This is a genomic window from Allobosea sp. LjRoot90, from assembly GCF_964254315.1.
Classification (GTDB): domain Bacteria; phylum Pseudomonadota; class Alphaproteobacteria; order Rhizobiales; family Beijerinckiaceae; genus Allobosea.
In genome coordinates this window covers 669175-725956 of the sequence record NZ_CAXUTF020000001.1, presented here as the reverse complement: position 1 = coordinate 725956, position 56782 = coordinate 669175, and the positions used below count along the sequence as shown (strand labels likewise).

The following is a 56782-nucleotide window of genomic DNA, read 5'->3' as shown; positions in this document are numbered from 1 at the left end:
GCATGTCGCACATCCCGCTGATTCACGGCGCGGATGGCGCCAAGCTGTCGAAGCGCCATGGCGCACTCGGCATCGATGCCTATCGTTCGATGGGATATTTGCCGATCGCGCTGCGCAACTATCTGCTGCGCCTTGGCTGGAGCCATGGCGACCAGGAGATCTTCTCTCCCGAAGAGATGATCGCGCTGTTCAATCTCTCCTCGATCGGCCGCTCGCCGGCGCGCTTCGACTACGCCAAGCTCGAGAGCCTCAACGGCCTCTATATGCGCCAGTCGGAGGATCATGAGTTGATGACGGCACTGAAGGCGATCTGGTCGGAGATCGGCCCGCCACGCGGCATCGGCACCGAGCCGACCCCGGAGCTCGAAGCCAAGCTGATGGCCGCCATGCCGGGCCTGAAGGATCGCGCCAAGACGCTGATCGAGCTGATCGACAGCGCCTCCTATCTCTACGCGAAACGCCCGCTGGCGCTCGAGCCGAAGGCAGCCGCTCTGCTCGACGACGCCGCGCGCCTGCGCATGCCGAAACTTGCGGAGAAACTCTCGGCCATTGTCGACTGGGCTCCGCCGCCGCTGGAGAGCGCGATCCGCGACTTCGCCGAGGAGAGCGGCGTCAAGCTCGGCCAGGTGGCGCAGCCATTGCGGGCGGCACTGACCGGCAAGACTACCTCGCCCGGCCTGTTCGACGTCATGGCTGTGCTAGGCCGTGACGAGGTCTTGGCGCGCCTCGCCGACGCCGCCTGAAGGCCGGCAGAAAGGCTAATGACCGCTCGGTTGAACGCCTCGCGGAATTGGTCTAGCAACGCCCTGCGGACCGGCTGCTCGCGCTGCCGGCCCGGCACAAAAAATGCTTCAGAATCAGTCTGATGAACTCTTCCCGCCTGCCCGCCCCCGACATTCCCGTCATGGAGCCGTCATCGTGGGACGTTCGGATGACGCCGGAACGCGACAAGCAGCCGGCGTTTCCGTCCGCCGGGGCATGACTGAAGAACGAGCCTGAAAGGATCGGATCCATGAGCGGAACTACCAGTCAGTTGACTGTCGAGGGCAAGGCCGTCGACATGCCGATCAAAACAGGTTCGATCGGGCCTTCGGTCATCGACATCGCCAAGCTCTACGGCCAGACCGGGATGTTCACCTACGATCCCGGCTTCACCTCGACGGCGAGCTGCGAGTCGCAGATCACCTATATCGACGGCGACGAGGGCGTCCTGCTCTATCGCGGCTTCCCGATCGAGCAACTCGCCGAGCACGGCGACTTCCTCGAGACCTGCTATCTCCTGCTTTACGGCGAACTACCGACCGCTGCGCAGAAGGCGGATTTCGACTATCGCGTCACGCGCCACACCATGGTGCACGAGCAGATGGCCCGCTTCTTCCAGGGCTTCCGCCGCGATGCGCACCCGATGGCTGTTATGGTGGCCTCGGTCGGCGCCATGTCGGCCTTTTATCACGACTCGACCGACATTTCCGATCCGCAGCAGCGCATGATCGCCTCGATGCGGATGATCGCGAAGATGCCGACACTGGCGGCGATGGCCTACAAGTACACGATCGGCCAGCCCTTCGTGTATCCGCTCAACTCGCTCGACTACACCTCGAACTTCCTGCGCATGTGCTTTGCCGTGCCGGCCGAGGAGTACAAGGTCAATCCGGTGCTTTCGCGCGCGATGGACCGCATCTTCATCCTGCACGCCGATCATGAGCAGAATGCCTCGACCTCGACGGTCAGGCTCGCCGGCTCGTCCGGCGCCAACCCCTTCGCCTGCATCGCCGCCGGTGTTGCCTGCCTGTGGGGTCCGGCGCATGGCGGTGCCAATGAGGCGGCGCTGAAGATGCTCGAGGAGATCGGCAGCGTCGACAACATCCCGAAATACGTCGCCAAGGCCAAGGACAAGAACGATCCATTCCGCCTGATGGGCTTCGGTCACCGGGTCTACAAGAACTACGATCCGCGCGCCAAGATCATGCAGAAGACCACGCATGAAGTTCTGGCCGAACTCGGCGTCAAGGACGATCCGCTGCTCGACGTCGCCATGGAGCTCGAGCGCATCGCCCTCCACGACGAATACTTCATCGAGAAGAAGCTCTATCCGAACATCGACTTCTATTCGGGCATCACGTTGAAGGCGATGGGCTTCCCGACCTCGATGTTCACGGTGCTGTTCGCACTTGCGCGCACCGTCGGCTGGATCGCGCAGTGGAAGGAGATGATCGAGGATCCGTCCCAGCGCATCGGCCGTCCGCGCCAGCTCTATACCGGCGCGCCAAAGCGCGACTACACGCCGATCGGTCGCCGCTGAACGGCTCGAAACTGATGCAGGCAAGGCCGCGACGGAACCCCGTCGCGGCCTTTATTGTTTCAACTTATTGATGCATCTGACGCAGATGACGGTTGCGTCTGGTACGTTACAGTCGCCGACCCACCAGAGAGGTTCATCGCTCATGTCGACAACCGAAGGTCTCAGCCGCCGCGGATTTCTCGCCGGCGCGTCCGCCCTGCCCTTCGTGGGCGCGGCCGGTTCCGTTTCTGCTCAGGCACCGTTTCCGACGCGGCCGATCTCGCTGATCGTGCCCTTCGCCGCCGGCGGCTCGACCGATATCGTCGCGCGCCTCGTCGGCCAGAAGATGGGCGAACTGCTCGGCCAGTCCTTCGTGATCGACAACCGCGCCGGCGCCGGCGGCAATATCGGCTCGACGGCGGTCGCCCGTGCCACACCCGATGGCTATACGATTCTGATGGGCACGATCGCGACCCACGCGCTCAATCCGGCCATCCTGAAGACCGTGACCTTCGACGCCGTCAAGGACTTCACGCCGATCTCGCTGCTCGCCGTCGTGCCTAACGTCATGGTCGTGCATCCGAGTTTTCCGGCGAAGACCGTGCCGGAGGTGATCAAACTGCTGAAGGACAACCCCGGCAAGTATTCCTACGCCTCTTCCGGCGTCGGCACGCCGCTGCATCTCTCCGGCGAGCTGTTCAAGTCGCTCGGCGGCGTCAGCATGAACCACGTGCCCTATCGCGGCGCCGGTCCGGCCCTGAACGACGTCGTTTCCGGCGCCGTGCCGATCATGTTCGACAACCTGCCCTCCTCGGCCCAGTTCATCCGCAGCGGCCAGTTGCGCGCCATCGGTGTCACCACCAAGGAACGCGTCGCCTCCTTCCCGGATCTGCCGACCATCGCCGAGGGCGGGCTTGCCGGCTACGAGACCTATACCTGGAACGCGCTGTTCGGCCCGGCCAACCTGCCGCGCCCGATCGTCGACAAGCTCAACGCGACCGCCAATGCGGCCGTGAAAGACGCGCATGTGAAACAGCGCCTGGAGGATATCAGCGCCGTCATCGTCGGCTCGACACCGGAAGCACTCGGCGAGCACGTCAAGGCCGAGCTGGCGAAATGGGCCCCCATCGCCAAGGCGTCCGGCGCAGTCGTTGAATAAGTGATCGGTTAGCCGCCTGTCGGCTCCCGAACGAGGGCGAGCGCCGCACTGACGGCGTTCGCTGCCGGCCTCGGGCCGGCACTGCGCATGTTCTGCTCGATCGTTGCGAAGCCGTCGAGCTGGCGCTGGCGCGCGGGCCCTTCGGTTACTGCCGCGAGCAGCGCCTCGGCGAGGGCCTGAGGCGAGGCTCCGTCCTGGATGAATTCCGGCACGACGCTTTCGCCGATGATCAGGTTCGGCAGGATTACGGTCGGCAGTTTGATCAGGCGCCGCGCCAGAACGGCCTCCCAGCCGGCACCGCGATAGGCTGCGACCGTCGGCACCTGCGCCAAAGCGAGTTCGAGCGTCACGGTTCCCGAGGCGGCCAGCGCCGCTCGGGCCTGCCGGAATGCCGCCAGCTTCGCGGGCTCGCCAGTGACGATCTCCGGCTTGATACGCCAGCCGGCGCTGAGCGCGCCGATCTCCTCGGCCAGACGTGGCACGGCGGGGAGGACGAAGCGGGCCTGCGGCAGCCGCTCGGCGACCAGCGCGATCGCCTCGCCGAAGGGCGGCATCAGATGCCGGATCTCGGAACGTCGGCTACCAGGCAGGATCAGGATCGTCGGCGCCGCCACATCATCACGCTGCGCAGCTTCATCCGGACCGGGTCTGTAAGCCGCCAGCCGCTCGATCAACGGATGGCCGACATAGACGGTCTCCGGCCCGCCGAGGCGCGTCAACGCAGCCGGCTCGAAAGGCAGCAGCGCCAGAATCCGGTCGACATGCGGGCGCATGCGCTTTGCCCGCCCCTGGCGCCAGGCCCAGACGCTCGGGCAGACCCAGTGCGCGATCGGCACGGCGGGTTCCAGCCGCCTCACCTTCTTGGCGACGCGCAGGTTGAAATCAGGCGAGTCGATGGTGAGCATCAGGTCGGGCTTGAAGGCAGCGGCAGCGCGCGCCGCATCCGAGATCCGGCGCAAAAGCAACGGCAGGCGCGCTACCACCGGACCAAAGCCCATCACGGCGATGTCCTCCTGCGGGAAGATGCTGTGCAGGCCCTCCGCGATCAGAGCCTCGCCACCGACCCCCGAGAGCTCGAGCGACCGCTCGCCCAGCACCTCGCGCAGCCGCGCCACGAAGCGCGCGCCAAGCGCATCGCCTGATGCTTCGCCGGCAACGAGGAAGAGTTTGAATGGGCGGGTCACGCCACGCCCTCGATGAACAGGCCCGACGCGTCCGCGAGCGCCGCCAGTCGATCCCGGTCACCGATCATAACGCTGCCGGCCTTGATCGCGATGCCGGCGAGACCGGCCGCCGCCACGCGCGCCACCGTGTCCGGGCCGATCGCCGGCATGTCGACCCGCAGGTCCTGCCCGAGCTTCGGCGCCTTGAGGAGGACGCCGTCGCCCTTCCCGGGCTTGAGGCGCCCGGACTGGACGAGTCCGGCGACGCGCTCGATCATGGCGTCGGTGCCCTCGGCCGCCTCGACGGCGACGACGCGATGGTCGGCGATGATCGCTGCCTGTCCGATATCGAAGGGCGAGAGCGCCGAGAGCAGATTGAAACCGGTCGCGATCGCCTCGCGCGCGATCGGCGACGGCTTGTGGCGTCCGAGCGTCCCAACAGGAGCAACGAGATCGGGCGCAACATCGGCCGGTCCAAGCACGCGCAGCCCCTGGCCCTCGAAAAAGGTGACGACACCGCGCAAAAGGTGATCGTCGCCGCCCTGAAAAGCGCGGGCAAAATGCGGCAGGTATTTCAGCGTCGACAGTTCCGGCGCGAGCGCACCGAAGCTCGGCCGCGGCAGGGCACCGACCATGACGATCTCGCCGATCTCGCGGCGCTTGATCTCGTCGAGGAAGCGCCCGAGCTGACCCAGGCGATACTCCCTGGCGTCGTAGGCGGCGTAGTCGGCTGGATCGCCCGCGCCGGAAAGCACTGCGATATAGACGCTCATGCCCTGCGCTGCAGCCGCACTCGCGACCCGCAGCGGATATTCGCCACGGCCGGCCAGGACGGCGATGCGCCGGCCCTGCGGCCGGCCAGTTGCGTCGGCCGGCCCTGTACTCACCGCTCGGGCGCGTTCACGTCGCGCGGCACGCAGATGCCCCGGTCGCCGCCGGCACGGATGAAGTCGAGAATCTCGTGGATCAGCGGATGCTCGGCGAACTCGCCGGCGACATCCTCGACCCGCTCGGAGAGCGTGCCCTCATCGGCGAACAGCAGGCGGTAGGCGCGGCGCAACTCGTGGATCTGCTCACGCGAGAAGCCGCGCCGCTTGAGACCGACGAGGTTGAGTCCGGCGAGATGGGCGGGGTTGTCGCGCACCATTCCGAACGGAATGACGTCGAGCAGGACGCCGGCGCCGCCGCCAATGAAGGCGTGATCGCCGATCCGGACGAATTGCTGCAGGCCGGTGCCGCCGCTGACGATGACGAAATCGCCGACGGTCACGTGGCCGGCGCACATCACGTTGTTCGAGAAGATGACATTGTTACCGATGACGCTGTCATGGCCGACATGCGAATTGGCCAGGAACAGGCAGCGATCGCCGACGACGGTCTTCATGCCGCCGCCCTCGGTGCCCGGATTCATCGTCACGCCTTCGCGGATCACGCAATCGGCGCCGATCGTTAGTATCGAAAGTTCGCCCTTGTACTTCAGGTCCTGCGGCGGGTGGCCGATCGACGCGAAGGGGTAGATCTTGGTGCGCGGACCGATCGTAGTGCGGCCGGCGATAGCAACATGACTGATCAGCTCGACGCCGTCGCCAAGGACGACATCGGGACCGACCGTGCAAAACGGGCCGATCTGGACGCCTGCCCCCAGCTTGGCGGACGGGTCGATGATCGCCATCGGATGGATCGAAGTGCTCATGGCAGAATCCTGCAACTGATCAGCAACGGGAGCGTGCATCGCGATCTCCCGTTCACACGACCATCGCCGACAGCTCGGCCTCGGCGACGAGCACGCCGTCGACTTTGGCTTCACCGCGGTAGAACCAGATATTGCGCTTACGCGCCAGCTTGGTGAGGTGGAAGCGCAGCGTGTCGCCTGGGACGACCGGCTTGCGGAACTTTGCCTTGTCGATCGTGGTGAACAGCACGGTGGTGACCGCAAGCTCGTCACTGCCGCGCGCGCTGACGACGAGCACACCCGCTGTCTGCGCCATCGCTTCGATCATCAGCACACCAGGAAACACCGGCCGCCCCGGAAAGTGCCCGGTGAACTGCGGCTCGTTGAAGGTGACGTTCTTGATGCCGACGCCTGACGCGTCGCCATCGATCTCGACGACCTTGTCGACCAGCAGGAACGGGTAGCGATGCGGGATGCAGGCCATGATCTTCTGGATATCGGCCACGCCAAGCGCTTTCGTCGCATCCGTCATCGTATCTCGCCTCCTCGAACGCCTTGCGCCCCGCGCCAGCGCACGTCACCTGTCATGTAAAGCTGCTTTGCCGGAAGTCGGCGTGAGATCAAGCGTTTTCGCTACCGCCGGTCGTCTTGCCCCGCTTGGCGACGAGTTGCTTGAGCAACGCAATCTCGCGCGCCCAGCTCAGCGCGGGCTGCGCCGGTGAGCCACCATACCGCGCACCCCGTGGAACGTCACCGGTGACACCGCTCTGCGCCGCGATCTGCGCGCCCATGCCGATCGTCAGGTGCCCCGCCAGTCCGACCTGCCCGCCGAGCACGACGAAGTCCTCGAGCGTGGTGGAGCCGGCGATGCCGACCTGCGAGACGATGACGCAATGCCGTCCGATGACGCAGTTGTGCCCGATCTGCACGAGGTTATCGATCTTGGTGCCTTCGCCGATCACCGTGTCGCGGCTGGCGCCGCGGTCGATCGTGGTGTTGGCGCCGATCTCGACATCGTCCTGGATAATCACGCGGCCAACCTGGGGCACCTTCATGTGGCCCTTCGGCCCCATGGCAAAGCCGAACCCATCCTGGCCGATCCGCGCTCCCGGATGGATGATGACGCGATTGCCGATCAGCGCCGCCTGCAGCGTCGAGCCGGCTCCAACAGCACATTGCCGCCCGATCCGAACCTGCGGGCCGATCACGGCATGCGGGCCGATCACCGTGCCGGCACCGATCTCAGCGCCGGGCCCGATCACCGCGCCGGGATCGACCGTGACATCGGCTTCGAGCTTTGCCGTCGCATGCACGAAGGCGCCCGGCGCGACGCCGGCGGAGCCGAACATCGAACCCGGCCGCAACGCCTGCGGATGGAAGACCGAAAGCAGCTTGGCGAAGACATGATAAGGCGCCGGCGTGACCAGCGCCACGGTGCCGGCCGGCGCGCGCGCAGCAAAGCGCGGCGAGACGAAGCAGAGCCCGGCCGAGGTCGCAGCCAGCGCCGCGACATATTTCGGATTGTCCATATAGGCTGCATCGCTGCCGCCGGCGGTTTCGAGCGGCGCCACGCCCTCGATCCGGCGCTCCGGATCGACGCCGTCAGGCAAGGTGGCGCCCGACAAGGAAGCGACCTCGCTGAAGGACAGCGAGGTCGCGATCGGAAAGAAGCTGGGATCTGCCATAAGATGATCCGTTGCGGGGCGCGTGCGCCCCGCCGGTCAGAAGCGGGCGCCGCCCGAGAAGCGGAAGGCCTGCGTCCGGTCGCCGCCGAACTTGCCGGAGATGCCAGTACGCGGGTCGGTCCCCCACTGGCCGTCATCCTTCGACAGGGCATAAGCATAGTCGAAGCGGATCGGGCCAAGCGGCGACTGCCAGAGCAAGCTCACGCCGACAGACGAGCGAATGACGTTCTTGTCACGCACGCAAGCGATGTTGTTCTGAGCGAAAACGCCTCCGAGCTCAACGGTCGAAACGTTGAACTGTCGCGCCTCGCTGCCCGCAGGGCAGTTGACGCCTCCAACCTTGGTGCCGCCGTCATAGTTGAACAGTGTACCGGCGTCGGCGAAAACCGCACCCTTCAGGCCAAGATCGCGCGGCAGACCGAAGATCGGGAACTGCACTTCGAGCGAGCCGCCGAAATAGGTGGTGCCGCCAAGCGCGTTCGCAGTCGGATCGTTGCGCAGATCGCGCGGACCGATACCGGACGGCGCGAAACCGCGCACCAGTGTCGGGCCAAGGAAGTAGTGGTCGATCATACGCAGATCGTCGCCGGTCGACTGAACGTGACCGCCCTGGATACGGGCGATACCGACGAAGTCTTCGAGGAATTCGCGGTAATACCGAGCATCGGCGCTGACGCGAAGGAACTTCGAGTCGCCGCCGAGCCCCGCGAACTCCGGCTTGATCTCGGCGACAAAGCCATTGCGCGGGCTCTGGTAGCTGTCGAGCGAGTTGTAGTTGAAGTTCAGGCCGACCAGCGAGGTCAGCGTCGTCCCCTGTGCTTCCTTGACCGCGACCGTCGCCTCGCCGTTCGTCAAGCAGTTGAAGGCAGTGGTCGCAGTCGAAGCGCCCGGGGTGCCGGGGGTGATGCCGGCGAGCGGGAAGCTACAGTCATTATACGGCTTCGAGTAGCTGTTCGGAATCTTGATTTCGGTCGTATAGATCGAATAGCGCGGCGTGATCGAGAACTCCTCCGTGATCGGGAAGGAGAAACGAACCTGACCACCGGTCACGCGGCTCTCGAAATAGCCGATATTGGTGTTGTCGTTGAACTTCGAGAACAGGTCGAAGCCGGCCGCGATGCGGTGGCCGAGGAAGTAGGGCTCGGTGAACGAGAAGTCGATGCCCTGGGTACGCTGGCCCATCGTGCCGGCGATACGGACATACTGGCCGCGGCCGAGGAAGTTCGACTCCGACAGCGAGACCTCGCCGATGACCCCGTCCGAGGTCGAGTAGCCACCGGCGACCGAGAACGAACCGGTCGCCTTGTCCTCGACGTCGATGTTGACGACCACGCGGTCGGGTGCGCTGCCCGGCTCGTTGGTGATGCGGACCTTGTTGAAGAAGCCGAGATTGTTCAGACGACGCTCGGCGCGGTCGACGAAGACCTTGTTGTAGGCGTCGCCTTCACCGAGATCGAGCTCGCGGCGGACGACATAATCGCGGGTGCGGGTGTTGCCGCGCACATTGATGCGCTCGACATAGACCCGCGGGCCTTCCTCGACCACGTAGGTGATGCCGATCTGCTGGCCGGCCGCGTCGCGCTCGCCGCGCGGACGGACCTGCGCGAAAGCATAGCCGCGCTTGGCCACCTCGGTGGTCAGGGTAACCAGCGAGCGCTCGACCGCCTCGGCATTGTAGGTATCGCCGGCAGAGGTGTTGACCAGCGATTGCAAAGCAGCCGGATCGACGTCGCGCAGACGGGAATCAACCGAGACATTGCCGACCTTGTACTGCGGCCCTTCGTCAACGGTGACGTCGACGACCCAACCACCGGCCGCATCATCGAAGCGGGCATCGCTCGAGATGATCCGGAAGTCGGCATAGCCGTTCTTCAGGTAATAGCGGCGAACCAGCTCGAGATCGGAGTTGATCCGATCCGGATCGTAGACGTCGGAGGTCTTGATCCAGCTCAGGAAGTTCGACTCGGTCGAGCTCATCAGGCCGCGAAGGCGCGACGAGGAATAGGCACCGTTGCCGGCGAAATTGATCGACTTGATGCCGGTCTTGCCGCTCTCCACCACGGTGAAGACCACGTCCGAGCGGCCGTTCGGCAGCGGCTGGATACGGCCGCTGATCGTAGCCAGGCCGTAGCCGGCGCGGCGATAGACCTCTTTGAGGCGCTCGACGTCAGCGTCGATGAGCTGTTGGCTCAGCGGGCCGCGGGCCTTGGACTGGACTTGGCCGAGCAGGACATCGCCCTTCAGGCGGCGGTTGCCCTCGAAGGCAACGCGATTGATCGTATCGTTCTCCTGAACCGAGACGACGGTCTGCGCGCCGCGGCGGCTGACCTGAACGTTCGAAAACAGGCCGGTCGCCATGAGATTCTGGCGAATCTCCTGCGGGTTGCTTGAGCCCTGCCCTGTCACATAGGAGCGGATCGTCTCCGCATCGACACGGCGGTTGCCCTGGACAAGCACGGACTGCGCAAACACCACGCTGCCGCTGACGGCCACCATGATGGCCGCAAGTCCGACTGATCGAGAGAGCCGCATGTGCAAGGACCGGCTCTGAAGCGTCGACGTCATCGGGTCGCCTATTCCATTCTTTGGGTCGCCACCCCGAGAAAGGGGGACCCCGCTACGGGCGAGGCTCGGCGACATTGAAGACCAAACGCTTCTACAAAGTTTCCCGCGGGGTGCAAACCGCCATTGTCGTTAACAAAAGATTTTTGCGGGAGTCGTTGCTGGGAGGTCACGCGCACAGCCCGGAAAACCGAGCCATCCAATGAAAAAGGGCCATAAAAAGCCACAATCCATCAACGCAGACCGGCCTTGGAAATAAATATGTCAGCCCGGCGCAAGCTAGTTTGCAGCGGCAACAATAGCCGCGGCGTTAGAGCAGCGAACGGACATGGACGAGATCGTTCCAGGTCACGAAGAGCATCAGCATCAGGACCAGTCCCAAACCGAGTCGGAAGCCAATCTCCTGCGCTCGCTCGCTCAGTGGTTTTCCGCGCAGCGCCTCGATCGCATAGAACAGCAGATGGCCGCCATCGAGCATCGGTACCGGGAACAGATTCATCAGCCCGATCGAAACCGACAGCAGCGCCGCCAGATTGATCAGCGCCAGTAGACCGCCGCTGGAGGCGACCATGCCCGAGACCTGGGCGATGCGGATCGGCCCCGACAGCTGGTCGGTTGATTCCTTACCCTTGATCAGCTTGGCGATGTAATCATAGGTCCGCTCGACCACGAACCAGGTCTCGCTCATGCCGAGCAGCACGGATTCGCCCAGGCTGAAATGCTGGGTCGACCAGTCCTCGGGTTTTGCCGACGCCTGCACGCCGATGATCCCCAGCCTCTGCTTGCCGAGCGGCGACGAGGTTTCGACCAGATCAGGCGTCACCGAGAGGACGACCGAGGCGCCCCCGCGATCGACCGTCAAGGGCAGGGTCTCACCGGGGCGGATCGAGATCGCGCGCTGGAGATCGCTGAAGCTCTTGATCGCGCGCCCGTCGACCTCGCGGACCAGATCACCGGATTGCAGCCCGGCGCGCGCCGCCGCGCCGCCGACAGTGACGCTGTCGACGCGCGGAGCCAGGGTCGGCTTGCCCATGAAATAAGCGGTCGCACCGAAGATCAGGATGGCGAGCAGGAAGTTCGCGATCGGCCCTGCGGCCACGATCGCCGCTCGTTCGCCGATCGACTGGGCCGGGAAAGACCGCTCGCGTTCCTCGCGGCTCATGCCGGAGAGAGCACCGGTATCGGTCGAGCTCGCGGCGTCAAGATCTCCGGAGAACTTGACGTAGCCGCCGAGCGGAATCAGCGCGAAACGCCAGCGCGTGCCGTGCCGGTCGTTGAAGCCGAACAGCTCGCGGCCGAAACCGATCGAGAACGTCTTCACATCGACGCCGCACCAGCGCCCGACCAGGAAATGACCGAGCTCGTGCACGAACACGACAAGGGTGAGGACGAACAGGAACGGCAGCAGATAGCCCAGCAGGAAGCTGCCCGAGTGCCAGACCGATCCGACAATATCCATAAAACTCTCCCGACTTCAGTCACTAGGTGACAGCGAAGCCGCCCTCCGACAAGAGCGCGCGCGCCCGGATTCTCGCATCTTGGTCAACGGCGAGGGCTTCGGCGACGTCGGCGGGCGGCCGCGACACGGCCCCTGCCTGCGCGCAGACGGCCTCGACCAGCGCCGGAATTGCTGGAAAGGCGATTCGTCGGGCGAGGAAGGCCTCGACGGCAACCTCGTTGGCAGCGTTCAACACGGCCGGCGCCGCGCCGCCCTCCGCGAGGGCCGCCATAGCGAGGCCCAGCGCCGGGAAGCGGGCGAGATCGGGCCGCTCGAAGACCAGCGGCCCGGCGGCAACCAGATCGAGGAAACGGCTCGGCGGCGCATCGAGCCGGCCATCGACTCCGAGGCAGTGTGCAGCCGCCACGCGCATGTCCGGTACGGCCATGCCGGCGCTGACCGAGCCATCGCGGAAGGTGACGAGGCCGTGAACGATCTGCTGTGGATGGACCAGCACCTCCATCTGCTCGGCGCCGAGCCCGAACAGGAACGAGGCTTCGATCAGCTCGAGCCCCTTGTTCATCATGCTGGCCGAGTCGATCGTGATCTTGGCGCCCATCGCATAGTTCGGATGGGCCAGCGCCTGCTCGGGCGTCGCACTCGCGATGCGTTCGGCCGACCAGGTTCGGAATGGGCCGCCAGAAGCGGTCAACGTCATGGTGCGGACCGCCGAAATCGGCTCGGCTCCCAGCACCTGGAACAAGGCGTTATGCTCGGAATCGAGCGGCAGGATGCGGGTGCCGACCGCCCGCGCCCGTGCCATCACCGCAGCTCCGGCGCAGACCAGGCTCTCCTTGTTGGCGAGCGCGACGATACGGCCTGGCGTGAGCGCGGCGAAGGTCGCCTCCAGCCCGGCGGCGCCGGAGATGGCGCTAACCACGATGTCGCTGTCGCGCGCCACCGCTTCGAGCACCGCCTCCCGACCCGCGCCGTGGCGGATACCACTGCCGGCAAGCGCCGCAGCGAGCTCCGCGCCCTGCCCTTCGTCCGCGATCGCGGCGAAGCTTGCGCCTGTCTCGCGGGCGATCTGCGCCAGGCCGGCCGCATCCCGGCCGGCGACAACTGCAGCAATCTGCAGCCGTTCGGGGTTCTCGGCGATGACGGCGCGTGTCGAGCGGCCGATGGAGCCGGTGGCTCCCAGGATGATTACGGTGCGGCGCATAAGAAAATCAGTGTCCCAGCCGCGCCAGATAAAGCAGCGGCCCAACGAAGACCAGCACGGCCCAATAGCCGTCGAGCCGGTCGAGGAAGCCGCCATGGCCGGGAATCAGATGGCTCGAATCCTTGGCGCCGAAACGCCGCTTGATCGACGATTCGAACAGATCTCCGGCCTGGCTTGCAGCCGACGCCGCAAACGAAACGGCGAGCACCGGCCAGACGCCCGATGGCAGGCCTGGAAAGAAGAACGCCCAGACGGCGGTGCCGCACAGGGTTCCCGCTACCGCGCCACCGAGTGCGCCCGACCAGGTCTTCTTCGGGCTGACGCGTGGCATCAGCTTCGGCCCGCCCAGCGCACGGCCGGTGAAGTAGGCGGCAATATCGGTGAACCAGACCACCGCGAAGGTCCAGATGATCAGCGCGAGCCCGATCACGGGCATCTCGCGCAGCGCCGGTGTCACCAGCGCAAAGCTGAGCGCATAGGCGACGCCACAGGCTTCGAGCACGCGCTGATTGGTCGTCTGCGGCGTCACCACCGCGCCGATCATAGCGGCCAGCGCCGCGACACCCGCCAATGCCGGGCCGCTCAACGGCAGGAAGCCGAGCGCGAGTCCGGCGAGCCCGACGCCGATCCCGCCCGCGACGGCGTTCCTGCGGCTGACGATCGTGAGCCATTCATAAGCGACTAGGCCGGCGACGACCGTCCAGATCAGCCGGAAGGGCCAGCCTCCGAGCAGAGTGACGCCCAGGACGACCACAGCGAGCACCAGCGCCGAGACGATCCGCAGGCGAAGCTCGGATGCGCCCGTGCCGGCGCTCCCCTCATTCACGCGACCCCGACCTTCGCTTCGGCCGGCTGGCCGACGCCGCCATAGCGACGCTCACGGCGGGAGAATTCGGCCATTGCCTCCTCGAGCGCCTCGCGATCGAAATCCGGCCAGAGCACGGGCGTGAAGACGAACTCGGCATAGGCCGCCTGCCAGAGCAGGAAATTCGAGATGCGGCTCTCGCCGGAGGTACGGATCACCAGATCCGGATCCGGCAGCGAGGCGGTATCGAGACGCGATGCCAGCGTCTCTTCGTCAATCGCCTCGGGCATGAGCCGACCAGCCGCCACGTCCCGCGCGAGGTTGCGCGCCATGCGCGTGATCTCGTCGCGCGAGCCATAGTTGAAGGCGACGACCAGAGTCAGTCCGGTATTGCCCTGCGTCATCGTCTCGGCGCGTTCGACGAGCCCACGCAGGTCGGGCGCCAGATCCTCACGGCTGCCGATGATGCGTACGCGCACGCCGGCTTCGTTCAACTCGGCGAGATCGTTCTCGACGAAGCGGCGCAGCAGCCCGAGCAGGAAGGAGACCTCTGCCATCGGCCGGCTCCAGTTCTCGGTCGAGAACGAGTAGAGCGTCAGGATCTTGATACCGAGATCGCCGGCGTTGCGGACAGTGCGACGTAGCGCTTCCAGGCCGCGCCGGTGTCCCTCCTGGCGTGGAAGGCCACGCATCTGCGCCCAGCGGCCATTGCCATCCATGATGATCGCGACATGGATGGGTGCCGGATCAGGCGCTACCGGGCGCGGGCCATCTGACATCTAGAATGCCTCTTCAGGGCAAAAGCCCATGCGTCGATGATACATGCCGGCGCCGCGTCACGCACTTCAGACGTGCAGGATTTCCTGTTCCTTGGCGGCGAGCGCCTGATCGATCTCGCCGATATGCCTGTCCGTCGCCTTCTGGACCAGATCGGTCTGCTTGGTGACGTCATCCTTGGGCATATGCCCGTCCTTCTCCAGCTTCTTGATCAGGTCCATGCCGTCACGGCGGACATGTCGGATGGCAATCTTCGCCTCTTCGGCATATTTATGCGCGACCTTGACCATCTCCTTGCGGCGCTGCTCGTTGAGCTCCGGAATGCGGATACGCAGCACCTGCCCCTCGGTCTGGGGGTTGAGACCGAGATCGGATTCGCGGATCGCCTTCTCGACCGCCTGGACCATGCTGCGGTCCCAGACCTGAACCGAGAGCAGGCGCGGCTCCGGCACGCTGACGGTCGCGAGCTGGCTCAGCGGCGAACGCGCGCCATAGGCTTCGACCTGGATCGGGTCGAGCATGTTGGCCGAAGCCCGGCCGCTGCGCAGCGAGGCCAGGTCGCTCTTGAACGATTGCACGCCGCCGTCCATGCGGCGGTTGAGATCGGCGAGATCGAAAGTGGTTTGGGCCATCGTCTTCAAAACCTTGTCGAAACCGGCCGGATAGAGCCGGAAATGGCGCGACCATGGCGAGCACCCGCCCCAGGGTCAAGGATTTATGCGTCAACAGCACTTCCCCCGCTGGTCTGCAAGGGGAATCGGGTCTCGACCGCCGGCGTATGGCCAATAGACCGGCTGCCGCGCTGGCTAAAGCCAGTACCAATTCCTAGGTCAGCGTTGCTGCGACGGTGCCAGCGACGGCCATCGCTTCAAGGAGATTCCCATGCCCCGGCTGAACCGCATCGTCGAAACCGCGCTCTATGTCGACGACCTCGACCGTGCCGCGGAATTCTATGAGGTCAAGCTCGGGCTCGCGGCCATGCTCAAGACCAGGACGCTCATCGCCTACGATGTTGGCGGGCAGAACGTGCTGCTGCTCTTTCTGCGCGGCGCCTCGGTGGAGACACAGGCCTCGGAGAATGGCAGCATTCCGCCACATGACGGCCATGGCCCGCTGCACATCGCCTTCGCCGTCGATGTAGCGGAGCTGCCCGCTTGGGAGGAGCAATTGGCCCAGCATGGCATCGCGATCGAAGGGCGGATGAGCTGGAATCGCGGCGGGACAAGCCTTTATTTCCACGATCCAGACGGGCATCTGCTCGAACTGGCGACGCCCGGTCTCTGGTCGAACTTCTGATGCCGGCCGACGTTCAGGGCGTGACGTAGGTCGCCCTGCCCTCGCCGCGCAGCACGGCCGCGAGCGCGCCCTTTTCCGCGATCGAGAAGACCACAATGGTCAGGCTCGCGTCGCGCGCCAGCGCGAAGGCGGCGGTATCCATCACCTTGAGATCACGCCTGATCGCGTCCTCATGGGTCAGTGTGTCGAAGCGGGTCGCGTGCGGATCCTTCTTCGGATCGGCCGAATAGACGCCGTCGACCTGCGTCGCCTTGAGCAGATGGCTGCAGTCGAGCTCGGCCGCGCGCAGCGCCGCGCCGGTATCGGTGGTGAAGTAGGGATTGCCGGTGCCGCCGCCGAGAATGACGACCTTGCCGTGGCTGAGATGGTCGAGCGCCCGCTTGCGGGCATAGCTCTCGCAGAGCGAGGGCATCGGCACCGCCGACATGGCGCGCGCCGGGGCGCCGGCCGCCTCGATGGCATGTTCGAGGGCGAGTGCGTTCATCACGGTGCCGAGCATGCCGATCGAATCAGCCGTCGTCCGGTCAAGGCCCTTGTTGAGGCCCTGCACGCCGCGGAAGAAGTTGCCGCCACCGACGACGATGCCGATCTCGACACCCTCGTGCGAGGCATGGGCAATGTCGGCAGCGAGCGCTGTCAGCGTCGCGCCGTCGAGGCCGTTTCCTGCAGTTCCTGCAAGGGCTTCGCCGGAGAGCTTCACGAGAACACGTTTAGGTCTCATCGGGGCTCTCCATTGCCTGCGCCATGCTCCGGCAGCAGCCGAATCGGCAGGCCGGTCTTTCCTACTTACAAAAAAGGCCGCGCCAGGCGCGGCCTTTCTCATCTCTATCAACGAGCTTGTCAGCCCGTCGTGCCGCCGGCGGCTGCGACCTCGGCGGCGAAGTCGGTCTCTTCCTTCTCGATGCCCTCGCCGAGCGCGAAGCGGGCGAAGCCGGTGAGCTTGATCGGACCGCCGACCTTGCCTTCGGCTTCCTTCAGCACCTGGGCGACCGACTTCGAGCCGTCATGGATATAGCCCTGCTCAAGCAGGCAATATTCCTTGGCGTAGCTCTTCATGCCGCTCTCGACGATCTTGGCGAGCACGTGCTCGGGCTTGCCGGCGTTCTTCTCGGCCAGGATCGCCTTCTCGCGCTCCAGCACCGCCGGATCGACCGAAGCGAGGTCGAGCGCCACCGGATTGGTGGCCGCGACATGCATGGCGAGCTGGCGGCCAAGCGCCGCGAGCTCGTCGCCCTTGCCGCTGGTCTCCAGGCCAACGATCACGCCGATCTTGCCGAGGCCGTCGGCAACCGCGCCGTGGACATAGGAGCCGATCAGGCCGGCCGAGACCGAGACCTGGGCGACGCGGCGCAGCGTCATGTTCTCGCCGATGGTGGCGATGGCGTTGGCGATCGCGTCGGCAACGGTGCCGCCGCCCGGATAGTGATGGACAGCCAGGGCCTCGACATCGCCGCCGCGCTCGAGCGCGACATCGGCGATGGTGCGGGCCAGCGCCTGGAATTCGAGATTGCGGGCGACGAAGTCGGTCTCGGAGTTGACCTCGACGACGACGCCGCTATGGCCGCGCACGGCAACCGCAACAAGGCCTTCTGCGGCAACGCGGCCGGCCTTCTTGGCAGCCTTCGACAGGCCCTTGGCGCGCAGCCAGTCGATGGCCGCTTCCATGTTGCCGTCGGTCGCCGAGAGCGCGGTCTTGCAGTCCATCATGCCCGCGCCGGTCTTGTCGCGGAGTTCCTTCACCATGCCGGCGGTGATCGCAGCCATTTGCGTCGTCCTTGCTGTCTTGCGGCGTTCGCCCGGTGGCGCACCGCACTATCGAAAAGCGGAAGCCTGGATTGGCAAACGCCGACGCTCCGTTTCCGGTCGTCGGCGCTGCTTCGGCTTTAGTCACATATCGAAGCGCGACGCGCCGATGACGCGTCGCAACCCGGGAGATCAGGCGTCGATGAGCGCGCGCGCCTGGGCGATCCAGCCGTCACGCTCGATGCGGCCGGAGAGCTTCAGGTCGTGATCGACCTTGGTGACCTCTTCCGGCGTCATCGCAGCGATCTGCCAGAAGTGGAAGATGCCGCCATCGTTGAGCTTCTGCACGATCTCCGGGCCCATGCCCGAGAGCTTCATGAAGTCGTCCGGCGCGCCGCGCGGTCCGGTCAGCAGCTCGAAAGCCTGAGCCTGGCCCTCGACGGCCACCGGCTCGGCAATCACTGGCTCGACGATCGGGGCCTCGGCAGCACCGAGATCGACGCCATGGTCTCCCGAGGCGCGCGAAATGCCGTCGATGGCCGAGCGCGCGACGAGATCGCAATAGAGCGCGATGGCGCGGCCGGCGTCGTCATTGGCCGGAACCGGGAAGGTGATGCCGTCCGGATCGCTGTTGGAGTCGATGATGGCCGCGACCGGAATGCCGAGGCGCTGAGCCTCCTTGATCGCGAGCGCTTCCTTGTTGGTGTCGATCACGAAGATCATGTCGGGCGTGCCGCCCATGTCCTTGATGCCGCCGAGCGCCTTTTCGAGCTTGTCGCGCTCGCGCGCCAGCATCAGGCGCTCCTTCTTGGTCAGGCCCGTGCTGGCGCCGTTCAGCAGCTCGTCGACCTTGCGCAGGCGCTGGATCGAAGCCGAGATCGTCTTCCAGTTGGTCAGCATGCCGCCGAGCCAGCGGGAGTTGACATAGTACTGGGCCGAACGCTTGGCCGCATCAGCGATGGCGTCCTGCGCCTGGCGCTTGGTGCCGACGAAGAGGACGCGGCCGCCGCGGGCGACGGTGTCGCTGACCGCCTGCAGGGCGCGCGACAGCATCGGCACCGACTGCGACAGGTCGAGAATGTGAATGTTGTTGCGCGTCCCATAGATGAACGGCGACATCTTCGGGTTCCAGCGATGCGACTGGTGGCCGAAGTGGGCGCCGGCCTCGAGCAGCTGACGCATGGAGAAATCTGGCAGAGCCATGGTATTCTTGTCCTTCCGGTTGAGCCTCTGGGGAGCGAATGAGCCGACCATAAGCTGGCCAGTCACCGGAACGCCTCGGTGTCGAGGTGATGCTCCCCATGTGGGATAGGGCGCGCCTTACACGCCGTGGCGGCGGAATGCAAGGCCAGGAGCCTGATCGTCAGAGCGAACCGACCTCGTAAGCGACCTGATAGCCCCCTGGCACGGCGCGTTCCAGCAAGGGACGAATACGCGCCATATGGCTGGTGAAGCGCTCGTCGCGAGCAAAGCGCAGCGCCGCCTCCTCGGATTCGAACATCGTCACCAGCACCACGTCGCGGTCCTCCCGCGAGCGGAACAGCCTGCCGCCGATCAGCCCGTCGACCTTGCCGCGCAGGCGGTGGTGCTGGGCGAGCTGCAAGTCCATGAACTCGGCGAAGCATTCCGGCTTCGGAGTGATGATGCTGATGTTGACGATCGGCTTGTCTGACATGCCCGGCTCCTTCGGCACAGATGATTAGGAGCCGGGTCGATACGACCTCAAGCGTGGTTGAGGTCAAGTCACGCCCTGCCAGCCGCTGGCAGGAGCGGGCATTGCAGAGCTCACTTGGGCAGCGATGCCGCCGCCTTCTGCACGACGTCGCCGATCTGCTTGCAGTAGGCCGCGGCCGTGCCACCCTGCGCCTTGGCGATCGTCTCGAGATCCTGGGTCACGCCCATCATCGCGATCGTGCCCTTCTTGCCGGCGGCCTCGGCGGTATCGCCGGCGCTCTTGTCGGCCGGCGGCGGAATCAGGGCCAGCACCTTGGCCTGGATCGCGACGACATCGGCGCCGACATGACCCTTCTCGGCGCAGTAGCTCAGGATTCCGAGCTGGTTGCGGCCGGCCTGGTAGGCCATCGCGAGCTGATCTGCCTGGCTCTGGGCGAAAGCCTGGCCGCTGGACAGAGCCGCAAAGGCGGCGAGCGCGCTGAAACGCTTGAAGGAAAGCAGCATATCAATCTCTCTCAAGTTGAACGCATCCGCAGATGCAAGCCCCGCTTCCCCAGCACCAGAATAGCCTTCCTGCCGGGTGCGACAAGGACGCGACAAGACGACTCGGGCGCGCTGCGAAAGCGAGCCGTCCTTGTGAAGGCCTGATACCGTTTCGCCAAAAGCGCCACCTCCCCGCCGCACAGACGGCCGAAGCGGAATGCCATCTGTATTTCGCCCGGCGTTCGCTTTTTCGCTACTGCAGAAAGCTCCGCCAGCCATAACACTCCCTCGCCAGACAACGTTCAGCCCAACGACGGCGAGGAGGAAACCATGCAGGTGATCGCCCATAATCCGAGCCGCGGCATCTACCCGGCGACCTCGGACTATGCCCACGCAATCGAGGTCGTCGCGCCGCAGCGCCTGCTCTTCGTCAGTGGCACCATGGGACTAGACGAGACCGGCAAACCCGCCGCCACCCTCGACGAGCAGCTCGTACTGATCTGGAACAATCTGCGAGCGATCCTCGCCTCGGCAGGAATGGGCGTCGACAACATCGTGCGCCTGACCAGCTATCTGCGCGATGCCAGCTTCGTCGAGGCCAACCAAAATGCTCGTCTTGCCGCTCTCGGCGGCCGCGCGATCCCGACCACCGCGATCGTGGCGCAGACGCTGCGCGAGGATTGGCTCGTCGAGATCGAGGTGATCGCTGCCGCCTGAGGCGGGCCAGCCAGCGGCATCCTCACCTTGCCTGGCCGGTGGCGTAGTCTGATTTGCCGCCCTGCCAGCGATAGACGACGAAGCCAGGCTGCAGGTTGTCGCCCTTGGCGTCGAAACGGACCTCGCCGACCGCAGTCGTGAAGCGCGAGCCGGCAACGGCCTGCGCAACCGCGCGCGGCTCCGTGGAGTTCGCCTGCGCGATTGCCTCGGCGAAGATCTGCACGGTGGCATAGGAATAGAGCGCCCAGCCTTCCGGCTCGACATTTCGCGCACGCATCGCCTGCACCGCCTCGCTCGAAGCCGGGTTCTTGCGCGGGTCCGGCGCGAAGGTGAAATGGACCCCGTTGGCCGCATCGCCGGCCACCGCCGCAAATTCGCTCGAAGCGAGCGGATCGCCGCCGACCATGTCGAGCTTCAGCCCCTGATCGCCCGCCTGGCGCATGATCAATCCAGCCTCGGTATGGTAGCCGCCGAAGAAGAGGACTTCGGCGCGGCCCGCCTTGAGCCGCGAGATCAGGGCGCTGTGGTCCTTCTCGCCAGCATTGATCCCAGTATCGAGCGAGATCCGTTGTCCCGCGGCGGTAAGTCGGCTGCGGACCTCGCCTGCCAGACCTGCTCCGAACGAGCTTTTGTCGTGCACGATCGCGATGCGGCGGCCGGCGAAGCTCTTGACGATGAAGTCGGCCGCGGTCGGTCCCTGCTGATCGTCGCGCCCGCCGATGCGGAACAGCGCCTTCATGCCGCGCTCGGTGATCTTGGGATTGGTCGAGACGGTGATGACGACCGCGCCCGCCTCCGCGTAGACCTCGCTCGCAGGCAGGGTCGAGCCGGAGCAGAAATGACCGGCGATGAAGCGCACGCCGTCGCCCGTCAGCTTGTTCGCGACCGAGACCGCCTGACGCGGGTCGCAGGCATCGTCGGCAACGACGAGTTCGAGCTTCTCGCCGCGCACGCCGCCCTTGGCGTTGATCTGCGCGACAGCCGCCTCGGCTCCCGCCCGCAACTGATCGCCGAAGCTGGCATTCGCACCGGTCATCGGTCCCGCCAGGGCGATCCGCACCTGCGCGAAGGCCGGCACGGACACGACCGCCGAAAGCCAGGAAAGCATGATCGGACCTATGATCCTGTGCATGGGATATCTCCGTTGCTGCCGGCCGGGCCGGCTGGGTGGCAGGCGCGAGCATGAGCGGCGCCGGAGGGCGCGCCTGGCCGGGCCCGATGAACTCTCGCGATCAGAGCGTGATGCTCTGGGCATTTCCTTCGGCGAGCGCGCGCCGATAGACGATGTCGGCCGCGACCATGTCCTCCATGGCGATGCCCATTGCCTTGTAGAGCGTGATCTGGTCGGCGCTCGCCCTGCCCGGCCTGACGCCACAGAAAAGATCGCCGAGCGTGATCGCGCTGGCCGGATCGCGTCCGGCGAGTTCGGCGCAGCCGACCGGCGGTGGTCTGAAGGCCTCGTCGCTTTCGACGAAGAGCTGCACCCTGCTGAGAAGCCCGACTGGCAGCTCGCCTCGCGGCGGGGCGTAGCCGACCGAGGACACATGCGTGCCGGGCCGGACCCACTCGCTCGCGATCACCGGCTCATAGGCATGGCTCGCCAGGCAGACGACGTCCGAGCCGCGCACCGCCGCCTCGACATCTCGCACGGGCCGCGCCCGAGGACAGCTGGCGGCGAGCCTCTCGGCATCCTCGTAATGCAGGGAAGCGATACGGATCTCATCGAAATCGCGCACCAGCGGCAGGAGCCGCAGATGCTCGCGCCCCTGTACTCCCGCACCGATCAGTGTCGCGATCCTGGCCTCGGGCCGCGCGAGAGCCCGGACCGAGAGGACGGCCGAAGCGGCAGTGCGGATCGCGGTGATGTGGGTGCCATCCATGACGCAGACGGGCGCACCGGTCAGCGAATCGAACAGCATGATCACGGCAAGGTGGTTTGGCAGGTCGATATCGAGATTGGCCTCGAAGACGTTGACGATCTTCACGGTGAGATTCATCCCCGCGGTCCAGGCTGGCATCGCCAGCGAGAAGCCCTTGCCGGGAACCGTGATCTCGGGCCGATCCGGCGCCTGGACCTCGCCGCGCGCCATCGCCCTGAACCCGTCGGCGAGCCCATCGAGCAGCTGCGCCGGATCGAGCAGGCGCACGACATCGGCCTCGCTCAGATGCAGCAGCGGCAAGGCGCCCTTCCCGATCTCGGCAGCGCTGCGCCTCGGCGCGATGGTGGCGGCGAAAGTCATCGATGTCCTCGTGTTCGAAACTGCGCCGGCCCCACCTCTCGAGGGCGGCCCGCGGATCACTCGGGTTATGTTTGACGCAGCGCGGATTTGAGGAAAAATGAGTTTTTAAAGAGCCTCATAACTTGAGATTATGCTGATGCGCCGGAAGCGGATGACCTCCCTGACTGCGATGCGGGCCTTTGAGGCCGTCGCGCGGACCTTGAGCTTCACCGGGGCAGCAGACGAACTAGGGGTGACGCAGGCCGCGGTCAGCCGGCAGATCAGGCTGCTGGAGGAGAGCTTGTCCGTGCGCCTGCTCCATCGCGAGCCGGCCGGCAATCGGCTGACTGATGCGGGCGAGATCCTGTTCGCCGGAGTCTATGCCGCCTTCGAGACGATCGAGCAGGCCGTCGAGCAGGTTACCGGCAGCGGCGCGCGGGAGATCCTCAATGTCAGCGTCGCGCCCTACTTCTCGGCAGCCTGGCTCACGCCGCGCCTGATGTCCTTCGTCAGGCGCCACCCCGAGATCGACTTGCGACTGCACCACTCCTACCACCCGGCCGACCATCGCCGCGAAGGTATCGACCTCGGCATCAATTGGGGCAGCGGCGCCTGGCCGGGTGTGCGCGCCGAGAAGGTTCTCGACGGCTCGCTCACAGCGGTGCTGGCGCCTGCACTTCTCGACGAGGCCGGACCGCTCGCCGACCCGGTGGTTTTGCTGCGGCTGCCGCTCTTCTACGAATTCGATCTTGGTCACTGGCGTGCATGGGCACAGGCCGCCGGCAGAGCCGACGCGGTGTTGGCTGAGAGTCTGCGACTCAGCGATTCGCATGCGCTGCGCCGCGTCGCCTGCGACGGGCATGGCGTCGCGCTGTTCTTCGCCGAGCTGATCGAGGACGATCTCATGCAGGGCCGGCTGGCGCAGCCCTTCCCGGTCAAGGTCCATATCGGGGCGGACTATTTCTTGAACTACCCGGCCGGGACGGAGCTGCCGCGCAAGGCCAGGCTGTTCCGCAGCTGGCTCATGGACATGCTGGCGGAAACCAAGGCAGGCCAAGCCGACGCAGCTCCCCTGTGAACGCTCCGTTCACGTCATGCTGCTAGAGCTCATCCGAGTCGACTTGGATGGCCTGACGTGATGCTCGATCTGAGGACGATCTATCTCGCGGGCGCGATCACCTGCCTGTTTCTCGGTGTCGTGCAATTGTCCGCCTATGCCACGGGCCGTTTCGAGCGCTGGCCGCTCTGGTGGGGACTGAGCAACCTGCTCGTCGGCATCGGCCTCACCGGCCTCGGACTACGCGATATCGCTCCGGACGCGATCACGATCCAGCTCGGCAATGGCGTGACCTGGATCGGCTGCCTGCTGTTGCTGTTCAGCGTGAGGAGCTTCGCCGGCCGCCCGGCACGATTGCCGCTTTATGTGCTCGCCGTCGCCGTGGCCTTCGTTCCGATACTGTTCTGGCGCGAACCCGCCGACTACACCAAACGAGCTGTTCTGATCTCCGCCCTGTTGGCCGCCTGCGACCTCGCGGTCGTGCGCGAGGGCCTGCGCCTGGTGAAACGCGAAAAGCTGCTCTCTGGCGCGATCCTTGCGGCCGTGTTCGCACCGACCGCCGTGCTGCTCGCCTTCCGCGCCTATCTTGCCGCCACCAACCAGATCGGCTCCGAGCTGTTCCCGCCGGATAATTCGCGGCAATGGCTCACGGTCACCGGCGTTGCCTTCATCGTCCTGCGCAGCAGCGCCCTGCTGCTGCTCGCCACCGAGCGCAGCCGCAACGCGCTCGTGACCCTTGCCCGCCACGATCCCCTCACCGGCGCGATGAACCGCAACGGACTGGAGCGCGCGATCGCCCGGCTCACGCAGGAAGCGGGCCGGCGGCAATGCCCCGTCGCGCTGCTCCTGATCGACATCGACCATTTCAAGCAGCTCAACGACACGCACGGCCATCTCGCCGGCGACCGCATCCTGCGGACCTTTGCCGAAGCCGCTGGCGGCAGACTGCGCTCGGGCGACATCGTGGCCAGGTTGGGAGGCGACGAGTTCGTGGTCGTCCTCCCGCATCTGGGCATGGGCCAGGCGGTATCCGTCGCCAACGACATCCGCTCTGCCTTCAGCCGCGTGCTCGCAGCCGAGCCCAACGCCGTGATCCGCGCGACGCTCAGCATCGGCATCGCCGATGGCGATGCGGTGCGCGAGCCGCTGGAAACCCTGCTGCGGCGCGCCGACCAGGCGCTCTATCGCTCTAAACGGCTCGGTCGCGACAGAGTCCAGGTCGAAGCGCTGGCGAGCTGAGCCCCTATCCCTCGGACGGATGGAAGACGCGCAAGCGATGTCCATCCGGATCGGTCGCGACAAAGGTTCGGCCGAAGTCGAGATCGGTCGGCGGCTGCAGGATCGCGAGGCCTCGCTGCTGCCAGTCGGCATGGGCCGCGTCGACTGCCTCGCCGCTGCCGACCACCATGGCGATCTCGCCGCCGCCTCCGGCCGCTTGGGTGCTCGGCTCGACGGTATGGCGCGACCAAAGACCGAGTCTTGCTCCCGACGGCAACGCGAACATGGCGAAGGTGGGCGAGCTTTCGAGCGGCGCAGCGCCGATCAGCTCGGCGTAGAAGCGGGCGCTGACCTCAGGGCTATCGACATAGAGAATGATGAAATTGGCATCGAGCATCGCGGTGACCTCCGTTTCGGGACACGCGCATGATCGCTGCAGATGCTGCCAGTTTCCGGCAGTGTATCTCAAGCCGGTGATGGAATGCCTTCGCGCTCGCGCCATTGTTTGAGCAGCGCCTGCCGGCGGCGCGGATAGCGGATGTCGATCAATTCGGACTGCGCGATGCGGTCGGCGCGGAAATGCCGGAAATCGTTACGCAATTCGCACCAAGCGACGACGACGCGGACATGATCGAAGAAGCCGAGCGCGAACGGCCAGACCAGCCGCTGCGTCGCCGCTGCCTTGCCGTCCTGATAGGTCAGCGCCAGCTTTCGCTCCGAGCGGATCGCCTTGCGGATCAGGCTGAGATCGACGCCCGTCGAAACGATCTTCGCGCCAGGGCCGACGAGCAGTGCCGAGGCATCGGCCTTGTCGCGCAGATCAGCCGGCAGCACGGCGATGATCTTGGCCATGGCGTTGCGCGCCGCGCCGGCGAGCCGGTCATCGGCGCGCCCGGCGACCCAGCGGGAGCCGAGCACCAGCGCCTCGATCTCATCCTCGTCGAACATCAGCGGCGGCAGCATGAAGCCGGGCTTCAGCACATAGCCGAGTCCGGGCTCGCCCTCGATGGGGGCGCCCTGCCCCTGCAAGGTGGCGATGTCGCGATAGAGCGTGCGTATGCTGACGCCGGTCTCCTCGGCCAGCCTACGGCCACTGACCGGCCGGCGATGCCGGCGCAGCACCTGGACGAGGTCGAGGAGGCGCTCGGCGCGCGACACTGCTCGCTCAGCCGGTCAGATCGGCGAGCCGCGCCCGCCTCACGCCGAGCGCCGTCATCTCCGCCCAGGCGTGGCCCAGCGAACCATCGAGGTCGATGGCGCGGCATGCGTCCTCGACGACGATGGCCTCGAAACCGTGGCGAGCCGCGTCCTGCGCCGTCCAGTTCACGCAGAAATCGGTAGCGAGACCGACCACCACGACGCGAGCGATGCCGCGCTCCTTGAGATAGCCGCCAAGCCCGGTCGGCGTGGTGCGATCGGCCTCGACGAAGCCGGAATAGCTGTCGACCTCGCGGCGATAGCCCTTGCGGATGATCGCCTGCGCCATGGAAAGGTCGAGGTCGGGATGGAAGGCAGCGCCCTTGCTGCCCTCGACGCAATGATCCGGCCAGAGCACCTGCGTTCCGTACGGCATGGCAACCGTCTCGAACGGAGTCTTGCCGGGATGGCTCGAGGCAAACGACGAGTGCCCGTCCGGGTGCCAGTCCTGCGTCAGCACCACGGTCGAAAAGCGCCGGCCGAGTTCATTGACGAGCGGGACGATCTCGTCGCCGCCAGTGACCGGCAGGCTGCCGCCGGGGCAGAAATCGTTCTGGACGTCGACGGCGATCAGCGCGGTCCTGGCGTCGATCACGGCTTCCCCTCACGCAACTGCGGTGCGAGTCATCCGCGTGATGCCCCTGCGGGCGGCGAACATGCGGCCATAGACGTCGCCGGCGAGATCGGGCCGGTAGCAGCGCTGCTCGAGCAGCGGGTCCCAGATGTGCTCGACCGTATCGATCAACTCGAAATCGGCGGCGAGGCGCGCCTCCAGCTGCAAGCGGTTCTTGCGGTTCTGGTATTCGAGCAGCACCAGCGAGGTCTTCGACAGGTCGAGATGATCGAGCACGTCACCCTCCCCGCCCTCGATGTCGATCTTGACGATATCGGCCGAGGGCAGGCTCGCCGGATCGACCACCGCCACCTCGTAGCGCTCGACCATCGCTCCGGCCACGAACGTGTCGCCGGCATAGGAAGCGAGCCCCGATTCACCGTCGCCGGCAAAGCGGCTGAGGAAGGTCGCTGTTTTCTGACCGCCTGGAAACAGCGCGGCGTTGACCGTGACGATGTCGCGGCGCTGATGCGTGTTGCGCTTCAAGAGCTCGAAGGTGCCGGGATGCGGCTCGTAGGAGGTCACCAGACTGCCGGGCCAGCGCGCGCTCGCCCAGAGCGCGAACGAGCCGACATTGGCGCCGATGTCGAGAATGTCGAGGCCGACGCCATCGAAGCCAGCTTCGTATTCGCCTTCGAGCACGTCTTTGATTGCCCAGTGCATCGCTTCGGGAACAGCGAGGCTCATCGGGATGCGCGCGACATACTGCTTCATTCAGTCCCCCCGGACATCATCATTGTCTGCGCGCACTCTGATGCCTTGGCCGCCGGCAGCGCAAGGCTGGCCACTGACGAGTTCCGTTAGCGCAATTCGACGTTCACCACGCCCGGCGCGGCGCGCACCGCATTGGCGACCTGCTGGTTGACCGGATAGCGACCCGGCAATTCGATCTCGACCTCCTGGGCGCCGTCGTCGAGGATCATCACCAGCGAGATCTTGCCGTCGGCGCGCACACCGTCGCGCGGCTTCACCCGTTCGGCGATCGAGGACAGCGCCTTGTCGTCGCGCAGGAAGATGCAGAGGTCCTGCTTCTGCCGGTTTGCGAGTTCGTCGAGCCGTTCGCAATCCTCGATGCGCGGGCGAACCTCCTCGCCGTCGAGCACGGCCGAGAGCCGCAGCACCAGCGCAGCTCCAGGCTCGAGCAGCTCGCGATAGCGTTGCAGACCCTCCGAGAACAGGATCGCCTCGAACTGGCCGCTAGGATCGGAGAGCTGGACGATGCCCATCTTGTTGCCGGACTTGGTCCGCCGTTCCGACCTGTCGATGACGGAGGCGGCGACCTTGGCGATCGAGGTGCCGCTGGCGCGGACATTGCGGGCGAAATCGGCATAGCTCTGCACCCGCAGGCGCTTGAGAACATGCTCGTAATCGTCGAGCGGATGCCCCGACAGGAAGAAGCCGACCGCATCGTGCTCGCGCTGCAGCCGTTCGGCCGGCGCCCAGGGCTCGAACGGCGGGATGCGGAAGGCTTCCGCCACCCCGCCGCCGCCAAACATTTCGGACTGGCCGCCCTCGGCTGCGTCGCGGGTGCGGTTCGACAGCGCGAGCATGCCGTCGACAGCCGCCATCGCCTTGGCCCGCTCCGGCTCGATCTCGTCGAGCGTTCCGGCCGAGATCAGCGCCTCGATCGTGCGCCGGTTGACCAGGCGCGTGTCGATCCTGCGGGCGAAATCGGCGAGGTCGCGGAACGGACCCTCCTTGGCCCGCGCCGCGACGATCGATTCGACCGCCACCCGGCCGACGCCCTTGATCGCCCCGAGCGCATAGCGGATCGCGCCATCCGCAACGTCGAAATCGACACCGGAGCGGCCGATCGAGGGTGGCTCAACCTTGATGCCGAGGCGCTCCGCGTCGCGACGGAACTCCGAGAGCTTGTCGGTATTGCCGATGTCGAGCGTCATCGACGCCGCGATGAACTCGACCGGGTAATTGGCCTTGAGATAGGCGGTCTGGAAGGCGACGACGGCATAGGCGGCCGCGTGGCTTTTGTTGAAGCCGTAATCGGCGAATTTCGCCAGGAGCTCGAAGATCTCCGAGGCGATGTCCTTCTTCAGCCCGCCCTCGATGGCGCCCTTCACGAAACGGTCGCGCTGGGCGTCCATCTCGGACTTGATCTTCTTGCCCATGGCGCGGCGCAACAGGTCGGCTTCGCCGAGCGAATAGCCCGAGAGCGCCTGCGCCACCTGCATCACCTGTTCCTGGTAGACGATGATGCCATGCGTCTCGGCCAGGAACGGCTCCATGCCCGGATGGAGATAGGTCGGCTCCTCCAGCCCGAGCTTGCGGCGGCAATAGGTCGGGATGTTGTCCATCGGGCCGGGGCGGTAGAGCGCCACTAGCGCGATCAAATCCTCGATCCGGTCGGCTTTCATCTCGACCAGCGCTTTGCGCATGCCGACCGATTCCACCTGGAACACGCCAACCGTTTCGCCGCGCGACAGCATCTCGTAGGTCTTCGGATCGTCGAAGGGCAGCTGCGCCAGGTCGACCGCGATGCCGCGCTGGGCGATCAGCTTGACCGCGATGGTCAGCGTGGTCAGCGTCTTCAGGCCGAGGAAGTCGAACTTCACCAACCCGGCCTGCTCGACCCATTTCATGTTGAACTGGGTGACGCGCATGCCGGTGCGGGGATCGACCGAGAGCGCGACCAGCTCCTCCAGCGGCCTGTCGCCGATGACGACGCCGGCCGCGTGGGTCGAGGCGTGGCGGTGCAGCCCTTCGAGCTTCTGGGCGATCTCGAGCAGGCGCGCGACGACCGGCTCCTCCGCCGCCGCCTCCTGCAGCTTCGGTTCGCCAGCGATGGCCTCGGGCAAGGTGATCGGCTTTGCCGGGTTCTGCGGCACCAGCTTGGTCAGCTTGTCGACCTGGCCGTAGGGCATTTCCAGCACGCGGCCGACGTCGCGCAGCACGCCGCGCGCCTGCAAGGTGCCGAAGGTGATGATCTGGGCGACGCGCTTCTCGCCATAGCGATGCTTGACGTACTCGATCACCTCTTCACGCCGGTACTGGCAGAAGTCGATGTCGAAGTCCGGCATCGAGACGCGGTCGGGGTTGAGGAAGCGCTCGAACAGCAGGCCGAAGCGCAGCGGATCGACGTCGGTGATGGTCAGCGCATAGGCGACGAGCGAGCCGGCGCCGGAACCACGTCCCGGACCGACCGGGATGTCATGATCCTTGGCCCATTTGATGAAGTCAGCAACGATGAGGAAATAGCCCGGGAATTTCATCCGGGTGATAATTGAGAGCTCGAAGGCGAGCCGCTTTTCGTAGTCCTCGACGGTGAAGCCCGCGGCCGGCCCATGCTTGGCCAGCCGCGCCTCGAGCCCCGCCCTTGCCTGGCTCTCCAGCTCCTCGGCTTCATCGCGCCCCTCCTCGCCGAAGCGCGGCAGGATCGGTTTGCGCAGGCCGACGCGCCAGGAGCAGCGCCGGGCGATCTCGACGGTCGAGGCCAGCGCTTCCGGCAGGTCGGCGAAGCGCCGCTTCATCTCGGCGCGGCTGGCGAAATAATGCTCCGGCGTGACGCGCCGGCGCTCATTGTCGGAGACCAGCCTGCCGGCCGCGACGGCCAGCAGCGCGTCATGCGCCTCGAAATCGGCGGGCTTGCCGAAATAAGGCTCGTTGGTCGCGACGATCGGCAGGTCGGAATCATAGGCGAGCCGCAGCAAGCCGGCCTCGATCGTCGCTCCGTCCTCGCGATCATGGCGCTGGAGCTCGACATAGAGCCGATCGCCGAAGATCTCCCGCAGACGCGCGAGCCGTGCGGCAGCCTGGGCCGGCTGGCCGGCACGCAGTGCTGCGTCGAGCGGCCCACCGAAGCCGCCAGTCAGCGCGATAAGATCATGGCCGCATGCGGCGACATGGTCGATCGCCGCGACCGGCGCGCCGGCCCCCGCCACCAGGCAGGCCTGCGTCACCAGCTTCATCAGGTTGCTGTAGCCGGCCTCGCTCGTCGCCAGCAGGACGAGATGCGGCGTCACACTCTGGATCGGCTTGCGCCCGCCATTCTCCTCATCGCCGAAATCGACGGAGAGCTGCACGCCGGCAATCGGCTGGATGCCGGAACTCGCCAGCTTCTCGGAGAATTCGAGCGCACCGAACAGGTTGTTGGTGTCGGTCAGCGCCATGGCCGGCTGGCCGTCGCTGGCGGCAAGCTTGGCGAGTGTGCCGACCTGGATCGCGCCCTCGAGCAGCGAATAGCTCGAATGGACATGGAGGTGGACAAAGCCGACCTCGTCCTTCACCTGAGTATCGTCTTTGCGGTCGGTCATCGCGCCCTCCGGCGCACCATCCGTTCAGCCAGTGGGCCGAGCGGGGGGACCTGCGCCGATTCTTGATCCTTAGAGCATGCTCCGAACCGGTTATGGCGCGCCACCCCATCCGGGTCGAGCGGGCCGGGATGCGAGGCTGTGGACATGCCGCCAAAGCCTCCCCGCCCCCGTCCGCAGCGCTGTCAGACGTGCGGCCCCGAGGCGAGCGCCGCCCAGACCCAGATCATTCCAACGAAGAGCGCGAGCGCCAGGAACTCCACGGCTCCGGCCATCAGCTTGCGAGCAACCAGCATGTCCGATCTCCAATGTTCTTTATATGTTCATATTAGTTTTCTGTTTGTTCGCGTCAATGTCGCAAAGGCACTGTTGGTCGGCTGACGCCGGAAGCGGTTAACGAGCATTTACCGGGGCTTCAAAGGCATTAACGACAGCGCCTGCCGTCAGGCGGAATCATGTAAGGCTCGGCCGCATGAACTCCTCCTCGGATCAGCCCCGCCCTCGCCTCCGCAACGAGACGCTCGGCGTCGTGCTGATGGCGGTGGCGATGCTGATCATCCCGACCTCCGACGCCATCGCCAAATACCTCAGCGGCGCGCACTCTCCAGCCTTCCTGAGCTGGATACGCTATGTCGCGGCGCTCGGTTTCATCCTCCCGGTCGCCCTGATCCAGCGCGGGCGTGCCCCCGTAGCTCCCTCGGCATCGTCAGGCCGATACTGGCTGGCGCAGATCCTGCGCACCGCTTTTCTCGTCACGGCGATGACGCTCTATTTCGTGGCGATCACACGCATTCCGCTCGCCGATGCGCTCGGCGCCTATTTCATCGCCCCGATCGCGGCGACCCTGCTCGCTTCGGTCGCGCTGCGCGAGCGGCTCGACCGGCGAAAACTGCTCGCCGTCGCCCTCGGCTTCGTCGGCGCCGTTCTCGTCGTGCGCCCGGGTACCGAAACCAGCACCGACACACTGATCGCGCTCGCCTCCGGCTTCTGCATGGCCTGCTATCTGGTGCTGACTCGCGCCACAGCCCAGGACAGGCCGCCGGTGGCGACGCTGACGATCCAGCTCGTACTCGGCATCCTGATGCTGATGCCCTTAGCCCTGCTGCAATGGACGACACCGACGCGCGAAGGGCTGCTGCTGATCCTGCTGATGGGCCTGGTTTCGACGCTCAGCAACCTGATGACGATCAGCGCCTTCCGCCTGGCGCAGGTGCAAACGCTCTCGCCCTTCGTCTATCTCGAATTGATCGGCGCAACCGTGCTCGGCTTTGTCGTGTTCGGCGACCTGCCTTCGCCGATGACCTGGGCCGGGATCGCCGTGATCGTCGTCGCCGGGCTGATCGTTGCGACCACTTCACCCGCACGCCGCGAGAGCTGAGGCGACGCGCGTCTCAGCCGGCAGCCTGCGTCGCCTGCTCGGTCCGCTCCTCGATCAGGCTCAGCAGCACCCGCGACTCACCATCATGGCTCGCGATCGGCACACGCCTGATGCCGATCAGGCGGCGACCGTTCCCGGGCGTCTCGATGCTGCGCACCGTCATCGCCGCACCGGCATCCGCCCGCTGGAGCTGGCGATCCTCGCGCTCGATCCATTCAGCGGTTTCGGCACCGAAGACGTCGCGTGCCGTCCGACCGACCATTTCTGCGCGGTCGACGCCGAACAGGATCTCTGCCGCGCGATTGACGAATATGTAGCGGAGCGTGGCCGCATCCTTGGCGACGACAGCCACGCGGATGTTCTCCATGATCGCGGCGAGCAGATGCTCGGTGCGCTCGAGCGAGCGCTGCAGATGCCGCTGCTCGGTGAAATCCTCATGCGTCGACACCCAGCCGGTGCCGCCGGTCATCGGCCGCTCGACGATGCGGATGACCCGTCCGTCCTTCAGGTCGACATGCTTGACGGCGGGCCTGCCCTGCTCGATCCGCGCGAGGATGGCCTCGACATAGCTCTCGACGTCGCCGGAGAATGTGCCGATCTCGATCCGGCGCCGGAGGATATCGCGGATCGTCAGGCCCGATTGCGGCATGTCCTGCGGAAGCCGATAGATCTTCCGGTAGGACTCGTTCATCAGGATGACCCTGCCCTCCAGATCCAGCATCATCAGGCCCGGCATCATGCTGTTGATCGCTGCCAGCAGATGGCGCTTGTTCTCCTGGAGCTGAATTTCGAGATTGTCGCGCTGCCGCGAGCTCGTCCGTTCAAGCGTCCGCAGCTCCTTGTTACGAACCAGCGTGTCCTGGAGCTGCTGCACGGCCTGACCGAGCTTGCCGACTTCGTCGAGCCGCTCGCTGTGCGGCACGGTGACGACGACCTTGCCGGCCGCGATGCGGTCGGCGGTTTCAGTGATGTCGTGCAACGGGGCAATCAGCGAGCGGCGGATCACCGCGCCAACGTAAGCAGCGAGAGCGAGCGCGACGAGACCGAGCAGGACGATCAGCCAGGTGGTGAACCAGGCGCGCTGGTTCAGGGCGACGATCTCGTCGGCCCGTCGCGCATAGACGCGCCCGAGCGCCTCGAGGTCGTCATTGAGGGCGGCCCGGGTCGTGCGATTGGCCTCGTTGTCGCCCCATGCCCGTCCGGCGGCTTGACCGATGACGTTGGCGCGGCGCACGAGCTCGGCCCGGAAGCGGATGAAGTCGGTGATGCGCGTCTTGAATGCCGCGAAGAGTTCGGCATCGTCGTTTCGGACGATTTTCTCCCAGGCCTCGACGACGTCGGCGAGGTCACGATTGCGCCGCAACAGGTTGTCGCCGTAGCGCGCCACGGTCGCCGCATCGCTCGACATGTAGATGCCGCGCGATTCCATCACGACGGCGTAGATCAGACCGTTCACCCGCTCGATATATGCGGCCGAACGTGACGACAGGCCGAGCTTGTCCTGGTATTCCGCCTGCTGCCGGAAGGACAGGATAGCGACCGCCACCAGCGCACAGATCACGACGAAGAAAGTGCAGCTCGCAGCATAGAGCTGATGGCGCAGGCTGATCGCCCGCAGGCGATCAAGCATATGGCGCTGCACCATGTCAGCGACCTCCAGTTGAGGGAGGCCAGTGCTGCACGCGAATTCCTTAAGGTCAGGTTTCGCAGCCGTCGGTGCCCGCAATCTGCGGGGGAAGCTACCGGACCAAGCCCGAGAGCACCCCAATGATCGCACGCGGCTCGATCTCGGACGGCGTCTCGTCGAAGGCCGCGCGGTAATAGTCGAGCATGCTGAGCTGCTCGAAATTGTCCCAGATCTCCTCGTCGTTCATCGCCTGGCCGCGCTCCTCGAGATTGAGGATCATGCCGTAATCCTCGGTGCCGGGCGCACCATAGACCAGCGGCGGCGGTAGTGGCTCGGATCGGAGCTCATGCTCGGCAGCCGCGATCGCCGCCAAAGCCCCCGACACCCAGACGCGATGATAGGCATTCGAGACGTCGCGCTCGGGCTCGCCCGAGCTGGTCAGCACGGCGCGGCAAGCCGCGGCGAAGCTGTCGACCATGCCGTTGCGCTCGGCCAGCCGGTCGGCCGCGTTGTAGTTGGCGTGGATCGGGTCGACATAGGCGAATTCGTTCTGCAGGAGTCGCGCCGGCTCGCCCTGGAGGAAAAGCCAGGGATGGGCGTTGTCGATCAGGATCTGGCCCGGCAGCAGATGCGCGGCCTCGTTCTCGCCGGAGGCGCTGAAGAACTGCTGCTCGGCGCCTTTGCAGGTCACGCTGGGATTGGGTGTGAGCGGCAGCCCTCCCTGGCCCGGCATCCGGATCGCCGCCATGTAGACCAGCACCTTGGCGACACGCGCATTGCGCGACTGGCCGTGCCAGATCGCCTTTTCATTATCGGAGGAAAAGCGCTGGACCCGCAGCAGGCGGAAGCGCTCCTCGGCCGCGACAACCCGGTCGGGAGAACGACGACGTCCCATCTCAGCCGCCGATGATGACGGTCGGCATGCCCATGGCGATCTTGTTCGGCGGCCCGACCGCCTCGATGATGGTGTCGCCGACGCGGCAGGCGGGCAGCCCGTTGATCAGCACGGTCTGCGAGCCGTCGATCACCACGCCCGGCCCATGCGGCGGGATCGGCAGCGGCGTCGCGCAGATATGGATGTCGGCTCCCCCGGCGGCGCCGGTGATCATCGAGCCCATGCTGGCGGCAGCGGTCGCCTTCGCGGTTTCTTCCGCGACCTTGGCGGCCGGCGCCCCTGGCGTGCCCGCCGCCGCGAGCGTCGCCGCCTCGGCGACCTGGATCGCCGCGTCGGAGACCGCCTTGGCCCCCTGGATCGCCGCCGCGGCGCCGGCCGGAACGCCGCGCCAGGCGAGTTTGCCTCCGATGATCACATTAACGCTTCCGGGACCTGGCTGCAGCACGCCGGGCAACGGATGGATGGTGGGATCGAGAATGCGCGCGGCTGGGCCTTTCGGCATGGGACACCTTCATGGATCGCTCGATCCGGAGCTTCGCTCCGGCCGGCCGGGCAAGTCAACGAGGCGGCTTGCCCCGGCAAAGACCGCCTTGTGGCAGGCAGAGCCGGTCTTGCCCTCCCCCATACGAATGGTGACGCTCGGGAACGAGCTGTATATGCTCCCCGCAAGGCCTTGAGATAGCGAGAACCGGATGTCGTGGTATAGTAAGGTCGTCTGGTCCGAAGGCTTGTTCCTGCGGCCACATCACCTGCAGCAGAACGATCGTTATCTCGAGAATCTGCTGGAGAATCGTGCCCGGCACGTCACGCCCTACCCGTGGGGGTTCTCGGTGCTCGAGATCGACCGCGACTTGGCGCAGCAGAGCCGCATCGGATTGCGGCGGGCCGTAGGCGTGATGCCGGACGGCACGCCTTTCGCGATGCCGGACAATTCACCGCTGCCGCCCGCGATCGAGGTGCCGGAAAACGCTTCCGGCCAGATCGCCTGGCTCTCGCTGCCGCTGGCCGCCTCCAACACCCGCGAAGTCGAGGACAGCCTGAACGGCTCGGCCAGCCGCTTCTATCCGGCGACCGAGATGCTGATCGATTCAACCGCCTCATTGCGGGTCGACGAGGAGATCGACATCGCCCATCCGCGCTTCGGCCTGGAACTGCGCAAGACCGGCAAGCCCGGCTATGTCGGCCTCGCGCTCGGGCGCATCCTCGAAGTGCGCGACCGCGCCATCCTGTTCGACGAGAAGTTCGCCCCGCCCGTACTGCTCTGCTCGGCCCACCCAGTCGTCGACGGCTGGATGGACCGTGTCATCGGCTGGATCGACAACAAGCTCGAGGAGCTCGCCCGCTACGCCGCCGACCCGACCGCCGGCGGCGGCCTGCAGAGCGCCGACTATTTCATCCTGCAATTGCTCAACCGGCACATTCCGGTGCTGAAGCACATGCGCGGCTCGCGCTTCGTCCACCCTGAGCGGCTGTTCATCGCCTTGCTCGCCATCGCCGGCGAGCTCGCGACCTTCACCACCGCCGAGCGCCGCGCCCGCGACTACCCGGCCTACGACCATGACGACCTGGAAGGCTGCTTCACCCCGCTGGTGCGCGACATCCAGGACTTCCTCTCGGCCCAGCTCGGCCGCCGCGCCATCCGGCTCGAGATCGTCGAGCGCGCGCAGAACGCCTTCATGTCGACGATCCGCGACCGCGCGCTGATGCGCAATGCGACGCTGATCCTCGAAGTCGCGGCGCGCCGGCCCCTCACCGAGATCCAGTCGCAGTTCCCGCATCTGTTCAAGATCGGCCCCAACACCAAGATGAACGAGATCGTCCATGCCCATCTGCCGGGCATCAATCTCGTCCACCTGCCGACGCCGCCGCCCCAGATCCGGGCGCTGACCGACCACGTCTATTTCTACCTCGACCGCACCTCGCCGCTCTGGCCGGAGTTCAGCACGGCGAGCTCGATCGGCATGCATTTCTCCGGTGACTGGCCCGATCTCGAAATGGAGCTCTGGGCCGTGCTCGAGGGCAGGCGATGAGCAACGACGGCTCCGATCCGTTCGGCCGTTCGGACCGGACCTTCATCCGGCCGAACCCGGCGGGACGGCGCGTGCCGCCAGCCTCACGCCCGGCGCCGGGAGCGCCGGGCCAACCGCCACAGGGCCAGCCTTACCCGCCGCCGCAGCCCGCAGGTTACCCGCCGCAGGCCTCGCCCTATGGGCCCTCGGGCGCCCCGCAATACCCGCAAGGAGCCCCCTCGCCCGGCGTGCCCGGCGGCGAGGAGTGGATGGCGCAGCCGCAGCCACAACCGCGGCCGAGCGCACCGCCGCCTCAGGGCTATGTGCCGCAGGCTTTGCCGAAGCGCGAGCAGATGCTCACGCCCAACATCAACCCGCTGCTCAAGGCGGCCGGCCCGCTGCTGCTCCTGCTCGGGCGCCTGCGCGCCAACATCAGCAGCGCGCCGGCGACGCAGATGATCGGACAGGTCGGCGAGACCATCGAGGCCTTCGACCATGAGGTGCGCGCCGCCGGCTTCACCGCCGAGCAGACGCGGACTGCGAAATACATCATCTGCGCCTTCGCCGACGACATCGTCCAGAACATCCCCGGCGACGAGCGCCATGTCTGGACGCAGTACAGCATGCTGTCGCGCTTCTTCGGCGAGCGTACCGGCGGCGTGCGCTTCTTCGAGGAGCTCGAGCGCGCCAAGCGAGACCCCAGCGTCAATTACGACCTGCTCGAACTGATGCATGCCTGCCTGGCGCTCGGCTTCGAGGGCGTGCACCGCACCTCGGCCGGCGGCGCCGCCAACCTGCAGATGATCCAGCGCAGCCTGTTCGAGACGCTGAGGCGCGTGAAGCAGCCCGATCCCGAACTCTCGCCGCGTTGGCAGGGCCAGGCTCTGGTCGCGCGGCTGGCGCGCTTCAAGATACCGGTCTGGTCGGTCGCGGCCGTCGCAGCGGTCGCCGTGCTCGGCCTCTATTTCATCTTCCGCGCCTTGCTCGGCGGCAATGCCGAGGCCTCGGCCGCCGCCCTGCTTTCGGTTCATCCCAAGAGCGACATCGAGATCATCCGCAAGATCGCAGCAAGGCCGCCACCGCCATTGCCGCCCCCCGCGCAGCAGCCCAAGGTCTGCGCTACGGTGCAGCCGCCGATCACCTGCCAGGTCACGCCGAACCTGATCATCGTGCGCCTGATGGACATCACCTTGTTCGATCCGGGTCAGGCCGTGGTGCGCAACGAATTCCGCCCGCTGATCGAGCGGATCTCCGCCGTGCTCAACGAGGAGGGCGGCGCGATCAAGGTCGTCGGCCACTCCGACTCCGACCCCATCCGCACAGCCCGCTTCCCCTCCAACCTCGAACTGTCGAAGGCACGCGCGGTAGCGGTCGGCGACCTCTTGAAAAGCAAGCTGAAGCAACCCGACCGGATCAGCACCGAGGGCAAGGGCACCGACGCGCCGATCGACACCAACGCAACCGCAGCCGGAAAAGCGAAGAACCGGCGCGTCGAGATCCTGATCCAGCGTAACGGCTAGGGCGGACGATGATGCAGGAGACGGGCAGACGATGAATCTCGCGACGTGGCTCAGGATCGCAGCCATCTTTGTCGGCGCACTCGCGCTGACGCTGCTGATCTGGTTCGGCGGCCCCTTTGTCGCTTTCGGCGAGGTGCGTCCGTTCGAATCGTTCTGGGTCAGGTTGCCGATTGCGCTCATCCTGATGCTCGGCGCGCTCGGCTGGATCGCCTGGATCGTGATCAGCCGGCGCAGGGCCGTCGCGGCGCTCTCCGACGCAATGGCCAAGGAGGAGTCACAAGCCGGCGACGGCGCCGCACTCGGCGCCGGCATGCGCGATGCGCTGGCGACGCTCAGGCGCACCCGCGGCAAGGATGGCGGCAACTATCTCTACGACCTGCCTTGGTACGTCATCATCGGTCCGCCCGGCGCCGGCAAGACGACCGCCCTGGTCAATTCGGGGCTGAAGTTCCCCCTCGCCCGCGGCGGCCAGGCGCCGGCGGCGGTCGCCGGCAATGGCGGCACCCGCTATTGCGACTGGTGGTTCGCCGAGGAGGCGGTGCTGATCGACACTGCCGGCCGCTACACCACCCAGGACACCGACGCCAAGGCCGAGCGGACGAGCTGGCTTTCCTTCCTCGACCTGCTCAAGGCCAACCGGCCGCGCCAGCCGATCAACGGCGTCATGGTCGCGATCAGCGTCGAGGACCTGCTGACCTCTTCGCAGGAGGAGATCACCGCCCATGCCGAGGCGATCCGCGCCCGCCTGCTCGAGCTCAACGAACGGCTCAAGATCGACTTCCCGGTCTATGCGGTCTTCACCAAGACCGACCTGATCGCCGGCTTCAACGAGTTCTTCGCCGCGCTCTCCGAGCCGCAGCGGCGCATGGTCTGGGGCCACACCTTCCAGACCGTCGACAAGACCCGCAACATGATCGGCGACGTGCCGCCTGAATTCGACGCGCTGATCGAGCGCCTGAACGAGCGCCTCTCCGATCGCCTGCAGGACGAGCATAACCCGACCTCGCGCGCCAAGCTCTTCGGCCTGCCGAGCCAGATGGCGGCGCTGAAGCCGATCGTGAACGACTTTCTCGGCCGGGTCTTCGAACCGACGCGCTACCAGTCGAGCGCGACGCTGCGCGGCTTCTACTTCACCTCCGGCACCCAGGAAGGTACGCCGATCGACCAGCTGATCGGCGCGCTTTCGCGCAATTTCGGCAGCGAACACGCCGATTCCGGCAGCTATTCCGGCCGTGGCAAGAGCTTCTTCCTCACCGACCTGATCCAGAAGGTAATCATCGGCGAATCCGGCTGGGTCTCGACCGATCTTCGCGCCGCGCGCCGTTCGACCCTCATGCGCATCGCCGGCTTCAGCGCGGTCGCGCTGGTCTCGCTGGCGCTCGGCGGCATGTGGTGGACGAGCTATGCCCGCAACAGCGACCTGATCAACCAGAGCAATTACGGCCTCGCCGACTACCGCTCCAGCGCCGCCCCGGTGCTGCAGGAGACGACGCTGTCGGACCGCAATTTCAGCCGCGTCCTGCCGCTGCTGCACAAGCTGCGCCACATGCCGGCCGGCTACGCCGACAAGGACGAGCCGACGCCGGTCGCCGCCACCTTCGGCCTGAGCCAGCGCGAGCGGCTGCAATCGGCGGCGCAGGAGAGCTACCATCAGGCGCTGGAACGGCTGCTGCGCTCGCGCATCATCTTCCGGCTGGAAGAACAGCTCGAAGCCAACGTCAACAACCCCGGCTTCATCTACGAGGCGCTCAAGGTCTATCTGATGGTCGGCGGCCGCGCTCCGCTCGACCGCGACCTCGTGCTCGCCTGGATGCGGCTCGACTGGGCCGAGAACCTCTTCCCCGGCGCCGCCAATGCCAAGGGCCGTGAGGCGCTGGAGGAGCACCTGATCGCGCTCCTCGAGCTCGACGACGGCAGCGAACCGGTGGTCAAACTCAACCAGCCGCTGATCGAGAGCAGCCAGCGCACGCTGCGCCGGCTCAGCATTGCCGAGCGTGCCTATGAATTGCTGCGAACCCAGGGACGCAACGCCAGCCGCGACTGGGTCGCGGCGATCCGCGGCGGTTCGGATGCGCGGCTGGTCTTCGAGGGTGTCTCCGGTGAAGACCTGGATTCGATCCGGGTGCCCTATTTCTACACCTATGACGGCTTCCAGAGCGCCTTCGTCGACCGGCTCGGCGATATCGGCGAGCGCATCGAGAAGGAACGCTGGGTGCTCGGCGACAATGCCGACCAGGCGGCGATCACCTCGCAATATGCCAGCCTGTTCCAGGACCTGCTCAAGCTTTATGCGCGCGACTTCACCGCCTCCTGGCAGCGGACGCTGCGCCGGCTGAAGCTCCGGCCGCTCAATGCCGACAAGCCGAAATACATCGCGCTCTCGGCGATCGCCGCACCGACCTCGCCCTTCAAGCAATTGCTGGAATCGATCCGCGACGAGACGCAATTGACCAAGGAACGAGCGGCGCCGAAACAAGCCGCAGCCGCCCAGGGCGCCGAGAAGATGGCGGGACAGGTCGCCACCCATACCGCCAAGACCCTGGAGCAGCGCGCCAATTATTCGCTGAGCCGCCTCGGCACCAGCCTGCCGCTCAGCGCACCCGGCGTCGATCGCGTCCTCGGCGGCGGCGGTGGCGGCGAGGCACTCGGCGCCAATATCGAGTCGCAGTTCAAGGCCTTCCACGTCTTGGTCGAGGGCGATGGCGGCAAGCGGCCGGTCGATCAGGCGCTGCAAATCTTCGCCGAGATCAACCAGAACCTCGCCATCGCTGCGACCACGCCGGCGCAGGCTGCCGCCGCCAATGCGGCGCTGGTGCCGCTGATCGCTTCGCTGCGCGGCAACTCCTCGCGCTATCCGGCGCCGTTCGACGCGATGATCGTCGCCGCCGTCAACGATTTCGAGGGCGACGCGACCGGCGCCACCGTCTCGCTGCTGCGGCAAGCGCTCGCCAGCGATGTCGCGCGCCAGTGCGCCGACATCCTGACCAACCGCTACCCCTTCGTGAAGGGCTCGGCGCGCGATGTCCCGCTCACCGCCTTCGCCAGCATGTTCGCTCCCGGCGGCAGCATGGACAAGTTCATGAAGGAGCGGCTCGACCCCTATATCGACAAGTCCGGCCAGAATTGGAGCTGGCGTCAGGACAGCCGGGTCGCGCGCGCCCTCTCGCCGACGACCTTGCGCGAATTCCAGCGTGCCAGCGACATCCGCGAGGCCTTCTTCCCGACCGGCGGCAACCTGCCCAACTTCCAGATGGTGGTCGTGCCGACGACCATCTCCTCCGATGCGCAGAGCGCCAAGCTCGAGATCAATGGCTTCACGGTCGCCAGCCAGCAGGGCGTCAACACGCCGACGCCAGTGATGTGGCCGGGAGCGGGGTTGAAGAAGACCTCGATCACCCTCGCGATCGGTGGCGCTGCTGCCAACAACAGCAATGCCGGCGGCATCTTCGGCGGCGGGTTCTTCTCCAACAGCCCGACCCCGGCGGCGCCGAGCGAGGTCAAGATGTTCGAGCGCGACGGCGACTGGTCGTTCTTCCGTCTGCTCGATGCCGGCTCGGTGCTGCGCCAGGGCGACAATGTCGTCTTCACGCTCGCCGCCAGTGGCCGCCAGGTCGGCTACCAGTTCGGCGTCGGCTCGCTGAAGAACCCGCTGGTGCTGCCGGCACTGCGCGAAATCCGTTGTCCGGCGGGGATTTGACATGCCTTGCGGACTGTTCGGGAAGCTTCCCGGCAAGCGGGATTTCATCGCGCTGGGTGCCCCCACCGCCTTTCTCTCGGCCTACGAGCCCTGGCTCCAGGGCGGGCTCACCGCCAGCCGGGTCGAGCTCGGCACCGGCTGGCAGAATGCCTTCCTGAACGCCCCGATCTGGCGCTTCTGGTTCGGCAGCGCCTTCTGCGGCACCACGGTCGCCGGCGCCTTCATGCCGTCGGTCGACGGCATAGGCCGCTATTTCCCGTTGACGGTCTTCGCGCTCGCCGGCCCTGGCGCGGCAATCCCACCGCCGGAGCTCGACCCGCAGGACGCCTGGTTCGCGCAAGCCGAGGACTTCCTGCTGCATGCGCTCGAGCCCGAGGCGAGCTATGAGACGGTCTCGCAGGCGCTCGGCGGGCTCGCCATGCCGAGCGACGACCTCATGGCCGCCCCGCCGGCCGACATGGTCAGGCTCTCCGACGGCACGATCGTCAGCGCGCTCGATTCCGCCACCTTCCCGGCAAGGCTCACCGCTTTGCGGGTCGAGGACCACACCCGCTCCTTTGCCCACGCCAGCTATCTCTGGACGGTCGGCGGCGACGATTTCGAGCCGCTCGCTCTGGTCGGCCAGGGCTTGCCGAGCCCCTATCTCTTCACCGGCCTTCTGACCGGACGCTTCGACGCCTTCCTCGGTGCAGGATCGACAGCATGAACGAGCACAGCCCCGGCGCCGCCTTCGAGACGGGCGCAGTCAGCCATGCCGGGCGCGTGCGCAGTCACAACGAGGACAATCTGGTCGTCCGGCCCGAGCATGGCCTCTGGGCCGTCGCGGACGGCATGGGCGGTCATCAGAATGGCGCCATGGCGAGCGCGACGGTAGCCGCGAGCCTTTCCGCCATCGGCCCGGCCGCCTCCGCCGCTGAATTGCTCGACCGGCTCGAGCGCGGCGTGATCGAGGCCAATGCGGAACTGCGCCGCAAGATCCGCGAGCATGACGGCGCGACCATGGGCTCGACGCTCGCCGTGCTGCTCATCCATGGCCGCCATTTCGCCTGCGTCTGGTGCGGCGACAGCCGCGTCTATCTCGTGCGCGGCGGGCAGATCACCCAAGTCTCGCGCGATCACACCGAGGCGCAGGACATGATCGAGCGCGGCCTGCTCACCGCCGAGGAGGCGCGGACCTGGCCAAGGCGGCATGTCATCACCCGTGCCATCGGCGTCCATGATCGGCCCGAGCTCGAGATCGACAATGGCGAGCTCGAAGGCGGCGACGTCTTCGTGCTCTGCTCGGACGGGTTGACCGACCATGTCCGCGACGAGGAGATCCTGCGAGCGGCCGGCTCGGGCGGCGCGCAGGCCGCCAGCGACGCACTGCTGGCACTGACCCTGGAGCGCGGCGCCACCGACAATGTCACCGTCATCGTGGTGCGCTATCATCACGATGGCGGAACCGAGAAGACACGCTGGGTGCCGAACATGCGCCAGCGCCGGAGCGATGCGCCATGAGCGACCCCGACCGCACCGTCTTCCTGCCACGCACCGGCCTGGCACCGGGCGTCCGGCTGAACGGCATCTACGAGATCGAGCGCCTGATCGCGACCGGCGGCATGGGCGAGGTCTATCAGGGCCGCGCCATCCAGACCGGCGACGCGGTCGCGATCAAGATCGTCCGCTCCGACATGGCGCAGGATGCCAATGTCATCGCCCTGTTCCGCAACGAGGCGTCGGCGCTGCACAACCTCTATAACGAGGCGATCGTCCGCTACTACGTCTTCACCGTGGACCCGGCGACGCAGGCGACCTATCTCGCCATGGAGTTCGTCGACGGCCAGCCGCTCTCGGACCGCCTGAAACAGGGGCCGTTGCCGCTCGAGGAGGTCGACCTGCTGCGCCGGCGCATCGCGTCCGGCCTGCACGCCGCCCATATGCTCGGCATCACCCATCGCGACGTTTCGCCCGACAACATCATCCTCCCTGGCGGCCAGGTCACCCGCGCCAAGATCATCGATTTCGGCATCGCCAAGTCGAAGCTGGCCGAGAAGACGGTGATCGGCTCCGGCTTCGCCGGCAAGTACAACTACGTTTCGCCCGAGCAGCTCGGCCTCTACGGCGCCGAGGTCACCGGCAAGTCCGACATCTACAGCCTTGGCCTCGTACTCGCCGAGGCGCTCGGCGGCCGTCCGCTCGACATGGGCGGAACGCAGATGCAGATCCTCGAGAAGCGCCGCCGCATTCCGGATCTCTCGGCCATCGACAAGCGCATCCGCCCGCTGCTGGCGCGCATGCTCGCGCCCGATCCCAAGGATCGCCAGGCCGACATGGCCGAGGTCGCCGCCTGGCAGGCCAAGGGTAGCGCGGGGCCCAGCGGCAAGCGTGCCTTCCCCTGGCCGCTGGTCGCCGGGGTCGCGGCGCTCGCGCTCCTCGCGGGCGGCGGCTTCGTCGCCTGGCAGATGCTGGGCCGGGCGAGCCCAACCCAACAGGCAATGAACACGTCGCCGCCTACCCTGAGCGATGATCGTCCATCGCCTCCCTCGGGTACGGGATCGGGCAGCCCGCCACCCGAGCTCACCCCTGCGAACCCGGTTCCGCCGGCCACTCCGGGGCCGTCGCCGCAGCCAGCGAGCCAGAACGAGCCACCCGCCCTGCAGCCGCCGGCGGCTCCCGGTCCGACTGCGCCGCCACAGCCGCCTGCTGCAGCCCCACCGGAGTTGAAATCGACGCCAGCCTCACCGCCACCGAGCCCGGCATCGACGACCGGTCCCAAGCCGACACCGACCGTCCCGCTACCGACGCCATCGGGCCCAGAACCCGAGCCGCGTACCGCTGCCGAGCGGACCGAGCGCTATGTCGCGACCTATGACGGTGGTGCCTGCTTCTTCCTGTGGCCGACGGCGATCGCCGACAAGCGCACCACGATCGAAGGATTCGGCAGCTCGGCCGAGCCCTTCGTCAGCTTCGATGCCGCCTTCAAGAAGGCGCAGGGCTATGAGGCGCAGATCAGTCTCCGCTCGGTGACGGCCGCGCAGTGTCCGATGGTCGACTTCCTGCGCCAGCTCGGCCGCGGCGTCGACCGCAGTCCGGTGATGCAGATCGGTGCCTTCACCATCAAGAGCGGCGACACGCTTACGGGCACGGTCGAGAGCGACCCGAGCCGGCATCTCGACATCCTGCTCATCGGCGATGACGGTCTGGTCTACAATCTCGCGAACTATACCCGCCGCGAGGGTGGCAAGGCGAGCTTCAGCCTGAAACTGGAATCGACCGCCGCCTCTGGCGCCCCGGTGCGGCCGCAGACCGTGCTGGCCCTCGTCAGCCAGGCGCCGCTGCCGACGCTATCGGGGCCCAACCCGGCTCCGGCCGGCGACGTCTTCCCCGGCCTGCACCAGGACATCGCCCGCGCCGGCGGCAAGGTCGGCCTCGGCATCAAGTATTTCCGGATCGAGTGACAGCGGCAGGCCCACCGCCGTCATGCTCGCCCTTGTGGCGAGCATCCACGTCTTGAACATCGCGTTCGATAGTTGAAGCGAAGACGGGGATGGTCGGGACAAGCCCGACCATGACGGAAACACGGCCGAAGTTGCGCGCGCCCCTCACTCCTCCCGGAAGAGCTCGCCCCATTCCGCCTGCCAGAGGCCTGCATTATCCTCGACCACGATCGGCGCCTTGATCTCATTGGCAAGACGCACGGCGGAGCGGAAGCCTTCGATCGGATCGAGCTCGTCACTGACGAAATCATTGGCGAGATGGCCAGCGGCCAGCTCCGCCGGGCAGGCAATGCGAATGAAGCTCTTGCCGTCGCGCTGGCCGAGGCTCAGCGTGATGGCATCGGGCTGCGGCTCATCGACCTGCTCGAACCGGTTATTCGCCATCGTCGTCTCCTCGCCTCTGCGCTCGCTTGATCATGGGCCATGGCAGCTTTCGCGGCAAATTCGCTGCTCCCGCGTTCGCTTTGGCCTGACCTGGCCGGTATTCGCATCCGGCTCCTATTTCTGTTGCGCCCTCGCCGGCGCGACAGCGGGCCCACGCACGACCTTGTAGCGATCGAGCCTGACCTTGATCATCTCGTCGAACTTCTTGTGCACCTCGGAGACCGAGAGCGTCTTGGTCTCACCGCCGGACTGCGCATAGAAGATCGGGCGGTTCGCCTCCGCCGGGCGCGGCAGCAGCGCCGCAGCGCTGGCGCCAGGTGTCTCCTCCATCGTCTCGATGAAGGTCTGCGCCGCATCCGGCCCGAGGAAATGGATCAGGTAGATCTCGCCGCCGGTGAGATGGCGCCCCATCGCCTTCTCCAGCCTGAGCGTGTCGCGCTTCAGCATCTCGCCCGCCAGCAAGGCCGAGAGATAGGGCTCGCGCCTGAGGTCGAGAATGCGCTGGCGCTCATTGGCGTCGGCAATGACGAATTGCCGGCCGCTGCGGGAAATCAGCGCCACCTCCGCCACGAGCCCGTGCTTGCGGCCGAACTCGAAGATCACGCCGAACCAGGTCTGCTCGATGAACTGGTAGAGCCCCGTCGCCGAGGAGGTCTTCGCCTTCACCTCCGTCGCGAACGAGGATTCCTTGTCGGCGACCGCCATCAGCAGGGTCGGGTCGGCGCCGACGACGCGCCCTGCCCTGACAATCATCTCGACCAGATGCCGGCGGATCTTGATCGGCCCGAAGGTCAGGATCTGATTGGGGTCGCCGTTGTAATTGATCGGCGCCTGCGGCAGCTGCGAGCGCGCCGCTGTCGCGGGCGCGCCGGGCTTGCCCGGAAGGCTCGGTGGAACGAGGATGATGTTCGACGGCGGCATGACCGGTATCGGCATCGCCTGCTGATTTGATGCGCCCGCCGACCCCACCTGCTCGGTGATCGCCTTGAGCGATGGATCGGCATTCAGGGCGAACTGCGTCGCCTGTCGCGCGGCTTCGAGATCGCCCTCGACCGAGGACAGGATCAGCGAAGGCCGGGTCGGCGCCTTCAGCGACGGCGCCTCGACGCTTTCCATCGGCTCGAACCCGCCGCTCAGCTCGGTCGACCCCGGCCTCAGGGTCGCGACCGCGACGCCTCCCGCGATGGCCAGAACCAGTGCACCTCCGCCGATATAGGAGGCGAGCCTGAGCCGGGAACCGCCGCCTGCTGCAGCGAACGGCGCGCCGGCAGCCATGTTCGTGACATTGGCACTGCCGATCACCGACTTTTGCGCCGCCACGAGCCAGTCCGGCCCCTTGGCGTCCTTGCCGGCCGCCTCCTGCAATTCGGCAATCATCCGGCGCGCCTGCTGGGCCGGGATATGTCCCTCGCGTTCCAGCGTCGTGGCCGCGCCGCGCGGGCCCTGCTCGGTCAACGCCTTGAGCGCGAAGAACCAGAGCTGCAGCGAAGCGCGCCGGCTCTCCAACGGTGTCCCCTTGCAGGGCGAGACCAGGAAACCGCAATGCGGGCAGGCATAGGCGCGCAACTTCACCCGAGGCGCAAAGGCCGCGGTCTTCCCGCAGGCGGAGCAGGCCAGCGTGATGCCGCCCTGTCGCGCCTGCATGATGGTTTCGAGGCAGGCATCCTCCTGGAATGCGGCCTGAAACTGCTTGAAGCGCTGACTCATCCCTCGCTACCGCTGCTGCCGCGCTCCGCAATACGCAGGCGGTCCGACCACGGCAAGCTCAGCCTGCCAGCAAGGCCAGCCGCGCGACATCCTTCAAATGCATGTCCACCTCCGCTGCCGTAGCCCTTTTCGGCAAAGCCGAGGTATCGCCGCCGGAAGCGTGCGCTTCCGTCAGGAAGGCGTTGACCTCGTCGAGCAGCATCGCCGGCGTCCGCGTCCCATCCAGCAGGGTGACGAACTTGCGCACCACGACGCCATCGAGCGCGACCGCGCGATGGCGCAGATCGGTGACCTCCTGGCTGGTCAGCGCCTGGCGCCGCGCCAACAGGCTCGCAAGCGGCCGCTCGCTGATGCGCGTGGTCAGCCGATGCGGCTCCAGATTGATCTCAAGCAAGCCGGCGCGGTAGATCGCGGTCAGCGCCTCGTTGAGACGGCCCTTTTCGCGGACAAGATCGGGCCCCAGGCTGTCTTTCGCCTCGTGCAAGGCCAGCGCCACGAGCTCGCCATGGCCAATGCTGCCGGGCCAGGCCTTGCCTAGTGCCCGCAGGGCCGCGATGGCTGCCGGCAGGTCCAAAGCGAGGCGCACCCCTTCCGCGAACAGGAAACTCACAGCCTCCGGCCGCTTCTCGTCCTTCTCCTCGACCTCGCTGACACTCGCCGCAAGATGGTAGGGCTCAAGGCTGAAACCCGAGAAGCCGCGATGCAGCGCGACGTCGGCACGGCAGAGTAGGGTCTGGCGGAAGCAGCGGCCGATGAGCAGGTCGAGCGATTGCTCCTGTCGGAGCGGCTCCGTGATCGGGATTTCGTTGAGCACCTGCTGCGCCGGGCCACGGGCGCCGCCGAAATTGTTAGGGAAGGACGATTCGGCCAGGAATTGCAGCCCATGGGGCTCCGCCGCCGCCAGAACCTCGTGCAGGGCGAAGGCACGCGCACCGGGGTTGAGATCGTCGTGATAGAGGACGTTGTCCGGAATCGTCTCGATCTGCTTCATGCGCTCGCGCAGGGCCGCGCCATAGAAGGTCTCGGCATCGGTCGCCTCGGCGAAACGCTTGATCGCAGCTCGCGCCGCCCCGACCTTCTCGATCGGATCGTCGATGTCGCGCGTCTCGAACAGCATGACGTCGCGGGCAAGATCGCGCAGCCGGCAACCCGGCAGGGCGTTGTAGCTGACATAAGCGATGCCCTGCGGCGTCAGCAATTCGCCGAACAGCGCCACGATCCGCTCACGCACCATCTGCGGCACCCAGGAATAGACCCCGTGCACGAGAATGTAGTCAAAGCGGCCGAGCGCAGCCGACGCGGCCATGATGTCGAGATGGTGGAAGCTGACATTGGTAGCGCCGAGCTCGGCGGCGTCCGCCCTGGCATGCGCGATCGCCCGCCCGCTCAAATCGATGCCGACCAGTTCCGCACCCGGACATTGCAGCGCCATCGGGATCAGGTTGCCGCCGCGGCCACAGCCGAGCTCGAGGACGCGCATCGCCGTCGTGGGAGCTGGGTTCATGCCGTGCACATGCCCGATCGTCGCCAGATGCGCTGGGTGCGTCTGCGCGAAGGCATGCCCGGGATAGGCGACCGCGTCGTAAGGGTTCGTCGCCATGTCGTTCATCGAGGAAATCCGCCTATCGCATGCGTTGGACTGCAATTTCGGTCATTCTTGAGACGGCCTGAGCCCGCGAACGATCGTCAGCTCGCGCTCGCCAGCCCTTTGCCCTCGCCGCAGTCGGCGCGAGACGGTCTCAGCGGCAGTTGTTAGCGCTGCCGCCGATCTGGGCCCGCAGGGCGTCGGCGCAATCGTCTGTGGCGGCGGGCTTGCTTGGCCGGCGACCGCGAGCATTGCGCGGCTCCGGCTCCGCCTCGACGCCACCGGTCAGGATTCCGGTCGACTTGCGGTCGACCACCACACGCTGCGCCGGCTTGAGCTCGCGCGGCTCCTGCCGCTGCGGGCGGGCGCTCGTGCTGGGCAGCAGCGGCTTTGGTGGCACGGGCAGCTCGGTCGCGCCGCTGGCGTCATTGCGCGTTGCCACTGTCTTCTCGCGGTCCTGGCGCTCCTGAATCAGCTTCGCCTTCTCGGCCTCGAGCGCCGCCAGCTCCTGCTCGCGCTTGGCGAGTTCCTTGGCGAGGCGCTCACGCTCGCTGGCGTCGGAAGGCTTCGCCGCAGGAGTCTCGCCCGGCTTTGGCACGGAACGCTCGCCATCGCCCTTGCCGGCATCGCGCCCCGCAAGATCGACCGCAGCCTGCTGCCGGTCCTTCTCGGCCTTCTGGACGCGATCGAGCAGCTCCTTCTCGCGCGCCGCGAATTCCTGCTCCCTCTTCTCGCGATCGGGCGAGGCACTGCGACGCTCGATCAGGTCGAGCCGCGTCTTGGCGTCGACCACGAAGAAGCTCGTCGGGAAACGCTGGATGAAGGCCTTGATCTCGGCGGCGTTGTCGCTGCTGCGCAGCTGCTTCCAGATATCGGCGTCGGTCTCTTCACGATTGAGGTAGAAATCGCCGAGCAGGGAGAGCGAGAGCTCCGGTGTCTGCTTGCCGCCAGTGGAGTCGTAGACTGCCTTCTGGACGCGGCGGAACAGGGTCGCGATCTCGAGGCCGGGCTGCTTGATCTCCTGCACGAGCGCCGCCGTGAACGGGCTGTTGCGGCCGGCGCCGTCGGCGGCGACATCGTTCGCCTGGGTCGCATAGGCCGTCACCATGCCCTGCGCCTTGACGATCGGCGCCAGGCCGGTGCCGACCGAGAAGCTGCGTGTTGTCTGCTTTTTCGAGAGCTGGGCAAGAAAGGGATTGTTGCGGCAGGCGTCGAGCACCATGATCTTGACGCCCTTGGCGAAGCTCAGCGCCGTGGTCACCTCGCTGAGCTTGACCGTCTCGTACTGGACCGAGACCTCGTCATCGATCTTGGCCTCGATCGGCACGAGGAAGTTCTCGCCGTTGAACTGGAAACCGTGGCCGGCATAATAGAACATCACCGCATCGGCGTCCTGGGCGAGGCGCGCGAAGCGGGACACGGCGGCGTCCATGCCACGCTTGTCGAGATCGATGCCGTCGACGACCTCGAAGCCGACCTTGCGCAGCGCCTCGGCGGTGTCGCGCGCATCATTCGGCGTATTGGGCAGGGCGGGCGCGTTCTTGTAGGCCGAGTTGCCGATCACCAGCGCGACACGGCGCTCCTGGGTCTGGGCAAGCGCCGGCAGCGCGACAAGGTTCGCAAGAAGAGCGATCAGTGCGCAAAATCTGACGACTGCGGTCATGGCACCATTCCCTGCGTCACCCTAAGGAAAGTGACCCCGAAAATCCAGTTCTATCCGCCCATAGCGACAGGCGGGTTGCTCGCCTCCTTCGGTCCGCCACCAGCCTTGCGGTCAGGGAGCGCCTCCGGAGGGCATCGACCGGATCTTGTGACGGTTACAGCCGTTCTCGCCATCGTCCCTGGCAAGCGCCTCTCGCAATGGCGAACCCAGTGGCTCGCTCCCCGAGTGCGTCGATTGGATCGTTCAGTCGACCGTGGCGGAACGCACACAGTGTTCGTCTTGCGTCGATTTCGCGACATAATCTTGTTCACCAGACGGTGCAACGGCAGCTAAGCTCATCTGGCTGACGGTACGACACGAATCGGGCGGCTCCGGTTTCAAGCGGGGGGCCGCCGAGGAGGCGCCATGCGCAATGGCCTGCGGCTACCTATCTGTGCCCTGCTGGCATTTGGTGCGATTATAAGTGCCTTCGCCCTGACAATGTCGCCCGCGGCGGCGCAACAGCGGCGCTTCGCCTTCGTCATGGGCAACGGCGCCTATCAGAACATCGCGAAGCTGCCGAACGCCCTCAACGACGCCAATGCGACGCGCGCCATGCTGCAGGAGGCCGGATTCGACGTCACCGCCGCGACCGATCTCTCGTTGGCCGGACTGCGCAGCGCCCTCGATGTCTTCGTCGACAAGGTCAAGCAGGGCGGCACCGGTTCGACCGCGCTCGTCTACTATGCCGGCCACGCCGTCCAGCTCGACGGTGCGAACTACATCCTGCCAACAGATGTTCGCCCGGAAACCTCGGCGAATATCCCGAACCAGTCGCTCTCGCTGACCGAGATCCTGCGCAAGCTCGACGCGGCCGGCGCCCGGTCGAAGATCGCCATTCTCGATGCGTGTCGCAACAACCCCTTCGCCGCGCGCGAATTGTCCCGTGGCCTGGCGCTGCAGATGGTCGACGGTGCGAATGAGGGCATTCGCAGCGAAGCCGGCCTCGCTCGCATCGACTCCAACAGCGGCACCTTCGTCGCCTTCGCGACCTCGCCGGGATCGACCGCAGCCGATGGCACCGGCCCCAACAGCCCCTTCACCACCGCCTTCCTGCGCGAGGCGCGCGAGCCGGGCCTGCCGGTGGAGCAGGTCTTCCGGCGCATCCGCCTCGCCGTTCACGACGCCACCAATGGTATCCAGATTCCCTGGGACACCTCCTCGCTGATCACTGATGTCAGCTTCTTCCAGCGTCCAGCGGGCGCCCCCCAGGCACAGCCTGCGATCGCCGGCGCCGTCCCGCTCGCGACCCGCCCGACAGCGGCGACATTGCGCGCCATGTCGCCGGCCGACGCCTCTCGCACCGCGATCGCCTGGGATCGCCGCGACATCTATCGCACTGCACTCGACACCAATCCCGACGACCAGAGCGCGCTGAGGCTGCACCGCGTTCTGGCGCAGCGGACCGAGGAAACCGCTTGGGCCGAAACCGTGCTCGCCGGCGACGCTGAGTCCCTCAAGCTCTTCGCCCGCCTCTATCCCGGCTCGCAGCATGAGAACGAGGCGCTCCGCCTGGCTGCCACCGCACCCAGCCGCAACCGCGTCCAGGTCGCGCAGACCTGCCCGATCTGCCCGGCCGTGCAGCAGCCCCGGGTCCGCCGCGCCGACTATACGCCGCGCTCGCCGGGCGGCCCCGGTGGGCCGCGGCAACCGCTGAGCGCACCGCCTCCTCCGCCTCCGATCTATGCCCCCGCCCTGCCTACCATCCTGCCCGACCAGCCGCGCTGGACTGGCTTCTATGTCGGCGGCTCGCTCGGCGGCGGGCAGCAGAGCGGTCGCACCACAGTAGAAGGCCCGTTCGGCAGCCCGCTGGCCACACCGACGACCACGACCACCAATACGGCAGTTACGACCACGACCACGACGACCAGCACGACGGTCACGAGCCCCATTCCAGGCACGACGGTCACCACCACCACGACGACCGCGACGAACAGCTCGGCCGTCACAGCTGTCGGCGTCCCGGGGCTGGCTCCCTGGGCAATCAATCCGTCGGCGGTCCCGCGCAGCCTGACGCCGGACGGAGCAGGCGCAGTCGGCGGCGCCCAGTTCGGCTTCAACTACCAGATCGGCGCAGTCGTGATCGGCGCCGAAAGCGATCTCTCAGCCACGCGCCTGGGCGGCGCTAAGAGCGTCTCCGCCAATCCCGGCACGCAGTTCACCACGCGCTCCAGCAACGAGCTCTCGATGCTGGGTACGGTACGCGCGCGCGCTGGCGTCGCCCTCGGCGACTTCCTGATCTACGGCACCGGCGGCTACGCCTACGGCCTCGTCGAGCAGAAGGGCTCGATCACGCCCGACAACCTGCAGACTACCTCGGCCGCCAGCGGCTCGCGCTCGGGCCTCTTCCACGGCTGGGCGCTCGGCGGCGGCGTCGAGTATGCGATCGCGCCCAGGATGACGATCCGGCTCGACTACACCCATTACGAGCTCGGCCAGAAGCGCATGCTGCTACAGGACTTCACCGGGCTGGCGCCCGGCCAGTACGCGACCATGCGGATGCGCACGGCAGGTGACATCGTCAAGGCCGGCTTCAACTTCGGCTTCTGACGAGCGACCACAGCTACGAAAAAGGCCGCTGTCCCAAGACAGCGGCCTTCAAATCCTACAGGGATGAGGCTCCCGCGCTCACCACATGTCGAGCGCGACCCTGGCCTCGTCCGACATGCGCGACTGGTCCCAGGGCGGATCGAAGGTCATGTTGACGGTCACGCCCGAGATGCCCGGCACGGCGCCGACCGCGTTCTCGACCCAGCCCGGCATCTCGCCGGCGACCGGGCAGCCCGGCGCGGTCAGAGTCATGTCGATCGCCACCTGCCGGTCGTCGGCGATGTCGACGCGATAGATCAGGCCGAGTTCGTAGATGTCGGACGGGATTTCCGGATCGTAGACGGTCTTGAGCGCCGCAACGATGTCGTCGGTCAGCCGGTCGATCTCCTCCGGCGGCAATCCTGAGCTGGCGCCCATTGTCGGCGCGTTCGGCTTGAAGTCTTCAACAACGGTCTCGGTCATCGCTAAACTTCCGGTCGGCACGAGGCGGAGCGTCACGAGAACAGCTCTTCCGCCTTGCGCAGGGCTTCCACCAATATATCGACTTCCTCCAGCGTATTGTAGAGGCCGAAGGACGCACGGCAGGTCGAGGTCACGCCATAGCGGGCGAGCAGTGGCATGGCGCAATGCGTGCCGGCCCTGACCGCGACGCCGGCCCGGTCGATCACCGTCGCGACGTCATGGGCATGGGCACCGGCGAGCTCGAAGGCGATGATCGCGCCCTTCTCCTTCGCCTTGCCGAAGATGCGGATCGAGTTCATCTCGCCGAGGCGCTGCATGGCATAGGCGTTGAGCCTGGCCTCATGCGCGGCAATGTTCTCGCGCCCGAGCGCCATCATGTACTCGAGCGCGGCGCCGAGACCCACTGCCTCGACGATCGCGGGGGTCCCCGCCTCGAACCGGTGCGGCGGGTCGTTATAGACGATCGCATCCTCGCTAACGGTCGCGATCATCTCGCCACCGCCCTCATAGGGCGGCAGCTTCTCGAGCCATTCGCGCTTGCCCCAGAGAATGCCGGAACCGGTCGGCCCATAGGTCTTGTGGCCGGTGAAGGCGTAGAAATCGCAGCCCAGGGCCTGGACGTCGACCGGCAGGTGCACCGCGCTCTGCGAGCCATCGACGACCAGCGGGATGCGATAGGCCTGGCAGATCTTCGCGACCTCGGCGATCGGGACGATGGTGCCGATCGCGTTCGACATATGGGTCAGAGACACGACCTTGGTGCGCGGCGTGATCAGCTTCTCGAATTCCTCGATGAGGAAATTGCCGTCCTCGTCGACCGGCGCCCATTTGATCACAGCGCCATGCCGTTCGCGCCAATAGTGCCAGGGCACGATGTTGGAGTGGTGCTCGAGGATCGAGAGGATGATCTCGTCGCCCTCCTGAATCTTGAGATACTGCCCGAGCGAGGAGGCGACCGTGTTCAGCGCCCCGGTCGAGGAGCGGGTGAACAGCACCTCTTCGATATGCGCGGCGTTGAGGAAGCGCCGGGCGCTCTCGCGTGCCGCCTCATAGGCCTCGGTCGAGGCGTTGGCGAGGTAGTGCAGGCCGCGATGGACATTGGCGTAGTCCTCGCGCATCAGCCGCGTCATCGCCTCGATCACCGCTTCGGGCTTCTGCGCCGAGGCGGCGTTGTCGAGATAGACCAGCGGCTTGCCGTAGACCTCACGCGAGAGGATCGCGAAGTCCTTGCGGATCGTCTCGACGTCGTAGGGCTTGGCGATCGCGTTCATCTCAGGCCTTTCCGGCAGGCTGGGCGGGCCGGTCGGCGACAAGCGTGCCGGCATGCCCCCAATCCTCGCGCTCGATCTCCTGGATCACGATATGGGTGCTCTGCGGGTTCTTGCCGAGCACGCGGACGAGCGTCTGCGTGAACTCCTTGACGATCTCGGCCTTCTGCTCGCGTGTCGCGCCTTTGGTGATCTGCAGGTTGACGTAGGGCATCAGGCCGCTCCGAGCTTGGGTGCGCCATCGCGCTGGCCGAGCCAGCAGTCGATCTCGCGGCTGACGATCTCGCGAACGCCCTCGTCACCAACCAGGTCGGAGACCTCACCGACGAAGGCGGCGAGTACCAGCGCCTCGGCCTGCGGCCGCGGCAGCCCGCGCGCCATCAGGTAGAAGAGCTGCTCGGCATCGATCTGCGCCACGGTCGCGCCATGGCCGCAGACCACGTCGTCGGCGAAGATCTCGAGCTCCGGCTTGTTGAACATGGTGGCGCCGTCGTTCAGCAGAAGCGCGTGGCTCTTCATGCTGCCGTCGACCTTTTGCGAGTGCTGACGGACGATGACCTTGCCCTGGAAGACGCCGGTGCCCTCGCCCTCGATGATGGTCTTGAACAGCTCGCGGCTCTCGCCATGGGCTGCCGCGTGGTCCATCACCAGCGTGACGTCGGAATGCTCCTGCTTGCGCAGCAGGTTAATGCCGCGCAGTGCCGCACGAGTGTGCTCGCCGCCATAGCGCAGGAAACTCTGCTGGCGCAGCACGCCGCAATTCACGGCGACCGCAACCGAGTCGAACGAGACATGCGCGCCAAGCTCGGCGAGCAGCGACTGAACCTGGACCGTCTCGGCGCGCTGGCGGGTGACCATGCGCACATGCTCGACCTCGGCGCCGTCGCCGATGACGAAGGCGGTGGCATGGTTGAGCTGGACCGGCGCCGCGCCAACGCCTTCGTGTAGTTCGACGATCGTGACCTTGGCGCCGGCACCGACCTTGATCAGCGAGCGCGAGATGATCGCTGCCTCGCTTTCACCCGAGCCGAGCGCGAGCAGCACGAGCGGCTGGTCGAACTCGGTCCCGGGCGCGATCTCGATCACCACGCCGTCCTGAGCGAAGGCAGAGTTGAGCATCAGGGCGCTGTCGTCGCGCGCCACTTCAGGCACGGCGAAAGCGGCCGCGATCTCGTCCGGCGTCTCGGTCAGCGCCTCGGCGAGGCTGCGCGCCGTGATCCCGGCAGGCAGGCCTTGCAGATCGGAATCGGCAGCGCTGAACAGGCCATCAATG

49 protein-coding genes (2 of these 49 running past the window's edge) are annotated in these 56782 nt (G+C 66.4%); 15 read left to right on the top strand and 34 right to left on the bottom strand.

Translation table 11 applies throughout. The features are described from left to right. From gltX to ACSQ3M_RS03485, 3 genes are all read left to right on the top strand, one after another. Positions 1-743 carry the 3' portion of a glutamate--tRNA ligase gene (gene gltX / locus ACSQ3M_RS03495; protein WP_436148675.1) on the top strand. The gene continues 676 nt to the left of window position 1, outside the view, so 743 of the gene's 1419 nt are visible here — the last part of the coding sequence; the start codon falls outside the window, past its left edge; it ends in the stop codon at positions 741-743. A gap of 269 nt (positions 744-1012) precedes the next feature. Continuing rightward, a complete protein-coding gene (gene gltA / locus ACSQ3M_RS03490) occupies positions 1013-2302 on the top strand; it encodes a citrate synthase (RefSeq protein WP_436148674.1) in 1290 nt (429 codons plus the stop codon). A gap of 142 nt (positions 2303-2444) precedes the next feature. Further along, the gene (locus ACSQ3M_RS03485) at positions 2445-3440 is read left to right on the top strand and encodes a Bug family tripartite tricarboxylate transporter substrate binding protein (RefSeq protein WP_436148673.1); all 996 of its coding nucleotides are present in this window, start codon (positions 2445-2447) and stop codon (positions 3438-3440) included. Between the two features lie 8 nt (positions 3441-3448). On the opposite strand, the gene lpxB is transcribed toward ACSQ3M_RS03485, so the two are convergent. The 11 genes from lpxB to frr all read right to left on the bottom strand — a co-directional run bounded on the left by lpxB (position 3449) and on the right by frr (position 15396). Continuing rightward, positions 3449-4624 (bottom strand): lipid-A-disaccharide synthase, encoded by a 1176-nt coding sequence (gene lpxB, locus ACSQ3M_RS03480; RefSeq protein WP_436148672.1) that lies wholly within the window; start codon positions 4622-4624, stop codon positions 3449-3451. Then, on the bottom strand, positions 4621-5490 hold the full coding sequence (locus ACSQ3M_RS03475; RefSeq protein WP_436148671.1) for an LpxI family protein: 870 nt from the start codon (positions 5488-5490) through the stop codon (positions 4621-4623). The genes lpxB and ACSQ3M_RS03475 overlap by 4 nt, the downstream gene beginning before the upstream one ends. After that, positions 5487-6296: an acyl-ACP--UDP-N-acetylglucosamine O-acyltransferase gene (gene lpxA, locus ACSQ3M_RS03470; RefSeq protein ID WP_436148670.1), complete on the bottom strand. Its 810-nt coding sequence runs from the start codon at positions 6294-6296 to the stop codon at positions 5487-5489. Before lpxA ends, ACSQ3M_RS03475 begins: the two co-directional genes overlap by 4 nt. A 52-nt stretch (positions 6297-6348) precedes the next feature. Continuing rightward, positions 6349-6807 (bottom strand): 3-hydroxyacyl-ACP dehydratase FabZ, encoded by a 459-nt coding sequence (fabZ, locus tag ACSQ3M_RS03465; RefSeq protein ID WP_436148669.1) that lies wholly within the window; start codon positions 6805-6807, stop codon positions 6349-6351. A gap of 88 nt (positions 6808-6895) precedes the next feature. Then, a complete protein-coding gene (lpxD, locus tag ACSQ3M_RS03460; protein ID WP_436148668.1) occupies positions 6896-7960 on the bottom strand; it encodes a UDP-3-O-(3-hydroxymyristoyl)glucosamine N-acyltransferase in 1065 nt (354 codons plus the stop codon). A gap of 36 nt (positions 7961-7996) precedes the next feature. Beyond that, on the bottom strand, positions 7997-10456 hold the full coding sequence (gene bamA, locus ACSQ3M_RS03455; RefSeq protein WP_436148667.1) for an outer membrane protein assembly factor BamA: 2460 nt from the start codon (positions 10454-10456) through the stop codon (positions 7997-7999). Positions 10457-10832: 376 nt separating this feature from the next. After that, the gene (gene rseP, locus ACSQ3M_RS03450; RefSeq protein ID WP_436148666.1) at positions 10833-11981 is read right to left on the bottom strand and encodes an RIP metalloprotease RseP; all 1149 of its coding nucleotides are present in this window, start codon (positions 11979-11981) and stop codon (positions 10833-10835) included. Between the two features lie 22 nt (positions 11982-12003). Then, entirely contained in the window at positions 12004-13182 is a 1179-nt protein-coding gene (dxr, locus tag ACSQ3M_RS03445) for a 1-deoxy-D-xylulose-5-phosphate reductoisomerase (RefSeq protein WP_436148665.1), read from the bottom strand. Positions 13183-13189: 7 nt separating this feature from the next. After that, the gene (locus ACSQ3M_RS03440; RefSeq protein ID WP_436148664.1) at positions 13190-14008 is read right to left on the bottom strand and encodes a phosphatidate cytidylyltransferase; all 819 of its coding nucleotides are present in this window, start codon (positions 14006-14008) and stop codon (positions 13190-13192) included. Continuing rightward, positions 14005-14766 carry an isoprenyl transferase gene (locus tag ACSQ3M_RS03435; protein WP_436148663.1) on the bottom strand — a complete coding sequence of 254 codons (762 nt, stop codon included), beginning with the start codon at positions 14764-14766 and terminating at the stop codon, positions 14005-14007. The genes ACSQ3M_RS03440 and ACSQ3M_RS03435 overlap by 4 nt, the downstream gene beginning before the upstream one ends. A gap of 66 nt (positions 14767-14832) precedes the next feature. Further along, positions 14833-15396, bottom strand: a complete 564-nt coding sequence (gene frr / locus ACSQ3M_RS03430; RefSeq protein WP_436148662.1) for a ribosome recycling factor — start codon at positions 15394-15396, stop codon at positions 14833-14835. 250 nt (positions 15397-15646) lie between these two features. Here frr and ACSQ3M_RS03425 point away from each other — a divergent pair, with 250 nt between their 5' ends. After that, complete coding sequence (locus ACSQ3M_RS03425) at positions 15647-16060, top strand: VOC family protein (protein WP_436148661.1); 414 nt, start codon at positions 15647-15649, stop codon at positions 16058-16060. 13 nt (positions 16061-16073) lie between these two features. Here ACSQ3M_RS03425 and pyrH read toward each other — a convergent pair whose 3' ends face one another. The 5 genes from pyrH to ACSQ3M_RS03400 form a co-directional block, all read right to left on the bottom strand. Next, the gene (gene pyrH, locus ACSQ3M_RS03420) at positions 16074-16781 is read right to left on the bottom strand and encodes a UMP kinase (protein ID WP_436148660.1); all 708 of its coding nucleotides are present in this window, start codon (positions 16779-16781) and stop codon (positions 16074-16076) included. A gap of 119 nt (positions 16782-16900) precedes the next feature. After that, positions 16901-17824, bottom strand: coding sequence for a translation elongation factor Ts (tsf, locus tag ACSQ3M_RS03415; protein WP_436148659.1), 924 nt, complete (start codon positions 17822-17824; stop codon positions 16901-16903). Positions 17825-17995: 171 nt separating this feature from the next. Then, the gene (locus tag ACSQ3M_RS03410; protein ID WP_436148658.1) at positions 17996-19006 is read right to left on the bottom strand and encodes a 30S ribosomal protein S2; all 1011 of its coding nucleotides are present in this window, start codon (positions 19004-19006) and stop codon (positions 17996-17998) included. Positions 19007-19166: 160 nt separating this feature from the next. Next, positions 19167-19478, bottom strand: a complete 312-nt coding sequence (locus ACSQ3M_RS03405) for an antibiotic biosynthesis monooxygenase family protein (RefSeq protein WP_436148657.1) — start codon at positions 19476-19478, stop codon at positions 19167-19169. Between the two features lie 110 nt (positions 19479-19588). Further along, positions 19589-19981: a pore-forming ESAT-6 family protein gene (locus ACSQ3M_RS03400; RefSeq protein WP_436148656.1), complete on the bottom strand. Its 393-nt coding sequence runs from the start codon at positions 19979-19981 to the stop codon at positions 19589-19591. Positions 19982-20290: 309 nt separating this feature from the next. On the opposite strand from ACSQ3M_RS03400, the gene ACSQ3M_RS03395 reads away from it, so the two are divergent. Next, the gene (locus ACSQ3M_RS03395; protein WP_436148655.1) at positions 20291-20677 is read left to right on the top strand and encodes a RidA family protein; all 387 of its coding nucleotides are present in this window, start codon (positions 20291-20293) and stop codon (positions 20675-20677) included. A 22-nt stretch (positions 20678-20699) separates the two neighbouring features. Here ACSQ3M_RS03395 and ACSQ3M_RS03390 read toward each other — a convergent pair whose 3' ends face one another. Continuing rightward, positions 20700-21809, bottom strand: a complete 1110-nt coding sequence (locus tag ACSQ3M_RS03390; RefSeq protein ID WP_436148654.1) for a branched-chain amino acid ABC transporter substrate-binding protein — start codon at positions 21807-21809, stop codon at positions 20700-20702. A 100-nt stretch (positions 21810-21909) separates the two neighbouring features. Continuing rightward, a complete protein-coding gene (locus tag ACSQ3M_RS03385; RefSeq protein WP_436148653.1) occupies positions 21910-22917 on the bottom strand; it encodes an ornithine cyclodeaminase family protein in 1008 nt (335 codons plus the stop codon). Positions 22918-23068: 151 nt separating this feature from the next. Between ACSQ3M_RS03385 and ACSQ3M_RS03380 the strand changes: the two genes are divergently transcribed. Next, a complete protein-coding gene (locus ACSQ3M_RS03380) occupies positions 23069-23974 on the top strand; it encodes a LysR substrate-binding domain-containing protein (protein ID WP_436148652.1) in 906 nt (301 codons plus the stop codon). 60 nt (positions 23975-24034) lie between these two features. After that, positions 24035-25192 carry a diguanylate cyclase gene (locus ACSQ3M_RS03375; RefSeq protein ID WP_436148651.1) on the top strand — a complete coding sequence of 386 codons (1158 nt, stop codon included), beginning with the start codon at positions 24035-24037 and terminating at the stop codon, positions 25190-25192. Between the two features lie 4 nt (positions 25193-25196). On the opposite strand, the gene ACSQ3M_RS03370 is transcribed toward ACSQ3M_RS03375, so the two are convergent. From ACSQ3M_RS03370 to dnaE, 5 genes are all read right to left on the bottom strand, one after another. Then, complete coding sequence (locus ACSQ3M_RS03370) at positions 25197-25568, bottom strand: VOC family protein (protein WP_436148650.1); 372 nt, start codon at positions 25566-25568, stop codon at positions 25197-25199. A gap of 68 nt (positions 25569-25636) precedes the next feature. Continuing rightward, on the bottom strand, positions 25637-26329 hold the full coding sequence (locus ACSQ3M_RS03365) for a helix-turn-helix transcriptional regulator (protein ID WP_436148649.1): 693 nt from the start codon (positions 26327-26329) through the stop codon (positions 25637-25639). A gap of 7 nt (positions 26330-26336) precedes the next feature. After that, entirely contained in the window at positions 26337-26963 is a 627-nt protein-coding gene (pncA, locus tag ACSQ3M_RS03360; protein WP_436148648.1) for a bifunctional nicotinamidase/pyrazinamidase, read from the bottom strand. A 9-nt stretch (positions 26964-26972) separates the two neighbouring features. Next, a complete protein-coding gene (locus ACSQ3M_RS03355; RefSeq protein WP_436148647.1) occupies positions 26973-27695 on the bottom strand; it encodes an FkbM family methyltransferase in 723 nt (240 codons plus the stop codon). A gap of 86 nt (positions 27696-27781) precedes the next feature. Further along, positions 27782-31249, bottom strand: a complete 3468-nt coding sequence (gene dnaE / locus ACSQ3M_RS03350; protein ID WP_436148646.1) for a DNA polymerase III subunit alpha — start codon at positions 31247-31249, stop codon at positions 27782-27784. 469 nt (positions 31250-31718) lie between these two features. On the opposite strand from dnaE, the gene ACSQ3M_RS03345 reads away from it, so the two are divergent. Further along, positions 31719-32624, top strand: a complete 906-nt coding sequence (locus ACSQ3M_RS03345) for a DMT family transporter (protein WP_436148645.1) — start codon at positions 31719-31721, stop codon at positions 32622-32624. Positions 32625-32637: 13 nt separating this feature from the next. Here the strand turns inward: ACSQ3M_RS03345 and ACSQ3M_RS03340 are convergent, their stop codons facing one another. From ACSQ3M_RS03340 to ACSQ3M_RS03330, 3 genes are all read right to left on the bottom strand, one after another. Next, a complete protein-coding gene (locus ACSQ3M_RS03340; RefSeq protein ID WP_436148644.1) occupies positions 32638-34269 on the bottom strand; it encodes a PAS-domain containing protein in 1632 nt (543 codons plus the stop codon). A gap of 94 nt (positions 34270-34363) precedes the next feature. Next, complete coding sequence (locus tag ACSQ3M_RS03335; RefSeq protein WP_436148643.1) at positions 34364-35146, bottom strand: hypothetical protein; 783 nt, start codon at positions 35144-35146, stop codon at positions 34364-34366. Between the two features lies 1 nt (position 35147). After that, positions 35148-35648: a PAAR domain-containing protein gene (locus ACSQ3M_RS03330; protein ID WP_436148642.1), complete on the bottom strand. Its 501-nt coding sequence runs from the start codon at positions 35646-35648 to the stop codon at positions 35148-35150. A 190-nt stretch (positions 35649-35838) separates the two neighbouring features. Between ACSQ3M_RS03330 and tssK the strand changes: the two genes are divergently transcribed. Genes tssK through ACSQ3M_RS03300 form a run of 6 tightly spaced genes read left to right on the top strand, consistent with a single transcriptional unit; the run spans position 35839 to position 45812 of the window. After that, a complete protein-coding gene (gene tssK, locus ACSQ3M_RS03325; protein WP_436148641.1) occupies positions 35839-37176 on the top strand; it encodes a type VI secretion system baseplate subunit TssK in 1338 nt (445 codons plus the stop codon). Next, positions 37173-38675 (top strand): type IVB secretion system protein IcmH/DotU, encoded by a 1503-nt coding sequence (gene icmH / locus ACSQ3M_RS03320; RefSeq protein ID WP_436148640.1) that lies wholly within the window; start codon positions 37173-37175, stop codon positions 38673-38675. The genes tssK and icmH overlap by 4 nt, the downstream gene beginning before the upstream one ends. 31 nt (positions 38676-38706) lie before the next feature. Next, positions 38707-42372: a type VI secretion system membrane subunit TssM gene (tssM, locus tag ACSQ3M_RS03315; protein ID WP_436148639.1), complete on the top strand. Its 3666-nt coding sequence runs from the start codon at positions 38707-38709 to the stop codon at positions 42370-42372. Between the two features lies 1 nt (position 42373). Continuing rightward, positions 42374-43078: a type VI secretion system-associated protein TagF gene (gene tagF / locus ACSQ3M_RS03310; RefSeq protein ID WP_436148638.1), complete on the top strand. Its 705-nt coding sequence runs from the start codon at positions 42374-42376 to the stop codon at positions 43076-43078. Then, positions 43075-43872 carry a PP2C family protein-serine/threonine phosphatase gene (locus ACSQ3M_RS03305; RefSeq protein WP_436148637.1) on the top strand — a complete coding sequence of 266 codons (798 nt, stop codon included), beginning with the start codon at positions 43075-43077 and terminating at the stop codon, positions 43870-43872. Before tagF ends, ACSQ3M_RS03305 begins: the two co-directional genes overlap by 4 nt. After that, the gene (locus tag ACSQ3M_RS03300; protein WP_436148636.1) at positions 43869-45812 is read left to right on the top strand and encodes a protein kinase domain-containing protein; all 1944 of its coding nucleotides are present in this window, start codon (positions 43869-43871) and stop codon (positions 45810-45812) included. The genes ACSQ3M_RS03305 and ACSQ3M_RS03300 overlap by 4 nt, the downstream gene beginning before the upstream one ends. Positions 45813-45956: 144 nt before the next feature. Here the strand turns inward: ACSQ3M_RS03300 and ACSQ3M_RS03295 are convergent, their stop codons facing one another. The 4 genes from ACSQ3M_RS03295 to ACSQ3M_RS03280 all read right to left on the bottom strand — a co-directional run bounded on the left by ACSQ3M_RS03295 (position 45957) and on the right by ACSQ3M_RS03280 (position 51190). After that, positions 45957-46235 carry a hypothetical protein gene (locus tag ACSQ3M_RS03295; RefSeq protein WP_436148635.1) on the bottom strand — a complete coding sequence of 93 codons (279 nt, stop codon included), beginning with the start codon at positions 46233-46235 and terminating at the stop codon, positions 45957-45959. Positions 46236-46349: 114 nt separating this feature from the next. Next, a complete protein-coding gene (locus tag ACSQ3M_RS03290; protein WP_436148634.1) occupies positions 46350-47942 on the bottom strand; it encodes a transglycosylase SLT domain-containing protein in 1593 nt (530 codons plus the stop codon). Positions 47943-48000: 58 nt separating this feature from the next. Further along, complete coding sequence (locus ACSQ3M_RS03285) at positions 48001-49551, bottom strand: methyltransferase domain-containing protein (RefSeq protein ID WP_436148633.1); 1551 nt, start codon at positions 49549-49551, stop codon at positions 48001-48003. Positions 49552-49681: 130 nt separating this feature from the next. Beyond that, on the bottom strand, positions 49682-51190 hold the full coding sequence (locus ACSQ3M_RS03280) for a caspase family protein (protein WP_436148632.1): 1509 nt from the start codon (positions 51188-51190) through the stop codon (positions 49682-49684). Positions 51191-51595: 405 nt separating this feature from the next. On the opposite strand from ACSQ3M_RS03280, the gene ACSQ3M_RS03275 reads away from it, so the two are divergent. Further along, entirely contained in the window at positions 51596-53779 is a 2184-nt protein-coding gene (locus ACSQ3M_RS03275; protein ID WP_436148631.1) for a caspase family protein, read from the top strand. 78 nt (positions 53780-53857) lie between these two features. Here ACSQ3M_RS03275 and ACSQ3M_RS03270 read toward each other — a convergent pair whose 3' ends face one another. From ACSQ3M_RS03270 to ACSQ3M_RS03255, 4 genes are all read right to left on the bottom strand, one after another. Continuing rightward, positions 53858-54196 carry an SUF system Fe-S cluster assembly protein gene (locus ACSQ3M_RS03270; protein ID WP_284173073.1) on the bottom strand — a complete coding sequence of 113 codons (339 nt, stop codon included), beginning with the start codon at positions 54194-54196 and terminating at the stop codon, positions 53858-53860. Positions 54197-54273: 77 nt separating this feature from the next. After that, entirely contained in the window at positions 54274-55512 is a 1239-nt protein-coding gene (locus tag ACSQ3M_RS03265; protein WP_436148630.1) for a cysteine desulfurase, read from the bottom strand. A 1-nt stretch (position 55513) separates the two neighbouring features. Next, complete coding sequence (locus ACSQ3M_RS03260; RefSeq protein ID WP_436148629.1) at positions 55514-55723, bottom strand: tautomerase family protein; 210 nt, start codon at positions 55721-55723, stop codon at positions 55514-55516. Next, positions 55723-56782, bottom strand: the 3' portion of a protein-coding gene (locus ACSQ3M_RS03255) for a SufB/SufD family protein (RefSeq protein ID WP_436148628.1). It continues 290 nt past the right edge of the window; only the last 1060 of its 1350 coding nucleotides appear in the window; its start codon lies off the right edge, out of view; the stop codon is at positions 55723-55725. Before ACSQ3M_RS03255 ends, ACSQ3M_RS03260 begins: the two co-directional genes overlap by 1 nt.

What these genes read in the sequence shown, in the direction of transcription:
- ACSQ3M_RS03410 (WP_436148658.1), bottom strand. Translation starts at nt 19,006, where the DNA reads ATGGCTCTGCCAGATTTCTCCATGCGTCAGCTGCTCGAGGCCGGCGCC.
- ACSQ3M_RS03395 (WP_436148655.1), top strand. Translation starts at nt 20,291, where the DNA reads ATGCAGGTGATCGCCCATAATCCGAGCCGCGGCATCTACCCGGCGACC.
- ACSQ3M_RS03425 (WP_436148661.1), top strand. Translation starts at nt 15,647, where the DNA reads ATGCCCCGGCTGAACCGCATCGTCGAAACCGCGCTCTATGTCGACGAC.
- ACSQ3M_RS03335 (WP_436148643.1), bottom strand. Translation starts at nt 35,146, where the DNA reads ATGGGACGTCGTCGTTCTCCCGACCGGGTTGTCGCGGCCGAGGAGCGC.
- ACSQ3M_RS03290 (WP_436148634.1), bottom strand. Translation starts at nt 47,942, where the DNA reads ATGAGTCAGCGCTTCAAGCAGTTTCAGGCCGCATTCCAGGAGGATGCC.
- gltA (WP_436148674.1), top strand. Translation starts at nt 1,013, where the DNA reads ATGAGCGGAACTACCAGTCAGTTGACTGTCGAGGGCAAGGCCGTCGAC.
- frr (WP_436148662.1), bottom strand. Translation starts at nt 15,396, where the DNA reads ATGGCCCAAACCACTTTCGATCTCGCCGATCTCAACCGCCGCATGGAC.
- rseP (WP_436148666.1), bottom strand. Translation starts at nt 11,981, where the DNA reads ATGGATATTGTCGGATCGGTCTGGCACTCGGGCAGCTTCCTGCTGGGC.
- ACSQ3M_RS03345 (WP_436148645.1), top strand. Translation starts at nt 31,719, where the DNA reads ATGAACTCCTCCTCGGATCAGCCCCGCCCTCGCCTCCGCAACGAGACG.
- ACSQ3M_RS03435 (WP_436148663.1), bottom strand. Translation starts at nt 14,766, where the DNA reads ATGTCAGATGGCCCGCGCCCGGTAGCGCCTGATCCGGCACCCATCCAT.
- tssM (WP_436148639.1), top strand. Translation starts at nt 38,707, where the DNA reads ATGAATCTCGCGACGTGGCTCAGGATCGCAGCCATCTTTGTCGGCGCA.
- ACSQ3M_RS03405 (WP_436148657.1), bottom strand. Translation starts at nt 19,478, where the DNA reads ATGTCAGACAAGCCGATCGTCAACATCAGCATCATCACTCCGAAGCCG.
- tagF (WP_436148638.1), top strand. Translation starts at nt 42,374, where the DNA reads ATGCCTTGCGGACTGTTCGGGAAGCTTCCCGGCAAGCGGGATTTCATC.
- ACSQ3M_RS03305 (WP_436148637.1), top strand. Translation starts at nt 43,075, where the DNA reads ATGAACGAGCACAGCCCCGGCGCCGCCTTCGAGACGGGCGCAGTCAGC.
- tssK (WP_436148641.1), top strand. Translation starts at nt 35,839, where the DNA reads ATGTCGTGGTATAGTAAGGTCGTCTGGTCCGAAGGCTTGTTCCTGCGG.
- ACSQ3M_RS03285 (WP_436148633.1), bottom strand. Translation starts at nt 49,551, where the DNA reads ATGAACGACATGGCGACGAACCCTTACGACGCGGTCGCCTATCCCGGG.
- ACSQ3M_RS03385 (WP_436148653.1), bottom strand. Translation starts at nt 22,917, where the DNA reads ATGACTTTCGCCGCCACCATCGCGCCGAGGCGCAGCGCTGCCGAGATC.
- pyrH (WP_436148660.1), bottom strand. Translation starts at nt 16,781, where the DNA reads ATGAGACCTAAACGTGTTCTCGTGAAGCTCTCCGGCGAAGCCCTTGCA.
- ACSQ3M_RS03340 (WP_436148644.1), bottom strand. Translation starts at nt 34,269, where the DNA reads ATGGTGCAGCGCCATATGCTTGATCGCCTGCGGGCGATCAGCCTGCGC.
- ACSQ3M_RS03330 (WP_436148642.1), bottom strand. Translation starts at nt 35,648, where the DNA reads ATGCCGAAAGGCCCAGCCGCGCGCATTCTCGATCCCACCATCCATCCG.
- ACSQ3M_RS03275 (WP_436148631.1), top strand. Translation starts at nt 51,596, where the DNA reads ATGCGCAATGGCCTGCGGCTACCTATCTGTGCCCTGCTGGCATTTGGT.
- dxr (WP_436148665.1), bottom strand. Translation starts at nt 13,182, where the DNA reads ATGCGCCGCACCGTAATCATCCTGGGAGCCACCGGCTCCATCGGCCGC.
- fabZ (WP_436148669.1), bottom strand. Translation starts at nt 6,807, where the DNA reads ATGACGGATGCGACGAAAGCGCTTGGCGTGGCCGATATCCAGAAGATC.
- ACSQ3M_RS03370 (WP_436148650.1), bottom strand. Translation starts at nt 25,568, where the DNA reads ATGCTCGATGCCAATTTCATCATTCTCTATGTCGATAGCCCTGAGGTC.
- ACSQ3M_RS03485 (WP_436148673.1), top strand. Translation starts at nt 2,445, where the DNA reads ATGTCGACAACCGAAGGTCTCAGCCGCCGCGGATTTCTCGCCGGCGCG.
- ACSQ3M_RS03295 (WP_436148635.1), bottom strand. Translation starts at nt 46,235, where the DNA reads ATGGCGAATAACCGGTTCGAGCAGGTCGATGAGCCGCAGCCCGATGCC.
- ACSQ3M_RS03375 (WP_436148651.1), top strand. Translation starts at nt 24,035, where the DNA reads ATGCTCGATCTGAGGACGATCTATCTCGCGGGCGCGATCACCTGCCTG.
- ACSQ3M_RS03300 (WP_436148636.1), top strand. Translation starts at nt 43,869, where the DNA reads ATGAGCGACCCCGACCGCACCGTCTTCCTGCCACGCACCGGCCTGGCA.
- ACSQ3M_RS03355 (WP_436148647.1), bottom strand. Translation starts at nt 27,695, where the DNA reads ATGAAGCAGTATGTCGCGCGCATCCCGATGAGCCTCGCTGTTCCCGAA.
- bamA (WP_436148667.1), bottom strand. Translation starts at nt 10,456, where the DNA reads ATGGTGGCCGTCAGCGGCAGCGTGGTGTTTGCGCAGTCCGTGCTTGTC.
- ACSQ3M_RS03270 (WP_284173073.1), bottom strand. Translation starts at nt 54,196, where the DNA reads ATGGGCGCCAGCTCAGGATTGCCGCCGGAGGAGATCGACCGGCTGACC.
- ACSQ3M_RS03265 (WP_436148630.1), bottom strand. Translation starts at nt 55,512, where the DNA reads ATGAACGCGATCGCCAAGCCCTACGACGTCGAGACGATCCGCAAGGAC.
- icmH (WP_436148640.1), top strand. Translation starts at nt 37,173, where the DNA reads ATGAGCAACGACGGCTCCGATCCGTTCGGCCGTTCGGACCGGACCTTC.
- dnaE (WP_436148646.1), bottom strand. Translation starts at nt 31,249, where the DNA reads ATGACCGACCGCAAAGACGATACTCAGGTGAAGGACGAGGTCGGCTTT.
- ACSQ3M_RS03260 (WP_436148629.1), bottom strand. Translation starts at nt 55,723, where the DNA reads ATGCCCTACGTCAACCTGCAGATCACCAAAGGCGCGACACGCGAGCAG.
- lpxA (WP_436148670.1), bottom strand. Translation starts at nt 6,296, where the DNA reads ATGAGCACTTCGATCCATCCGATGGCGATCATCGACCCGTCCGCCAAG.
- ACSQ3M_RS03280 (WP_436148632.1), bottom strand. Translation starts at nt 51,190, where the DNA reads ATGACCGCAGTCGTCAGATTTTGCGCACTGATCGCTCTTCTTGCGAAC.
- ACSQ3M_RS03400 (WP_436148656.1), bottom strand. Translation starts at nt 19,981, where the DNA reads ATGCTGCTTTCCTTCAAGCGTTTCAGCGCGCTCGCCGCCTTTGCGGCT.
- ACSQ3M_RS03390 (WP_436148654.1), bottom strand. Translation starts at nt 21,809, where the DNA reads ATGCACAGGATCATAGGTCCGATCATGCTTTCCTGGCTTTCGGCGGTC.
- tsf (WP_436148659.1), bottom strand. Translation starts at nt 17,824, where the DNA reads ATGGCTGCGATCACCGCCGGCATGGTGAAGGAACTCCGCGACAAGACC.
- ACSQ3M_RS03380 (WP_436148652.1), top strand. Translation starts at nt 23,069, where the DNA reads ATGACCTCCCTGACTGCGATGCGGGCCTTTGAGGCCGTCGCGCGGACC.
- lpxD (WP_436148668.1), bottom strand. Translation starts at nt 7,960, where the DNA reads ATGGCAGATCCCAGCTTCTTTCCGATCGCGACCTCGCTGTCCTTCAGC.